We start from the raw sequence: 57,671 nt of genomic DNA, 5'->3' as shown, positions 1-57,671 counted from the left end.
GGCTGATGTCGCGCAGCATGAAGGTGATCTTGCCGCCGTCGGTCGAGATGTCGCCGATACCGATCTTGCCGCGGCGCATGTCGGTCGCGACCTCGGTCTTCTTCTGCGCCAACCGCGACTGGATCAGCTGGTCCGAATTCGCTTCCAGCAGCAGATAGCTGCCGCCCGCAAGGTCGAGGCCCAGATTGATGCGGGGATGGATCGGCCAGTTCTTGACCGTTTCCTCGGGCAGGAAGCTGGGAATGGCGAGCGCGCACAGAGCGGCCAGGAAGCCGATGATCGACAGCACCTTCCAACGCGGGAAATCCAGCATCAGTCGTTCGCCGGCTTGGCGGTGGTCGGGCTGATCACTTCGCTGATCGCACCCTTGACGACCTGTACTTTGACGTTGGGGGCCACTTCGACCTCGACATAGACGTCGCCGGCCTTGACCACCTTACCCAGGATGCCGCCCGTCGTGATCACCTGATCGTTCTTCTTCAGCGAATCGATCGCCGTCCGAAGTTCCTTCGCGCGCCGCTGTTGCGGTCGGATCATCAGGAAATAGAACACCACGCCGATCAACAGGATCTGGCCGAAGAACAGCATCGACCCACCAAAGGGGTCAGCCGAAGAGCCGGCGGCGCCAGCGGTTTGGGCGTAAGCGGAAGGAATGAACATGGTCGTCCTGAATTGGGCGTAAGCCGGAATGTGCCCGAAACGGGCTGCCCGGCGTCAAGCGCCGCGCGCTATCACCATGACGCCGCCCACGCAACATATCCGCGCGCTTGCATCGGTCCCGTCTAAGGCCTAGAGGCGCCCCTCCCCGTGAGCGTCGCTGACGGGACCGGTCGGGGCGTAGCGCAGCCTGGTAGCGCATCACACTGGGGGTGTGGGGGTCGCAGGTTCGAATCCTGTCGCCCCGACCAACAAAATCAATCAGTTAGATGGATTTTCGGGCGCGCCCGAGCTGTTCAAAATGGTCTTTGTAAGCACCGAGTAAGCACCAATATATTCGGCGCGCTATGTGTCGCGCAGGCATTCTCAAGAAGCGCAGGATTTTGGCAGGGTGCACGCGACTGTCGGTTCGCGAATCGCCGCGCAATCCCAGAGGGCAAAACACGAGCTGCTGAAAGAAAGTCGCTGAGGATTGCGCTGGCGACACGGTTGTGGGCGTCCAAAAAGCGTTTCCAACAACGATCCCTCCCGCGTCGAGTGTGGCGACGCATCTTCGCGACGGCGCGTTTCCAAACGCGCCGATAGCAGGGCTATCGAGGCGCGGACTCGAGAGCCGGATCGAACGCTAGGGCTCCCATAGAGCGAAGTAGCCAGCTGCCGGTAATATTTAGGTTGAGACCGCCCTTGCGACTTGCCGGCATTACTCGTCGTTCAGCGTCCAGTTTGCTGAGCCGCGATATTTGCCAGCAACCCCAATTTTGAAACGCCCATTTCTCAGGGCTAATCGGCAAGTTGTCGCGTCTAGATCTGCATTGCCCGTTGATGCCGTGATGCGGCATGCTGTTGCGCGTCCACCCTCATCGACATCGACTTCCCAACTTGCCCGACCTTGCGCCCCCGCCCGCTTGGCTGCAGCGGGATAGGAGTCAAAGGGAAACCAGTTGGTTGGGGACACCAAGGGCACCGGCGCGTCGTCCGATTTCGCGCCGCCGATACCCGCGGTGGCACTTCCGCCGGCATCCTTCTTAGCAAACGGGTCATCCGCAATATTATCAAACCGACGCTTCTCAGCTGCGGCCGCCGCAATGTCACGCTTGAGTAGTGCCAGGCACCGTTTGGCCACGACCAACGCCGCCGCACTACCCTTGAGGGACAGATTATCGACGAGTACGTCCCCTTTGCGCACGATTAGATACGACGAGGCGGCAAAGTTTTGGAGAAAGTCGCTTTCGAATGATGTGACAAAGGCTTTTTTGCCACCGACGTCCCCGATGCCTACAGACTTTCCTCCGCTAAAGACCGTCCCATTCACGCCGAACGTGAGGTCTTCCTGCTGATCGTCGGCAATGCTCCAGCCGCTATTCGACATACCCAACACTATATCGTTGTCGGTCTTGAGCAGGAGTGAGAGCTCCGTCGCACCCTTGCCCTCAAATTCCATGTGAATGCTACAATAGTCGTCGCCCTCGATGACATCCCAACCGGCCGTTTTGGGCCAATCGCGAGCGAAGGCGGGATGTGCAAATAGTAACATGACCGCTAACGCGGCCGCGTACAGTAGTCTCATCAAAACTCCCCAGTCGATACAGCGCCGCTCCCGCGCAGGCGCCATCGATTTTATCATGAGCCAATCGCTCAAGGCCTTGCTAGCGTCTTCGATTAGACAATCGCAATGTCGCGCCCGCGCGAGCACGCTGTCAGTGGTCCCATTTCAGACCGGCGACATCAAATTCAAACTGCGGACTTCCCGCCTGGTACAATGTCTTCTCAATGACGACCTTTTTGGCTTTCTTGAGCTTCTCCAAAAAGGCTTTCGCGCCCACCACGAAAACGACTTCGCTGCTGCTGTCGGCCGGGCCATTGAAACTGATGCGCTGCGCTTTCCCATCATCGAACCGGACGGTCCCGCTGCACCCCTCATACGACGGGCACATCATTTGCCCTGAGCTAATGGTAAGCAAAACGTCCGTCCCATAGGCAGGCGACTTGCGCACCATCAAACTCATCGTCGTTAAGCCGTCATATGGCGCGGACTGCGAAATCGAATTGGTGCTTGTGGTAGTCGCGTAAAAGGTCGTCCCACCCCGCACTTTATCGACGTCGCTGGAATAATCCCAGTTGGCATTCGGAGTGCTGGGCTTCGGCGCCGGGCCGTCCCCTGTCGCGGTGAGGTTTGCAGTGTCTGACGAAATGGTTGAGTCGAATCCGGACGACTTGGACCCACCGTTCGAAAAAATCGATACTAGGACGATCAATGCCACGACCGCCGCGATCGCGATGACCGGTTCCTTTTTCCACCAAGGCTTAATAGGCGCCAGGTCATCCGGTGCCGCTGAACCAACGACGTCACTGGCCAGGGTTTTCCGGCTATCGACGGTGCGGGGGACCTGCACGGCGCCACACCACCGACAAAACCGGGAATCGTCCTCAATCCCCTTGCCGCATTGCGAACAAAACATCCCCGCCCCCTTAAAACGCTACGGCGTCAAACCCGCTTCAGCGCGTAAATACCATTGCTCATGCAACTTGTTGTGATCTTCCATCTGCTGCGAGACGACGCCCAACAAGCCGCCGGTCCACGTTTCGAATGCGGGTTTGCCGGTCATGTCGCTCACATTTTCAGGCAGCGTGCGGACGATGAATATTGGATTTTGATACGACCAACTGTCGCCAATTACGCCAAAGTGAGCGCCATCAATCATAAACCGTCCCACACCGTGATAAGCTAACACCACGTGATCGAACGGGCGCCCTTTGAGCGCTTCAGCCGCTTTGAATAGCTGACGGTCCATGTCCGCCATGCTGCCGTCGGGGGCTAAGCGCCACACGTCGAAGACGATGTCATTGGGGCTAATCAGCCAGCGGCGGTATGCTACCGTCAGATGCTTTTCGCCGGATAGCGCAGTCATCACCGGTACAGTGACTGTCGCGTTCCAGGCAGCGACAGCAACAACTGCCGCTACTAACCAAAACGCCCATCCACGCCGACCGCGTGGCCGTGGTTTTGCCTTAGGCACTTCCACGCGATTTTGCCCCTCCACGTGATCCCCTCATTTTGCCCACCGTTCAGTAGTTTAGTAGCGACAACGGGGCGGCAAAGGAACGGTCCATGACGGGCCCAACTTTTATGACACGTTTACGCCGATGTCCTATGATTAAGACATGGGCTTCAAAAAGCCATTTCGCGCTCAACCAGTGCGGTTGGGAAAGCATTACCGCCGCGAGGCGCGACGCAAGACGATCGTCACGTTGACGCGCGCGGCTGTGTTTGGCATGGCGCTTGCCGCCGCCAGTATTGTGTTTGAGCGCCCTGCCCGCTTGGCATGGCGCGGGCTAACCGAAAGCCCAACAGCGACAGCGGCGCGGGAAAACAGTGTATATTATGCGGGGTGCGATGAAGCGCGCCGCGCGGGCGCTGCGCCCATTTACAAGGGTGAGCCAGGCTACCGCCCGGAAATGGACGGCGACAATGACGGCATTGCCTGTGAACCCTACCGCCGTTAGCGGCCACGCGTAACGCCACTCAGACTGAGTGGAAAAGCCGCAAATTAACACGGGTCGAGGCATGATTGCTGCGAGATATCTCAAAGATGTCTACGTCAATTAAATGCATCCAAATTGGTGTCGTCTCTTCCGCCTACCTCTTTCTCTGTTGCGATGCGTGGTATCGAGCTGGCCCTGGCGCGGGCGCCAAAGAACTCCGCCTCGCGCCGAGTGCGCATAGCGTTTCAAAAAAGGGAGTGGAGGATGGCAGAGGGAGTCGACAGAACAGAACACTTTCAATGGCTCGTTGTAAATCGGCATCGCAACCAACTGTGTGCGTTACAGCTGAGATTGCTCCTCAGGGATCACGAGAAGACGTGGAAGACAGGGCGGTATTCCTATGCCGCTCAGGAATTAATCTCCGTGTCTTTTTCGCTCTGGCGAGCTGTATTTCTAGCTGATAAGACTGGAAAAAGATCGGCCGTGTTTAATGACGGATTCGCATTTCTCGAAAAGGTCATAGAGGATAATTCAATAGTTTATGCGAATGACAAGCAGATGCGCGAATGGTCGTTTAATTATTATACAAAAGCGGCACGATTTTCGTTAGAGTACCTACACAGAGTCTTCCCAAAAGCATCACCAACTTACGTGCATGGCACAAGGAAGCCAAAGGAACGGTGGGAATATTGCCAAGACCTATTGGAGACGGCGGTAGCTCAATTTCGATCTCACTTGGAAGCGTCAAAACCCCGAAAAGCGATTAGCACCGCGAAGCCCGCCAAATCACGGCCTAAGGCGCAGACGAAAGCAAATCGAAGGGCCGTTCGAAAGATGCAGCTCGACGCCAGGGACGACGAGGGAATTCCCAAATCGTCCCCTTGAGCCTTTCAGCTCTCTTGCAACAAATGTCCAAATCGATTTGTTCGCGTCGGTCACACGACCCTTCGGACAGTGGGTCGTCGGATCACGCGTCTTGCCATTCCGCCGGCTAAGCGACCCCTCTGAAGTCGGGATTTTCTCAAACAACTTGGTCTGCAGCGTCGTCAGCGGGAGTTCGGGCCACACTTTAGAATCAATCTTACGCAACTGCAGAGCTCAGCTTGGCCTCCCCGTGAATGATCGCTGCGTGGGGCAGCAACTTGCCGACATCGTAGAATGCGGCCGAAGCAGAGGGCTGGGGATCAGAATGTGAAAAGGGCAGCCCGGACCGGCAAAGAGCGGTCCGGGCTTCCACTGCGAAGGCAGGATCAACTCAGGCTATCATTGCCAAGCTGGATTTTGACTCGAGCGATCCGTTTTGATGAAACAACCAAAAGTTATCGGGTGCGCCTTTGTCCTCAGAAGTGCTGAAGCCACCCGCAGCAGTTGGATCGAACGTCGAGATTGCCTCAGCCAAGAGGTTTGCGCTCCGGTTGACCGATGGATTCCCAGCGACAGATACGGCTATGTCAGTTCCCGAAAACGGCCTGTTTGACACGCCAGCCGCGATCCGAGATTTTCGAGCCACCATTTCGTCATAGCCACTTAACTTTGAGATCGCCCATCTTGCAGTGCCCATGTAATCGAAATCGTCGAGCGCTACGTCGGAATTAGCGACCGGCGTTCGGCTCACCACCGCGTTGTGATCAACACGGTAGTGAGGTGCCGGGAATGATCCTGTTTTGCTGTTCGCGGCCAATCCAAGAGGGCCGCCACCGCCGCCACCAGAATTGTCCATAGCCATCCCGATCAACGTCGACCGGTCCCACACCGTATTGTCATCAAATTCGACCTCATCAACGTTCTGATCTGTCCCGTTGATATTTTCGAGAGTTATCGATCCGCCCTGGGCGAAGCTCAGCAGGACGCTCTGCTCGAAGAAGTCTGTGAAGGAGACGGTGACGTCCGAGGTCGCTATCCCTGAGCCCAGAACAACGGAATTGTATCCATCGTTGCTGTCGCCGCCGGCAATATAGTCGTCACCATCGCCGACATTCCACCGATAGACGTCGTTACCGGTGGATTCTTGGATGTAATCGTTCCCAGCGCCAGCAGCTATATCGTCGTTCACATTCGTGCCGGAGATCTGGTCATCGCCAGAAGTTCCGCTGATTACGTTGACTGGGATCAGGTCCAGAATGTCATCCCGGTCGAGAACGGTATTCGAGCCAATCTCGATCGATTCCACGCCATACCCGCTGAGCTGGTTTGCGAGTGTGACAGTGTGAAGCGTCGCGGTGTTCGTAATTATTACGCGATCGCCATCCGCAGCAAAGGAGTAGGTCGCATCACCAAGAGCAAGCGTGTCATGGTCGACAAAATTGCCATAGTCACCATAATCGCCGACTTCGGTGTCAGCGAACGCGCCATACGCGTCGCCAACGATGTAGGTGTCGGAGCCTTCCCCTCCATACATGGAATCCTGACCAGCGCCGCCGATCAGTGTGTCATTGCCATCGCCGCCATCTAGCCCGTTGTTACCGGTTCCGCCGTCCAGAAGGTCGTCGCCGGCTCCGCCGTTGAGATGGTCGTTGCCGCCCAGTCCATAGATTTGGTCGTCACCGTCCTGCCCATAAAGCGTCTCACCGCGCGCGGTCCCCGTGATAGTGTCGTTGCCCGACGTCCCGAGTGGCGGCAGGTCCCCGACATCAATCGTGGTGCTGTCACCGAGGAAGGTAACTTTCTCCACATTCCAAAGGATATCGTAACTTCCGCTCGCGGGGTCGTACACACTGATGCTGCCGTCGAGTTCTCGACTTACGGAACTGTTCGCCGACGACGCGGCGAGGACAACCTCGTCCTCGCCATCTCCACCATCGACCACATCGTTGCCAATCCCAGGACTGATTTGATCATCACCAGCTAGAGCATAGAAGTTTGTGCCGAGCGCATTGCCTAGCAGCACATCGTCTCCAGCCGTCCCATAGTAACCGAACAGATCTTGTGACGTGTAAGTCGCATCATCAGATTCAAAGCGAATATTTTCAATCGAGGTAAGCGTCAGCGTGCCGACGTCGTAAGCGTTTCCCTCCACGAGCGTGGCAGCACCAGAAGCTGTGATTGTATAATCGCCGCGTGCGCCCAGAAGCTGCAGCGTGTCAGATCCGTCGCCGCCATCTATCACGTCGTTGCCTGGAGAGCTCACGAATACGTCATTTCCGTCGCCGCCAGACAAATCATCATCACCACGACCACCCGACATGACGTCGTCCCCCGACGTTCCGGTGCTCTCAGAGCTCGACAGTGCCGCGGCATCGAAATAAGCTGCTTCCCCGCCACGGTACGAACTTAGGTCGCCGTATTGAACTGGAAAGCTCGGTATCCAGATCTCGTTGCCGGCGCCGTCCAAGATGGTAACACCGAAGTGATTACTCGAAGAACTCTGATTCCCGAACGTCGCACTCCCATTGACGTCCTCGATGAAGATGGATGCGCCCGTCGATTTGACGACGATTGCAAGATCCCCATTGCCATTGAAGCCGAGTCCGAAGAAGGGCTCAGGCTGTGGCGTGACATCCCATATGATGTCGATATCAGACGCGTATAGCCCATCGAGTTTCACCACAATCCCGTCGGCACCGTGGTCGTTCAAGACGCCGTTATCGTATGCCGTAAAGACGTCTCCACCCGATGCTGTGAGAACAGTGTCGTGACCGTCATTCGCCCCGAAATTCAATGTTGGGGCGGCGCCGTAATGATACATACCATTGTAGTGATCACCGCCCTCGCGCAGGTTGATCACATCATCGCCAGCCCCACCCGTGATGGTCGCCAGACCGAACGTTGTGCCTGGGATTGCGGTCGGTCGAATATAGTCATAGCCGTCGCCGCCATCGAAGATATCGTTGGCGCCACTGCCGATAAGCATATCGTTACCACCGCCGCCGTTCAGGGTGTCGCTATATGCGCCATAGGCGTAAGCACCACCTACGAGGACATCGTTCCCGTCTCCGCCCGTGATGGTGTCATTGCCCGCACCACCGAGGAGTAGTGAGTCGTCGCTGGCTCCTGTGATTGATATCGTGTCGTTTCCATAGCCGCCATCTATGTGTTTGGCGCCGACCGCGTCGTCATCAAAGACATCGTCGAATGCAGAGCCAATAATTTGCGTATTGAAGCCTGCGAGGAGAATATCGCCTTCCGTTGTTTTATCATGGATGTAGCCCGTACCATCGTTTGCGATACTGACGTGAATGCCATTGTCCGCTTTCGCCAAATTGATCGTATCTAGCGGATTCGGACCCTGGCCACCGGCCGCGTCAATGGTAAGCATAGTCGCGGTCGGGATTGAGCCTATTATTTTTACATGATCGGTCGCCGGCGTACCTTTGATCACCTCGATGGAATGCAGTGTATCGTTTGCACCATCATGCGCGACCTTCAGCGAAAGCTTCTCTCCACTATTGTCGAACGTAATATCTATGGCACTATGACCGGTATAATCCGCCGTGTCCGTATCTTCATATTCTGGCTTTGATTCCTCATCACCACCCCATAGCTCACTTGAGCCCAGTCCAGGCTTGATCGTGTCATTTCCGTCACCGCCATAGAATACGTCGTCATAATGAGCGCCAATGAGCTGATCATTGCCGTCACCGCCGATCAAGATTGATCCGTGCAAGGATGTGATATCCGCAACTACGACGTTCGTCCCCAAGCCGTCGTATATAATTGTTTTGTTGTCACGGAAGTTCTCGTAAACTCCCTCCGACTTCCATTGGTTAAAATATCCAAAGCTTTGAGACAGTATTATCGCGCCGGCATAAATACTGTTAGATGTAATATTGTAGTTATTTAAGACGTTGGCTGCATAATTGGCAGCGTAATAGCCATTGTGGACAATGGTCGGATCCGAGTAGGTCCATGTGATCTGCCTACCTATCGATGAAGGGTCGATTTCGGGTTTGGCGAACACAGCATCGTAAATGGCCGTTGGGCCGGTTGAATCAAAGTCGAAATTATCGACATCAGGAATATATCTCATATTCTCGATATGAAGATCACCATTTGTATCGACTACAAACTGCGTATCCGGCGATAGATGAAAGTCAGCATGACCAAACATGAACGCGCGAAGAAAGAAATCTGAACTCCCAACGTCGGTGTTGGCGTTTGAGAGTGTGTACAGGAACTCACTCGCGCCATACGTCGATTGCAACTGAGCGACGGTATGTGTTCCAACTGAGAGAGTCTTAGCACCTGTAAAGAAGTCCTGTACGAAGGGAAAGTAGGCCGCATTTATGTATCGGCCATATGAAGCTAAGTAGGTGTCGGAGTTTATTTCTCCGATGGAAATCGATGCCGTGGGGGCGAGGTCACGAAGCCGATCGGTTAGCAAATCTGGCGTTTCGTTGACACCGTAAAGGAATCTACGAAGCAGCATTTCGGGAGTGACGGGTTCAGTAGGCACGGTCATTCTCCTTCATTTTTTGGTATTGTTTCGCAGTAATCCTATATCCACTAGACTCGAATACAGTTGGACAGTTTTCAAAATGGGCGAATAATAAGAAAAGATTTTCTCTATTTTTATATTTTTTATAGATCATTTGGACCCCAAATTCTTTTTGAGGAAAAGAGATGTCTTTAACGTTCGCGAATTTTTTGTAAGGTATTACGATGCAGCAATTAGGATTTTGCTGAAGAAGCTGCGATCCGGAATAATATGATATTTGATCGCCGTCTAAATTTGTACGACTTTCTAACGCAACTCGGTCGGCAACCTGGAGGATTAGCTTGGAGGGTTCTAGGCTCTGAACCTCGCAACTAAGCCCAAGCTTCGTACAGGACGTTGCTAGTAATGTGAGGAGCAGCCATTGTCGCATTGCTAATCCTTTTCGCTAATTCTCGATATTGTCGGGAACACCGTACGCACACTCATCTCTCTCTCCCAGCCTCTTGAGATGCCTCGTCGATGGGGCTAATGAGGTATGAGAGCAGACTCCGTTGACCAGTGCGGATATCGGCCGTGATCTGCATGCCTACGCCCGCTTTGAGTTTTCCTGACCGGAGACCAGGCTGAACTGCGTCGATCGAAATCTGAGCCGGATACACCAGCCCAAGTTTGTCATCCTCGACAGCGTCGGAGGCGATGCTCTCGACCTTACCCCTCAGTGCGCCGTAACGGGTGAACGGGAAAGCCTCCAACTTGAGCGCGACGCCTTGCCCGACGCGTACGAACCCAATGTCGCGATTTGGTATTTTGACGTCGGCGATCACCGTGCCGCCTACCGGCACGACAATCATGATCGGCTTGGCCGCTTCGACCACGCCGCCAACCGTATGCACAGCGAGTTGGGCGATGACGCCATCCACTGGACTGACCAACGTTTGCAAACTCGACTTCTGGGTCGCTTTTGCAACCTCTTCTCGTCGTAGCCGCGCGTCCGATTCTGCTTTCGCAAGATCTCCGAGAATGCGCGTGCGCGCCTCCGATGTCGCCTGGACGATTGCGCTTTGCGCGGCCGCCATGTCAGATTCAGATCGTCGAGCAGTAATGATCGCTGCGTCCCGGTCGCGCGCGATCCCAAGCCGCTGGCGCCGCATCTCGATTACTTTAAGCTTCGAGACATAGCCTTTTGCTGACAACTGCTCGTTCGCCGATATCTGTTCATCTAGCAGCGGTAGTGTCTCAGCGAGCTTCGCCGCCTGTACCCGCGCTTCATCTCGCGCAGACGCTGCGGCATCGCGTTTGGCGACATTTCCACTCGTCGTTGCCTGGATGTCGGCAAGTTCCGCGCGCGCAAGCGCAGCCTGCGTGGATGCGATATCGCCCGGTGTGCCTGGCGGTGCAACAAACGTCAGTGTGCCGCCATCCAGAACTGCCAGCACTGCCCGCGCCCGTGCTACGTCGAGCAATGAAGTTTCCAGAGCCTTTGCAGCCTGTGTCGCTTCTGCCGTCGATACTGTAGGGTCGAGCTGGACGAGCGCTTGTCCGGCTTTCACGCGCTCCCCATCGCGCACGAGGATAGCCCGCACTACGCCCGGCTCCGCCGGCTGGATCAGCTTCACACGATCGACCGGGATTAACTTCCCCGGCGCTGAAGCGACCACGTCGATCCTGCCGAACACCAACCAGAGGACCGTGACCCCCAAACCAATCATCAGCACCCATGCAGTGATACGACCGGTGGGCGATACCGGCGTATCGATGATCTCAAGTGCTGCCGGAAGGAAATCGTGCTGGTCGGTGCCGAGGAGCGACGATTTCCGACAGCGATCATCAGCAAGGCTATCGCGGACGATCTGCCAATTGCGCGTAATCGCGTTCATGCCGCTGCTCCATCAATGACACCCATTTGCCGGCGATGCAGCCCGGCATAGCGGCCGCCCGCGCGTAACAGCTCGTCATGGGTGCCAATCTCAACAATGCGCCCCCGTTCGAGCGTGACAATGCGGTCGCATTGCCGGATCGCTGACAAGCGGTGAGCAATGATCAGCACTGTGCGACCACGTGCCATGGCCTTTAAGTTCTTTTGGATGATCTCTTCGCTCTCAGCGTCCAGCGCACTCGTTGCTTCGTCTAGAATCAGGATGCGCGGCTGGGTGACCAACGCGCGAGCAATCGCAATGCGCTGGCGCTGACCGCCCGATAAATTGACACCGCGCTCCTCGATCAGCGTGTCATAGCCCTGCGGCAAAGCAAGAATGAAGTCATGGGCGCCAGACAACAGTGCCGCTGCCATCACCCGCTCGAGCGGCATCGCTGGGTTGGCGAGCGCAATGTTCTCGCGGATCGTTCGGTTGAACAGCAGATTCTCTTGAAGCACTACGCCGATCTGACGTCGCAGCCACGCGGGGTCGATCTGCGCAATATCCACGCCATCGATCAGAACACGACCAGCGACTGGCGTGTATAGCCGCTGCAGCAGCTTGGTCAGTGTCGATTTGCCGGAACCTGATGACCCAGCGATGCCGAGCGTGCCCCCAGCCGGAATGTCGAGGCTGATGTCATCAAGCGTCATTGGGCCTTCCAGACCGTAGCGAAACTTTACGCCCTCGAAGCGAATCGCACCTTTCAACTGCGGCAGCGCGACGCGTGACCCGATGCCCGGCTCAACCGGCGCGTTGAGCACATCACCAAGCCGCTCAATCGACAACCGAACCTGCTGAAAATCTTGCCATAGCTGCGCCATCCGTATGACCGGACCTGACACGCGCTGCGCGAACATGTTGAAGGCGACGAGGCCCCCCACTGTCATGGCACCAGCAATCACCTGCCCAGCGCCAAAATAAAGGATCGCCGCTAGGCTTAACTTAGAGATTAGCTGTACCGCCTGGCTACCGGAATTGCCGAGGTTGATAACGCGCTGGTTAGCAGCACTGTAGCCGGCGAGTTGTTTCTCCCAGCGCTCCTGCCATTGCGGTTCGACGGCCGCTGCTTTGACGGTCTGCATGCCGGACACGCTCTCGACCAGCAGCGCGTTGTTAGCGGCGCCACGCTCATACTTCTCATTGAGACGGCGGCGCAGTGGTTTGGTGACCAACAACGAGACGGCAGCATAAGCCGGAATCGTCAGCGCCACGATGCCAAAAAGGAGCGGCGAATAGATCCACATCGCAATAAGAAAAACGATCGTGAACGCGGGGTCGACCAACACCGATAGAGAAGCGTTGGTCAGGAACTCACGGATCGATTCGAGCTGACGGACACGCGTTACAGTGTCGCCAACTCGACGTGCCTCGAAATAAGCGAGGGGCAAACCTAGCAGATGACGAAACAACTTTGCGCCGAGCTCCACATCCAGTTTCTGACTGGTCTCGGAATAAAGACGCGTACGCAGCCAGCCGAAAACCACTTCCCAAAGCGAAACGGCTACAAAGCCGACCGACAGAACCTGAAGCGTGGCAAGCGTATTGTGAACAAGAACCTTGTCGATCACGTTCTGGAAAAAGAGCGGCGCGGCTAATCCGAGCAAATTAATGCAAAGCGTAATCAGCAAAACTTCGCCGATGAGCCGGCGATAACGCACGACCTGTGGAATGAACCAACTGATATCAAACCGCCCAGCTGCACCGCCGACTCCTTCTCTTGTCGTGATAAGGATCAGCGTGCCCGACCAAATTGCTTGAAGCTGACTGCGATCTAGCCGTTCAGGGGCCCTTCCTTCCCGCTGGATCAGCGCCACGCCATCGACAACGCGTCCTAGGACGAACCATCCTTCTGACCCAACAGCAAGGGCAGGAAGCGGGATGCGCGACAATCGTTCGAAATTGGCGTCTAGGCGTTTGGCCCGCACACCGTCTTGGCGTTTGGCGAGTCTCAGTAGATCGTCAGCAGAAGTAACATCAAAATGGCCAAGGCCATGGCGCAACTGCGCCGGATCAACGGCAATACGGTGCATCGCCAGGATCGTTGCAAGCGCAACTATCCCGTCGTCGCCGGCATTCGCTGGCGCCTTTGTGTCGCGACTCATTGATCATCCCCGTAAGTGTCTCAAGCGTATGGATTTCTTGAGACAGATCAACGTCATTTGAGCCCAAAAGCACTCAACTCGTCGCAAATTCTTCGGGAAAAACGCACCAATTTGAATGCTTTCTGGTGAACGCGTTCGTTACTTGGCCGGTTCAGAGGAGACGATTTGGCCACTATCCGATGTGGACGAGGCAAGTAGGAGATCAACGAATCGTGTGCACACGGGGAAAAGTGGTTTGCCCTCGCTGTCAGTATTTGAAAGGGGACGTGTTGGGAAAATACGTGGCCAAGACTAGCTCAATATTAATAGTGCTCCTCCTGGCCGGAGCGCCGATTTGCTCGCTTCTCCTGACACAGCTTACAGATTTCGTCCCTCGCCCGTCTCAATGGGTAAGCGCACCAGTTTGGGCAACAGGGAGGACACCATGATTATGAGGATGACGCGATAGATCGCGTAGAGCTCCGGGCGCGCTCAACCTATACCAGCGCACCACTCAAGCTAGCCCCGCCGCCGACCCCAATTCGACCAGTGCTCGACGCGCGGCCGACCTGACCTTGACGCGATCATCTCTGAACTCAACGACCTCGCGACGTCACTCACGTGTGCGGCCTAGGCGCTAGTCGTGGGCGACGGGCCGCCGGGGTCACGTGCACTGACGTCGCGCGGGATGCGGATCATTTGTCCAGCAAACAGCTCATTGGGGTCATCAAGCACGTCCAAATTGGCGCTGTAGATGAGCGGGTATTTCAGGGGGTCACCATAATATTCTGCAGCATATTTGCTAAGTGAGTCACCGCTTTTGACCATAATAGTGTCAATCACGTCATCAGGTGGCGAAAATGACCAGGGCGGCAGCGTCGCCAGCTCATTCCCCACCGCAGCCAAGCTATTTGGTCGATAGGGCTTGTTGTCAGGCAATTGCGCTGCTGGCGCTTGCCACCGCCGCACGGCGCTGCTGGATAATTGCCACAAATGTTGCGGCCCCGCGCGGTCGCGGTGAATGAGCTGCGTTGCGCTCCATGCGGGACCCCTGACATTGTTGAGCGGCGCCAGCCAGTCAGGGTGAAAGCCATCAATGCGCGTGCCACGCGCCGTGTCCAGCTGCAGTCCCGCCTTTTTGGCGCCACCTAGAACCCATGACAACGCCTCATCCGATAAGCCCCTAATGTCGCCGCCCCCGCCCACTGAGCCATGGACGCCCGGAAACCACCGCTCCTGGTACGGCGCCGCCTCATCATCAGGCGCGTGGCCCCTCGCCTGGTTCAAGCTGCTCAAGTCACCAAGCGACAGCGACGGGAAAAGCGCGCGGCGCTCATCAAGCGCAACGGCGTGCCGCGCGTTTTCGACAAAAGCGTCAAGCGTGGCGTCATGAAAGCGGTGTTCGCGGTTGAGCGTGTTGCTGAACGGCGCAATGGCCGGCACACCCAGCGCTTCAACAGTGTCCCATACGCCCAAGTAGCGGATGGCCATAGTGGGCGCTGAGCCAGCCGCATAATTGGCAATGTTGGCGCAGCGCCAGTCGTCATCAGCTTGCCCGATGCACACGCCGCTTGAATAGTCCGCACGGAACTGGCGCAGCGCCGCGTCAGCGCCTGCTTTTTTGTCGAGGCGGTGGCGGTAGAGGTTCAGCGCTTCATCGATCAAGCCAGCATGCAGGCGGCTCAGGGGTCCAACGTGGCGCAAAAAGCCGACGAACGAGCGTGCGCTGAACGCGCCACGGGAAAAACCGAAAATGTAAAGCTCGTCGCCAGGGTCATAATTAAAGATGAGGAAGCGGTAAGCGGCGCGCACATGCTCAACCAAGCCAGCGCCAAACATGCCGCCCGTCCAATACTCCATGCGGCCCGTGCCAACGCCCTCATCGTAATGGATGATTTGTGTGGTACCCGTGCGGGTGACGCGCTCAATGCTGGCCGCGGTTAGGACAACGTTGGTAGGCGTTGTTTCATTCAACTTGTTCCAGGTGCCGTCGAAGCAAAAGATCAAGCGTTTCATTCATGAGCTTTCCATATGCTGGTCAGCGCATTCTATTGGTCAATCAACCATCACGCGAGTCCCGGCCAGCAATTGTCTCCGATATGGAGTATGTTTGATGATGGTGGTTAAGTGGCTCTGTGGCCGGTGATGGACGCAACGCCGCTCTTGTGTTTGGTCATGTTCTTATTGGTTGAATGCGCACACGGGGCAAAGCTGCTATTTTCATTCCCACAAACTGCTCGCACCAATGCGCGCAGTTGCTATGATTACAGCGACTAAGGGGGACACATGGCTCAACACGCATATGCAATGGTGATTCACGACGCGTCGCTCATCGACGTCGCGGAACTCAGCGCGGATGTCCCGCCGCAGGATTTGACGGTGGTGCAGCCCGTCAAGGGCGACGACAGCCACAATGAGTTGGCGACGATCGTCATCCTCGCCCTCGCCCCCATCCCGATCGCAGCGTTTACGGCTTGGGCGCTGAAAAAAACGGCAAGCGAACTCGTCGAATACCGCGTCACGATCCGGCGCCCGGACGGCACTGAAATGGACGTGTACCTCAAGATCAACCGTCGCTCGTCTGAAGCGCCGGACGCGCAAGTCATCAAGCAAATTGCTGAGGCGCTCAGGGTGCCGGAAAGCGCCATTGTCAATGCAGCCGGCGTGTAAGTGACGCCCCTTTACGAGGGGCTGGGCGACAAGCTCAGCAACACTGACCCGATCAGCAACTCTGTGTTGATCTCAGGCCTGGAGTTCCCGCGCGATGGCTCAAGGCTGCTCTTGCCTGGCCGCTATCCAATGGCGTGCTTCAACTCATACATTCATGAGTCATTGCATTATCAATGTTTTCGCACGCCCGTCGGGTTTGCGATTTCCTATTTGTATCACAGAGCGTTCCTGCGCGCGGTCGACCACCTCGCTCTTGGCGAAAACGCCGCCCATGATGATCACGACGTCCTAGAGGACATCGCAAGGGTCGAGACGGTATTGCACATCATGCGGCCGCTGGCTGAGGGCATTGCGTTATTTGGTGAGTTTGACGCTTTTCCGGGGCAAGCGAAAAGCTTGTCTCCGACCTTTCGCAAAGTGGCGGCGGCGTTTGCTGCAACGGTGCCGGATTGGGAAACCAAAATGGTCCCCGACATCCTGGAATATGTATTGGCGGCTGGCCGCGCGCAGCCGTCATCGCAACGACGCAAGGAAAACTTGCTGATGCAGGGATTTTCGACGGAATCGGGCGGCTATTTGCCGGGCTATTTTCTGGTCAAGAACTTACAACTCGCTTTGTATCGACAGGTCCAGTCGCCCCTGTTGCTGGACTCGGAGTTTTTCCTCCATTTTCTCATACACTGGTTTTACGTCGACTTTAACTTGGTTGCGACTTTGCTCGACGAGGACAAAGAAATGAACTCTTTCACGACCCAAGCGGTCGTTGAGAAGGATTCAATCAACGCGATATTCCTGGCGTTTCAACAGCGTTTTGCCCAGCTTTTCACGCTGACGGCCGCGCAGGTCGAGCAAGTCGACTACGTCATTTCAGGCGTCACCGTCCAATGGCACGTGTCGCAAATAGGCATGGCCTCTGATGCGGCGCACATTGTGCTCGACCGCATGGTGGCACGCATCAATGAGCTCATCGACTATAGCGCCGACGGGCTTACCGCTCAGCAAAGCGCCATGAGCAAGCTGTGTCACGATAACTTTGTCCGTCGTGACTATATGTGCGTCGGCAGCTTTGCGGAGGAAATCCAGATCCTGGCTAATCAGCGCGTAATGCTGTCGCGCTTGAACCCTGACCAAGAACTCCCCGTCATGAATTTTGGGGAGTCGGAAAAGCCTGGCCCCTTTGTTGGCCGGGCCACCATCGATGTCCTTCAATCCGACATTTCGCAAAAGGTTTTCATTGCGGTTTATGCGGACAATGAGCGGGTGACGCTCAAGAGTTTTGCAGACGGTACGGACGAAGAATGCGAACGACTCATCGACGTCGATGTGTCGACGGAACGAGCACGGGGCGCCAAGGAGTTGATGCGCACAGTGATCGACCACGCGTTGCCTATGGATGGTAGCGCCCACGTGCTGCGCGAACATTACCGCATGCAAGCCGAGGAGGGCGCGGAAAAGCTATACCGCAAATGGTGTGGGGCGTTGATGGCGATCGACGGTCCAGAGGCCGACCTCCCGTCGTCGCCCGGAGCGTTGTACCATTTGTGCGACAGGGACGCCAATTTCCTGCGGTCGATCGCGGCCCTGGGGTGCGTTGGTGGCGTGCTGCTTGATGACGCCATAATCGCGAAGACTTGCGCCACGCACGGGCTAACGCTCGAAAACTTTTTGGGGCGCGCGCAAGCGATCGAGGAACGGCATTCGTTCCGGTTTTTCACTATGGTGGGCGACATGCGGATGTGTACTGTCTGATCCACGTTGGCCGGGTTGAGCACGGTTCGAAAACATCCGTCGCCTCTCGATCACGGTGCTCTATCCTCGGTGTCGCCCAACGCCTTCCGGCTAAGCATCTGTATCGTCATCAGCGATCTTCTCCCGCATCTCTTTGACGATGCCGCTTTTGCCTTGGCTATATCGCGGCGAACCTGCCTTAATCCCGAACAATCGTAATTGGGTCTCGGCATAGAAACGCTCAATTAGCACGCGATTGGATTGGCCAATATTGGGACTGGAATAGACAAAGAGTAATTTCTCGCAGATCAATTCCGACACGAACCTAGAATTGAGTGTTTTAGCGAACGCCTCAACGCGTTTGATCATCTCGCCAGCCGCTTCGCTCCTATCCAAAAATGATACATCGATTAGGAGAAATGCGGTGAGCAAACGGACAAGCAACGGCTCACTGTCATCACCAACGATACTCTCAAATATGGCCCTCAACTTTTCAGTGCCCAGGGAGCTATGAATGCTGCCGCTAAGAAACAAGGGCAACATCACTTTCACAAAGTGTTCGACAAACTGTCGCTGCTCATCGGTCAGCTTACCCAGGTAACGGCTCTCCCTACCCGGCTCCTCACTGTCGATGGCTTTGTCGAAGCTCGAAACAACATGCCCAATAAAAACGCCCCAATGGCTGATTGACGACAACACAGCGCGTTTTTTCAATTCGAGATCGGTCAAGAGCTCGCTGTTTCGCACGACTTTAGAAAGTAGAGTAATGCTTGAATAAGTTGTGGCCATGTCACGTATCTTATTGCGGTTGGGCGGCCTAGTACCGTTTTCCAGATCACCAGAAATCGCTTTCGGGCCATTTTCCTCGTCCGCTGTGTCAAGCACGCCTTCGATTATTTCATCATCTATCCCAAGGTCACTCAGCGATTCTGGGCGCTTCATCAGAGTTCGCTCGGCGCCAAAGCGAAATGTGACATTGTCAAAGTCCTGAAGATCGTAAGGGTCAAGGCCGGCGGCCACATGGGCGTCAGTGTATCGGATTAGCTTTTCGAGGAGCGCTTTGTCTTTACGGCGCAGCCCCGTTAGGATGTCGATTTCACGATCAAAGTCCAAGTAATTAGCTTCAGCGTAGACAAACTCACGATACTCGTCGTCTTCGTTGATATATTTGGCGAGGAAATATTCGCGCAGGCAACGGTACCTGTAACCCACGGTACCATCGACCTCGATGAGAATCCCAGTATTGATGAGGTCTCGGACAAAGTTTGCCGCATTTGTCGTCCACCCTCGAGCGGCCACATACTCGCCCGCGACCTGGTCAAGTTCATCCAGTGACATGGTGTAGCGATCGGATTCACGAAGCTTGTAGGATAGCTCAGCGAGAAAGCTTTCACGGATCGTGTAGTCTAATGACGCACGGTTGACTTCCTTCGCATCCGCCTTGTTCAAAATAGCATCGACAAATCTTTCCAGCAGCGCCGCCTCGTTGATGTTTGCGTTCAAGTTTTGACGTTCAAGTGTCCAGGCGATCATTGAAACGACGTATGCCGTCGTGGGTAGCCCTGACGTCTGGATTTTACGCAAGACGGCGTGGAACGTCTCCGTACTGTAGAGCCCTGAAGGCGCCAGCCAACGCTTGGTGAGCTCTCGCACCTCCTTACGCTTCAGAGGGTGCAGCGAAAGGGAGCGAGGTTCTCCTTCCAAGTTCTCTAGCGTGTTGCGCTGAAACGGCCCTCCCCGTTCATCAGCAAACAAAACAATGGTGATCTTCGGGTAGCTTTTCGCAAAATCACGGATCATTTGCGAACGCCGCCGGTCCGCCGGCTCGTAGTTATCAAACAGGAAGATCAAGGACCCGTCCGTCAAAAACGTTTGCAAGCGGTCCTGCAAATTCGCGACCGCCAACACTTTTTCGCTTCGCGCTGAATAACATTCGCGCCAGCCGTGGTTTTCTCCAAATCAATGATGATCGGTGCCTTGATTGGCGCTTTTTCGCTTTGAGCGACGGTCAGCGCAATGCTGTACGCCAATGTTGTCTTGCCAGCTTCGCGGTTGCCAAAGACAACTTGGACGCCAGGGCGCTCGATGATCGAATCGACGGACAGATATTCAGCTGAAGCAAATGGTGATTCCCCATCATGCGTTTTCGCTGAAATGGGCACGGGGACGTACAGTTCTTCAAAGCTATTGGGTGCACTTGTCGTCGTGTGCGACGACAACATATGTTCATTCGCCTGCTCTTCCAGGAATGGGCGAAAAACTTTGTTGACGTCAATTAGATCCCTGACGATCGCTGCTTGCTGTGCGTTACCCCAATGAAACACACTCTCGCCGTTCGATAATTCTTCCGCCGCCCCAAATTTATAAGCTGGGCTATCCAACCATTTGCGGTGCTTGAACGTTGTCGTCCGGGCGTCGGTGTCGACCCTGATAAAGCAATAACCATTGTAATATTGCCGCCACGTATACAACGCACCAGCCTCACTGGATACGTTTTCGCCAATGGATGACCTAGTCATCAGCGGCATTGCTTGGTGCATATGACCGTAGCAAATGACGTTGAAATTTTTAAACAGCAGTGCCCGCGCGTCAAATCTGCAAAAGTCGGCCAAATAGTCCAGTGGGTGGTGGTGGACGGCAATTTTGATGGCGCAGTCAGTAAGCGTTTTTGCCGCAGCGTGTATTGCGCGCTCCGGTAGCAACAGCTTGCCGCGATCGATGTCGCCTTCCTCGCCGGTGGAAAGCCATGCTGTGTTAAAACACGCTATCCCGACGCTTACCTTGGACGCCGTAGTAAATTTGTACACGTCGCTGAACGGCGTCGATTCCACACGGTGACTGGCGGCAAACTTTTGTTTGTAAGCTGAATAAGCTTCAAGCCGCCCCCAATATGCGTCGCTCGGCGTCGCTAGTTGCTGGTCAGCAAACTTGTTCAACTCATCCCGGCTGCCCAGTTGCGTTAGCAGCCCCGCCTGGATCGGTTGGTTAGCCCGCACCCACTCGCGATCGATGTCGTGGTTGCCAGGGCAAATAAACAACTCATCAAACGTCAGACCGGCCGCGGCAAGCACGGGGCTCAGCACGTCCTTCTCGAACGCTGCGACGGGCATATCAGCACCGCCCGCCTGAAAAAGGTCTCCGGAAAATATGGCAATGTCAGCGCGCCAGTTAGCCTTCGCCTGTTCCTTTAGATCAACGATTAGGCCGTCGATGATCAGGCTAGCGTCGGGCCATTTTTTCAAGCTGAAATGAAAATCAGACAGGTGCAGGACAGTGAGAGCGGCCACGCAATTTTTTCCTTTTTTGGTTTGTGTTTTTATGAGCGCGGGCGTGCGCTGAAGAGTTTGCAACACGCGGTAGTGGCAACGACTCTGCGGCCGCTACGTCGCGAAAAGCTCAGTGTAAAAGTGGTCAAATACCATGTGTTTGCGACGCGCGATTGCGCCCGTTTGCGGGCGCTCACTGCCCCAATTGGACGTTGTAGGAACCGGCGGTATCCGCGCCGACCGTGACGTCACCGTCCCAGCCGGTTGCGTAAACGGCTTTGGTCATGGTGTAGCTGGAAAACAGTTTCACTTTGTCAGCGACAGTCACGCTTTTGGGCGTAAGGCGGCGGGCTGAAACGGCGTCGACCAACAGCATGACGGCTTGCTTACGCGGGTGCCCGTACGCCCAGGCGGTCCATTGCGCTTGCGTGGTGGAGGGGCCCATCGAGATGACAGCAATTTTGGGCGTGACGGCAGCCAGTAGCGACGAGGTAGTGCCATTATAGGAGCCGTGGTGGCCAACTGCCCAAACGTCAGCGTCGAGCATAAAGGTGCCAGCATAGCGCGCCACCAACGTGTCGAGCGCGGTATCCTCCATGTCGCCCGTAAACAGGAACGATGAGGCGCCAAAGTCGATGCGGATGACCAGGCTGTGGTTGTTGCCATTGTCAAAGTCACCATCTGGCCAGCCGGGGTTGTCGCCCCAGCCGCCCGCCAACACACGGACCTTGGGATCGACTCCAGAACACGCAATAGGGTCAATGGTGGCGTCAGTGATGCCGCTAGTACCAGCTGCGGCAACGGCTTCACCGCTCACCGCTTCGGTGTTGATGGCGGGCGTCGCCGTTGGTGCGTAACTGAGCATCCATTTGGCGTTGGCACTGCCTGAGCCATAAGTGAGGCCGTTATGGACGTAGCCATTGATACGGTACGTTGACGCGACGCGCTTTAAGTTTGAATTGTGGTCAACATGCGTGTGCGTGACAAACACGGCGTTGATAGTGTTATTGAGGTCAGGGCGCCGTGCGAAAAACGCGGCCAAGTACGCCATCAAGTGATCCGACGACACTTGGTCACCACGGCGGCCGCCTGCGTCGATCAATATATCACCGCAGGGAAATTCAAGGAGTGCAGCGGCGCCCTGATCAACATTGATGTAATGCACGGCCATGACGGCGCTGGACGTCACGCCAACTGGGGGCGTTGCAGCAGTTTCAGGGAAGCGCTGGACAAACGTGTAATAGACCCAGCCCGCGCGGCCATCAGGCAACAGCACATGGTAATAGCCATGCACTTTGGCGCCATCGTCCAGGAGTTTGAGTTTGGTGTCGATATCAGGGTAGGTGAGTGCCGCTGACTGACGTGACGCTTGGTCGCGGACGGTCACGTGTCGTTTGATAACGACGTCGTCAGCCCACGCGGGCACTGCGCTGACCCACGTCAGCAAAAATCCGATCGCCCAGCGGCAAACGCCCGTGCTCATCATGGCTCACCCCCGCCGTTACGCAGCAGCATATACGCAAACCACAACGTTGCAGTGCCAATCACATCCAAATTGGTATCACTCGGTTTGCTGTAGCGCCCAATGAACGGCCCCGTGCTGTCGGCGATCGCCGGACGTGGTTTTAAATATTGAGCGATCGGGCGTAGATGATTCAATTCGTGACCCCGGCGATCTCAATAAAGGGTGTCGGGCCTGCCGTGATGCAACTTGAATGACATGAGTAACTTTAGCAGTGACAGTCGAGCTATGAAGATAGATGCCATCGATAACGGACGTTTACTTTTGAATCGTTCGCGGACTAACAGCTTCCGGGCCTCGAGGCGCGATAGCTGCCACTCCTAATCGCTATTTTCGGACGACCGCTTTCGACTCAACTGCGGATATTGCCTGCACTGATGCCGCGAACCCATTGACGAAAAGACTTATCTGCCGTGTGACTTTAAAAGCTTATGCGAGCAGGATTATTGCAGCGCGTAAGCTTACGATTGCATTGCGATCAGCCGACCAGAGCTCCGATCGCATTAATAGAGCCCTAAACTCGACCCTCGTGGAAAAAGCTGAGCGGCAGGGTGGTGCGAAACACAATTTTATCTTGAGTGATTCTAGAAGATGCAAATCCATAGGTACCGGCACTTGGAGCATCGCATGAAGAGCACGGAGCACAGCACAACGTTTTTGGCTATAACGCTCGCTATCGGTTGCGCTTCACCGACTTCAGCGCAGTTGTACGATGACAAAGATAAGCTCCCGCCGCCGCGCACCGTTATAGTGCCGGGCCGAGGCAGTATTGTGGTGCAACCCGTCCCCACCAACGATCCTCGCGCGCTTCCTCGCACCATCGTCGTGCCCGGCTATGGAGTGGTTGATGTTGTGCTGTCAGGCCGAAGGACCCACGAACCCCCAGACAGCGTTGTATTGACGACGAGGCCGCTAGGATCGGAGGCTCGCTCAGCGCATTGGACCGATCCTCAATCGACTTAAAGTGCAGCCAACGATAGCAGCTGTAGTTCATCTCTCGCCCATCGCGAGCGCTGCCGTAGTGCGCTTTCGCGCGTCTTCAAACTGAGTGCGCGACACACCATCTCGTAAAGGGTAGCAACAAGTCTTTGATTTACTTTGCAAACACATATATACATACACCTTCGTCACAACACCACACACTTCATTTCAAGGTTGAAGGAAGTAACAACGCCCGGAGCCGACACACCACGGAGAATTACCGGGTGCGCCGCTTGGCAATGCGTCGGTAGGTGATGTCGTAAGCGTCGACCCAGTTAACGCTGTCGAAGCTCAGCTCGCCATGCTGGCGGACGGTACCGTCGGGATTGGGCGTGATCGTTATCCGCTCCTGCGCGGTCTTGCCGGGCATGCGAACCGAAGGGTGAGACCAGATCATGACCATGCTGCCACCGACCATTCCACCGACGAAGGTTCGCCAGCTGCCCGACGAATCCGTCCACGCCTGGTGCCATTTACCATCCCTGACGTCATACGTCGTCAGGCTACCGCCGGTAAGGCCAGGTTCAATCCAATTTTCGCGAATCGTGCAGCCTTTGTAGAGCTTCTCGATGTTATTGGTGCCGGCGGGCGATCCATCGCTGTTGTTGAACGTTTCCCAATTGCCGACCCAAAAATCGAACTGGTGACTTTCCGGCGTGTCGCAGCCTTTTGTCTGAGGAGGCACCGCGGGCGTTGGCTTCTGCTGCGCGTTTGCGCCTGCAGCGGCCAACACGAGGGCAATGGAAATGATGCGCTTCATTTGGCCTCTCCTTCAGCGGCGTGGCGGTAGATAAAATCGAAACTTGGTTTCCAGGTCTTCCCATCATCGGTCGAAACTTCACCCGTCTGACGCACAGATCCGTCAGGGTACGGCGTATAGGTCATCCGAACGCGGTTCGGTTGACCGGGAACGGCTGGCGTCGGCCAATCGCCCTCCAACACCATCGCCTTGCCGTTCCAGCCCCCGACGAACTCGGCCCGGCTGCCCTGCGCGTCGATCCAGCTTTGGAACCACTTCTTTTCTTGCGGGATGTAGATGTTCAGGCTGCCGCCGCCTGAGGTTTTCGGACGCCAATTTTCGCGAATGCCGCAACCCCGATAGACGGACTCGATCAGGCTCTCCGCGACTTTCTTATTGGTCTTGGGATCGAACACATCCCATTTGCCGACCCAGAAATCGAACTGGCGATTTTCGCTTGCGGCGCAGGCGGGAGGCGATGGCGCGGGTTGATCGACCGCGGAACTTTGCATGCCGCCACTCAGGGCCAAAGCCATCAGTTGAGAGAACATCGACGCTCCAATCGCAACATCATTGTGAAGAACGTGCGCTCCGGCCTTTCGCCGGGGCGCTTGTTAGCCCGCACCGCATCGGTTGAGCGGTTTGCCGGCGACTAAAAATCGACCTTCGCGCCGACCCGGAAGAAGCGACCGATGAACAGGCTATCGCTCCAGGCGGGCTGGAATTGATAGATCCCGTACGCGCCGTTCGGATCATAGGTCGGCTTGGTGTTGAGCAGATTCTTGACATCGACATACAAAGTCAGGCGGTCCTGGATCTTCAGCTCGCCATGGCCGTCGAGGTAGAATACCGACTTGGTGTGGCACTGCACCGGATCGCCGTTGGGATAGGTAACCAACTGGACACCGGCACTGGCCTGGCAGTCGCCATACACACCGCCGGAATCTGTCGCGATCGAAGAGTAGCCGCTGGTGTAATAAGCGGTCACGCTGATGCTGCCGCCACCGTTGAAGTCCAGTGTGTTCTGCCAGTTTCCACGCCATTTCGGCGCGCCTGAGCAGCCCGTGATCCCGCACTGGCCGAGCGAATTATCGTACCGCTGGACCGCACCGCTTCCGAGGGTCTGCTGCAGACGCGTCAACAGCGAAGCATTCGCACTCGAAATCCACTTCATTCCGTTCGTGATTTGGAAACGGCCGGAAATCGAGAAATCGAACCCACGCGCCAGGAACTGGTTGGCATTCTGATAAGACGCGGCGATTTCCCCGAGCAGAGGTAGCGCCGTCGGGTTCAACGGATCGGGCGCCCCTTTGGTAACGACAAACCCGGGCGCGGTTACGACGCCATTGTTGGTGTAATATTGGCTGATGATCGCCGCCGACGCTGCCGCGGGGATGATCACGTTCTTGATCTTGGTCTGCCAGAAGTCAGTCGTGATTGTGATCGCCGGGACCGGGGTCAGCACCACACCGGCGGTGAACGACTGCGACCTTTCGGCCTTTAGTGTCGGGTTTCCGGACGACGTCAAACCATAGGAATACGGTTGCAGATAGGACGGATTGCTCGCGTGCGCCGCGCAGAAAGCGACGAACGTTGTACAGTTGATCGTCGCGCCGGCGAAGCCGGTGGTTGGCAATGAGAACGATTCGCTAAAGCTCGGCGCTCGGAAGCCCTTTGAGTATGTGCCACGCAGCTTGATCTGCTCGATCGGCCGGAATTCGGCTTCGAACTTCGGCGAAAACGCCTTCTGGCTAGTGGAATAGCTGTCGTACGAGCCTTCAGCCTTGACCTTCAGCATGTCGAAGATCGGGAGGGTGACTTCGTAGCCCGCCGACCAAACGCGTCGGTTACCGACCACGCTAACCGCATTGAGGCTGTAATAGCGCGAGTTCGGCGCCGTGTTGTTAGGCCCGTTGGCGCTGGGCTGATTGATCGATTCGTATCGAAACGCGCCCGACACGGCGACATTGACGGCACCCCCCGGCAGCTTGAACAGATCCTTGTCGATCGACGCCTGAAGCTGCGTCAGCTTCGAGATCGATCGGTTGTAACTCGGCTTGATCACCGCATCGTGCTGCGCCTGGGTATTCTGCGACTGATCGAGGAAATTGTAGGTTCCCTTCGCGATCGCGTCCATCAGCCCCTGCAGATAGACATAGCCGGTTCTCTTGGTCTTGAGGATTACCGAGGACGCCGTACCCGTCAACGCAACGTTCCAGCCATCGCCGATCACCCCGTTGATACCACCGGAAAAGCGGTACGTTTTAGTATCCGTGGTCACTGCGCGCGTTTCAGGAACGAGTGCGAACAGGCCCGCCAGATTGCCGGCAGCCGCGAAAGGATTGTTCGGATTCAACGTGCCATTGGCTGCATTGCAGCCCGAGGCCGTCAAGTTGCCGCCGACGACGGAACTGACCCCCGCTGAGCAGACATAGACTGGCAGATAGATTGCCGTGACGGTGGTTCTAACGCCGCCCGGAGCGGTCCGACCCGTGAAGCCAAGCGGGCCAGCGTTATTATCACTGGTCGATGCGTTGTAGTAATTGGCCATGACATAGGCCTCGCCGAACGACCCCAGCTTGATAGTCGCCCGCGCATTCAGCCCCTTGCGAGTGATATTCGAATTGTATGCCGTATATTCGCTGGTGAGGTCTTCCTGGCATACCGCGCCCGGTCCAAACGGCTGCCCATTGGCAGTCATTGGACCAGAAGTGGCACGTTGCGCCGCGGTCAGCGTTTGCGAATTCAGCGTCTGGCAACCCAAGGCGGGGTTCAGGATCTGATAGCTGCCGACCTGATTCAGCGTCGGACTATAGGGTGCGACGAACGGAACGCGTGTCGGCTGGAAACCGGCATAGCTGCCGTCATATTGAATGCCGTTGAAGATACCGTTGGCCAGACATCCCTGCGCCGCAGTGCCGCAGATCCTGCTCTGATCTGATGTATGGAACGGATAGCCGCGATCGCGCAGGAACAGCGGATCGCTCTTCTGATATTCGCCGTTGACGTAGATATTGAAGCCCTGCTCGTCGAGCTTGCCGTAGCCGGCAGTCGCGCTGAGCTTGCGCTCGCCATTGTCGCCGCGCTGCGAGATGGCAGCCGAACCGTTTAAGTGTAGGCCAGTAATCTCACGCTTGACGATAACATTGACCACGCCGGCGATTGCATCCGAACCGTAGGTTGCCGACGCGCCGTCCTGCAGCACGTCGATGCGGTCGACGATCGACGACGGGATCGTGTTGATATCGACGAAGGTACGATAGCCATCATCGCCCAGCGGATAGAACGCGGTGCGCTGACCGTTGAACAGCGTTAACGTGTAGGCGTTGTTCAGGCCGCGCAGCGACGGCGAGCTCGCGCCGCTGGCGAAGCCAAATGACGACCAGCTCGGCGCGGCCGTACCGGCGTTGTTGGCGCTCAGCAGCTGCAGTGCGTCCGCAACGGTGCTGATACCGCGATTTTGAAGATCGGCCGCGGTGACTGACACGACCGGCGACGCTGTCGCAGCCGCAGCGTTGCGCGAGATCGAGCCGGTGACCACGATGTCGCCACTCGAAGCAGGAGCCTGGGTCTGCGGCTGGGTTTGATCGTCAGTTGCGGGAGCGGCTGCGGTCGAAGGGGCGGCTGCGGCTGCGTCCTGCGCTAGCGCAGGGGTCGCTAGTAGCGCGGACATGGCGACGCCCGCCCCGACCAGCGCCAGCGTGCTCAGCGAACTACCCCCGCGAAGACCCCTGTTAATTAACCCTACAGCCATTTCAGTTTCTCCCTGAGAATTTGGATCAAATCGTTGGAGACAGAGCGCACCGCACCGTGCCCGTTGTGACGACGAGCTCGCGAGCCAACCGTCGATCGACACAGTAATCCGCCAACCGCGGGCAATATCATGGTCACACTACAATAGGATCGGCGCGATACGACGCACCGACTATGAAACGCGATGTTGTTTTATGATCAGATATTATTCGCTAAATAATACCTCGCACGGCTCGGAACCCCTATCTTCGCCACTTACAATTCTCCATTTGCAGTGACAGCTCTTGTCAATCACTTTGTGCGATCGCAATGCAGCAGGACTACTCTCCAAGTGGTGCCAATGAAACCAAAACGGGAGGATATTCGAGCGATCCGGCACACGCCGTCACACGAAGGACACATCGCGCCTTTACGGCCCGGGAGGATATGGATCGCATGCCGGCAGGTATCGTTCGTTCTTGCTACCCATCCCAACGTTCAATGACGATGGCGCCGATCGCGCTGCCCCATGGACAAGGGCGACATAAGCTTCATGTATATCAATGCGTTATCGGCAAGCCTTAGCCAGAAGCGATTTCAGCTAGGCCGAGAAAATCACAATCCTTGTAGTCCACCGATTTGGATTTGCATGGCGAAACTCACTTACCTGCGGCGCCTTTTGGCAATTGGCGGCGAAAACCGAATTACAACTTACGATGCGCTCGTTCGTAAAACGTCTTTGCAGATCGGTGACGATTTCACCGGTTCGATATGCGCGCACGAAGCGGTGGGTAAAGAGAATGGGTGATCCCGCTGCGACGATCAGACCATGATTCGACAGGGACAACGCTCGATCGCTACACAGTCGAGAACCCCGACACATCAAGCGACATGCAGTTCGGACCATGTAGCTCGCGTGGAGTCTAAACGCCTATCGACGCGTCAGGAGTGGCCCGGGCGAATGATTTCCCTCGCGACACGCCGGTAACTCTTGCCGACCGGCACCGCGAGATCTTTCCCCAATGCCAGCCAATAACTTCCGGTCGTCTTTCTGGTCAGCCCCGTAATGAGCCGCCGATTGACGAGGTACGAGCGATGTACACGCAAGAACCGGGCGGAGTCGAGCCGGGCGGCGATGGCCGTTATGGAATCGCGATGGAGAAAACTGTCCCCGCCACAGTAAAGACGGACATATTCGCCTTCGGCCTTCACCCAATCCAGCTGGTCGAGATCGACCCGCACATTGCCAGCGCGATGCCGCACCCATATGACGTTGCCGCCAATTTCGTCACGATGGGCAGTCCGTATTGCTTCTAGCTCCGACGTAAGCGAGACAAGTCGCTCCCCCGCGCTGCGGTCCGCCAGTGATCGCCGCGCTCGCTCGATTGCGGTCTCGAGCCGCCCGATGCGAACCGGCTTGGTCAGATAATCGATCACGCCGGCGTCGAATGCATAGGCCGCAAAATTAGGATAGGCCGTGACGAAGACGATCAGCGGAATGTTGCCGTCGATTGTGGCGAGGTGATCGACGACATCGAAGCCGTCGAGTTCGGGCATTTCGATGTCAAGGAGCACGAGGTCGGGTCGATGCTCGGCGATCGCTTCTATCGCCTCACGGCCATTCGACGCCTCCCCGACGACCAGCGTTTGCCCAATCCGATCGAGCAGAAGCCGCAGCCGCCGCAACGCCATGGGCTCGTCATCGCAGATAAGCACTTTCAGCACGCGCGGCACTCGAACGGAAAATTGATGGTCGCAACATAGTCACCATCGACCGGGCCATATTCCAGCGACGCAGCGGAACCGTAACGCGCCGCCAATCGAGCGGCAATGTTAGCCAGACCGACACCCGGCCCCTGTCGCCCCTTGCGCGACGTCAGCGTGTTGCGGATTTCGATGCTGACGCGATCGGCAGACCTCGTCACAGAAGTGCACAGTTGAATTGGCTGAGAACTCATCGCAACGGAATGTCGAACCGCGTTTTCCACAAGCGGCTGAGTAATGAGTACGGGGACGAGTGCGTCGCCCACGTCCGGCGCGATGTGGGTCTCGACAATCAGCCGATCGCTGAAACGTGCCCGCTCGATGTCCAGATACAATTTCTGAAGCGCCAATTCCTCGGCGATCGATACGGCTTCCTGGGGTGCCAGTTCGAGCGTGCGGCGAAAAAAATCGGACAAATTTTCCACCATCGCTTCCGCATCGGCATTTCGATTCTCGCCGATCAGCGTAATGATCGAATTCATCGCGTTGAAGATGAAGTGCGGATTGAGCTGATAACGAAGCGCAGCCATCTGGGCCTGGAGTTCAGATCGCTCCAGCGACGCGATGCGTCGTTCGCTCTCCTCGACTCGTAGGGCATATTTGATAGCGATCAGAAGCGCGATCAGGCCGAAATACGACCAGAACCATTGCATCATTGGCGGTGCATACGCCGCGATCGTCACGTCGCCATGCCCGTTCGCCGGCAACAGCGAAAGAAACGTCGCCAGATTTGCGGCCGCATGCAGCAGCGTTGCGGCAAACGCGCAGCCGAGTCCGATAAATCCCTGCGCCCCCAACGATCGTTGGGGCAACCGGAAGACAATTGCCGCGAGCCCCAACGAAATGAGTATCGCCGCGCCGGTGACAATGAGGCGCGGCAGGAACATGGCCGGCTGAAATTCGCCCAGGACCGCGACGCGCTCAACCGTAAGGAGGACGAATTGACCCACCCACAAACAGACTGTCGCCACGATCGCGACCGTCCATTCTCGTTGCAGTCGCGACCGCCTTGTCTTGAAAAACCCAATCCCAGCCATCCGCTGTAGAATAGCGCGCGGCCATGGGATCACAAATGAGGGGGGTGACGTTCATCGGTTTTTGCGATCTGTTCATGCCGCCATACGTCTACGAATAGGACCACTATCTCTGGCGAACAACGGCGAAGCCTAGCTCTCGCCGTAACCCAGTTACGAAATTGTCCCGCAGTAACGAGGCTAGCGACCCGACGTGTCGCGACCTGCGTAAAAGGCCAAGGCATTTTCACCGTGCGACGCCGTTCGTCCGGGCTGGTAAGCCGCTGATCGGATAACCCAACCCCGCTCGCGGCAGCCAGAGTGCCGTTGACAGCTTTGCGCACTCTAGGCCCGCCGCGTCGATCTAAAACATGTCCGTGCAGAATCAGAATCGCAACGTGTTCGAAAAGGCCGTGGCATCGTTGTCCGGTGTGCCACACGCCTGCGCATGCCCGCATTGCGGTCAGCCCGCGGGCGACGATGACGAGCCTGTCCTAAAGCGCGGCGCGATCGTTGTGGCATTCGATCCGCCGACGGTCTGGTGGCGAGGATGCCACGTGCCTCTGTCGCCCACGGAAGCCGCGACTTACGCCTTCATCGCGCGCCGCGGCCGCGCGCTCGTAACCGAGATCGACGAGTTCCTTGATTCGATTGGCGCAAAGCGAGCGACCAGACCCTTGGTGCTCGGCTATATTCGCCGGAAAATGGTGGCGATGGGCGCGTGTGAACCATTTCAGCGTCTCGGCATTTATGCGGTGCGACTACAGGTGGACCCGGACGAGAGGGGCGTTACCTCGCCCGTGATTGGTCTGAAGCAGCCGCGCTATGCCCGCTTCAGCCCGCCGCCAAACGCTCGCTGATCATTCCTGCGCGCACGTCCTACCAGCTCTGGCTACTCGTTGGAATTCAATGTCGCACCTGAGTCACTATGAAAGCCATGTTCTGGCCATCATTGGCAAACGTCAGCCTGTCACCGGCTACTCTGTCCGAAAAGCGCTGATGGAAAGAATCGCGACCAATTCTTCTGATAGCCCGGGAAGCACCTACCCTGCCATCGCGCGGCTCAAGCGTGCCGGACTAATCCGGGCAACAATCGACACATCTGATCGCCGAAGGACTACACACCTATGGTGCACGGATGAGGGAAAAGCCGCGATAAAAGAATGGATTACCAGCATAGAGCCGCGAGATCTGGTACCCGAAGATCCATTTCGCACGCGAGTGGCATTCGCCGACGCAATTGAACCCAAAGCATTTCGCGACTGGCTGTATGCGATGAGAGACGCGCTAGAAGGGGCCCGATTTACTATTATCGATGGCTCTCCGGAACGATCCAATGATATCGCAAGTCTCGAGCACGCTAATGCTCATTTGTTGACCGTCGCTCGAATTGCCTGGGTCGATCGAGCGATTGCATTCACTACTCGATCCGAACCGTAGGGAAGCAAGCTTCTGTTTTAATGCGTATGCCGGACCGCTCCGGTGTAGATAATCGTACGCTTTTGGAGCAACTAGCGCGATTGCCGGAACAGCAGAATTTACGGCACGAAGCTGCCGTTGGTCCCTAGAACTAAAAGGATACCGTCTCGGTTGCGCAAAGTGACCGCCGAAGTGTTGGGCATACGGATCGGCCTGGCGCGATAAAATGCTGTCAACGGCCAGCCGCGCGTTGTCAACGGCATGGGCCGGAACGACCCGGTAGGGGGGGCGCTCATGGGCCTCGCTAAGTGGCAATCCCTCGCAAGCTAGTGGTCACCTGTCATTCCGACGAAGGGAGCGAGCGATGCTCAGGTTCTGACGAATGAAGTCGCTACAGAAGTTCGCTTCCGTCCAGGCCAACGTCCACAATCGCTTCGCCTTGGAACGCCATCTCGTTGATCGACAGACCTACAAGGAACGCCGCTCGGCCGCGCTAGCTGAGTGGTGGTCCCTCGCGAGCTAGGCCCCTGCCCTCGAGACCAAGCTCCATCGTGGAAAGACGAGTTCGCTTCAGACTGACAGCACGGGTCATGTCACTGCGTCGATTTTGTTCGCGCCGTTATCCGATCATGTCGTAGGATTGGTCATAATGCAGGCCTTCGGCGGTCTTATTTGCGGGAACGCCCGTGAGAGTCATGTGGACGAGATAGGGCGCGGTATCGGCAATCCAGAAGGTAGCCTCTCCGCCACCCGGTACCGGCGATTGTACGACCCAGGCGTCGATCATGCCGCGATAGCCGGCCTTTACCTTTTCACGCTTGAGAACGCGAAACGTCACGACGTCCGGATCCCCTTCGTCGGCAACAATTCCGGGCAACGCGAACACAGCACCGACGCGCAACGGTAACGCAGCTGGGATTAGGCTGCGCATGCAGCAATTGAAGTCGTAAGCGGGTTTGGCGAATTCCACGTTGCGCACGGATTCCCTCCCATCCGCCCCAGTTGAATGTACCTCCGCAGTCTTTTCCGTGAAGGTCCACTTTTCCAGAGTGCGATCGGGATTGTTAATGATGCCGCTGATCGGTGCGAAGGTGACGGGATCGAAAACGTTGACGCTCGTCAGCACCCGCCCGTTATAATAAGCGAGGCTTTGCGTGCGAACCATGACCTGTCGGCCGTCGATGGTCCGTATACGCAGCTGGTCGGTCCAGATGCCCGGAGACAAACTTTCACCATTCTCTAGTCGGGTCACGAAGGTGAAAGCATTGTCATAGGGTTTAAGTCGCGCGGCATTCACCGTGCCATCACCCAACCCGACCGCGCGCGTGACACAATTTTTCGTAGACTGGGCGGAGCCCGAACTCGCTAACAAAGTGACGGCAAGAGCCACGACGGCATGTGCTCGCATGAAATTTCCTTTTGAAGACTGGTGCAGTCGTCTCGTAGAGGCGTCAGTCGCGAGCCCGATATCGGGCTATCGCCGTCCTTCGCGATGGCGCAGGACCGGGGGCCGTGGACTCCAGCGCGATTCGCGTCGACGCTGAGCGGGTCAACAAGGTTGCAGCACAGACACCGGTCGCAAGACTCTTGGGGTGCATCAAGCTCTCCGAGTTTAGTCTGAGAAAGCTCCCACGCTAGCGCGGCGGTAATGATCGCAGACTCGCGTTGAGAGACCAGTCCAATAGTGTCTAATAGTATGGTTGCGCTTCATAGGGGTCGAGCGCGCGTCGGGGACGCCCACAGCATTTCGAGCGCCGCTGACCATTTATCGGACATGCCAATCGACGACTCGCCGCCGCGGTCGCATATAGCGAGCACCGAGGGCTTGGTCGTTCGCTTGGCGCCAATCAAACCGAGGAACTGATCGATCTCGGTTACGAGCGCGCGACCTTGCGCCCCAATGCGGAGGTACCCAATGGAAGGAGCTTTGCCGGCGAAGTGTGACGCTAGCGTTGACGCGCTGCGAGGCTTTATTTGGCTGGCCGATCCAGTCTCCACTCGGCCAACCAAGGATGATTCAACATCACTTTAACGAATTGGTGTGCCGTGAGGGATAGATCAACAAGATGATTTGCGAAGCGCGTCGCTACTGCCGGATACATTATATCGGCGGCCCCGAACGCACCGAACAAATAAGGGCCATCAGCGCCGAACCGGTCAGGCGTGAGAACAGCCACCAGTCTTTCTGACGACAAGAACGGGCGATGCTCCGGTTCCGACGGATGAAGAGCTTACAGAAGTTCGCTTCCGTCCAGGCCAACGTCCACAATCGCTTCGCCTTGGAACGCCATCTCGTTGATCGACAGACCTACAAGGAACGCCGCTCGGCCGCGCTAGCTGAGTGGCAAATGGTCGCGAGCTAGGCTGCCGGCTTGAAAGAACGGACACTAGCGAACGGAGACGAGTTCGCTTTAGTCTGACGGCAGCCTTTCGAGGCTTCGCGCCGCCCGGCGGAATGTCCGCAAGTGGGCACTAAGCGGCCACCGCCTGAGCGTGAAAGCGCCGAAACATGATTGGAGCGGCGCACCGATACGTTCCATCTGATCAGCTAACCGGTACCAAGTTATCGTCGCTATTGCGGTCGACATACATATTGTAGGGATCGATTCCTGCGAAAGCCGGCTTGCGCCTGGAATTCACGCGGATCACCTGCACGCCCGATTTTATTGGGAAGCGCTGCATGGCAATAACATCTCTCGCTGCGAACGCGCCCATCCCCGGCCGCTGGTCGAACAACCCTATCGCGATGTCGTCCGCGATTGGCGCGACTTTCTCAACCCCCTTGCCGTTGGCGTAGAATTTGGCCGCCTCGACGCTGATGGTGGTCTCGAATGTCCCGTCGGGCAATTTGCGGACGTCCGCGGTCTTCGCCTTGAGATCATAGATCGTGATGCGGTCGAGCAGATCAAGCACCAGTTCGCGCTCGCCCGGAGTTCGCGCCAGCGACAGAAAGCCGTTCACGAGGTCGAGCGACCGCGGGTAAGGCTGGCTCTTGAAGCGATACTTGTCGAGCAATTGCCGCAGCATCGCATTGACCCTGTTTTCGCCCAGCCGGTCCTGCAGCAGGTACATCACCACCGCGCCCTTGCGGTAATGGATATAGGGCTGGTTCTCGACGCGATCGAGCGGCAGTTCCTCGATCCGCTCGCCGCCGCGTGCGCGCAGGTAGGAATCGAGCTCATACTTCAGGAAGCGGCGGATTTTGTCTTCGCCGTACAACTGCTTCATCACCATCAGCGCCGAATATTGCGCCATTGTCTCGATCAGCATCGTGCCACCCTGCATGTCGGCGCTGATCACCTGATGCGCCCAGTACTGGTGGCCCAGTTCGTGAGCGGTGACATAGGTGACATAGTCGATCTTGTCGGGATCGCGCGTGTCGGCGATGAACCCGATCCCTTCCGAATAGGGAATCGTTCCGGCGAACGCCTGCGCGAAGGTGGCGTAGCCGGGAAACTCGACGATTCGCGCATAGTCGAACTGATAGGGGCCGAAATTAGTCCGGTAGTAGCTCAGCGAGGTTTTCATCGCCCCCAGCATGCGATCGACATTATAGGCGTGCTTGGGGTCGTAGAAGACCGACAACCTCACCCCGTAGGCCATCAGCGACTTCTGGGCATAAGCCGCCGACTGGATCGAAAAGAAAGCGAGGATCGGCGCTCCCGAGATAAAATGTGCAGTGCGGCGTCCGTTGGCGGTGGTATCCGAGACCTTACGCCCCGGCGCAATCGGAGTCTGCCCGGCGTCGGTCGAAACCGTGATGTTCGACCGCACCCAGTCGGCATCACCGACATAGTTGCGGCGTTGCGCCGAGGTGTCCTCAAGCTTCGCCATCCGGAGCTCGGACGGCAGCCCGTAGCGCCGCCGCGTAACCGGATCGCCAAGCAGCGCGTCGCGGTTCATCCCTATCTGCGGGGTCAGCTCGTCATTGTTGAGGAATGTGCCGTTGGCGATCAGGCGAGTGTCGTCGCCGGTTGCGCGCAGGCCACGTTGCCAGCGTTCGGTCCTGAACGTCATCGTGCCGGTGGCACCCGGCGCGAGCGGCGTGGCAAAGCGGTAGATACGGTATTTGAGCGATTCGTCGTTCATGGCGAGTTTGGCGCCGGATATGTCGAGTGCGACGATCTTCGTGTCGTAATCCTGCAGACGCACGTGCAGGTCGGCGACCGGCGCGCCAGTGTCGTTGACAAACCGGTATGTGCCGCTCGTCTCAGCCCGGCGTTCGGCGGGATAGAGCGCGACATTGAGCGTGATATCGGTCGTCGAAGGCTGAAGCACGTTCTCGAATCTCAAATATTTCTTCTCGTAATCCGCGCGCATCCGGTCGCGACCGCCCTGCGTGCGATAAGTATTGAGGATATCGATGTTCCAGTAGAGAAACGTACCTGTTGTGAAAAACACTAGCAGCGCGGCGGCCATCAGCCCGCCGGCATGGCTAACCAGTCGGCGCGGCAGCCGGGCAAGGCGCGGTTTCAGCCTGGCTTCAGTGCCACGCCGCCACAACAGATGCGCAAGTATCGTCAGCACGAGCGCCATCGCGCCCCAATAAAGCCGTAACCACCAGCCCACCGCACCGCCGATCTGGTTGCCGTTCATGTCCGACAGCGACGCCCCGCCGGCCGCGCCATAATTGTAGAGCGGATGGTCGAAGCCGATGTTCGACAGCGTCAGTTGCGCGACGATGTAGATCACCATGATCGCCCAGCCGAGATATTTATTGGGGCTGAGCGCCTGAACGAACACCGCGAGCACCGCAAGGATCACCGCGTCTACTGTCTGCGGCAGCAGATACCACGTTACATACTGTCCGAGTTCGACGTTGCTCACGCCGCGGATCAGCTGGACCGCCATACCCGTCAGCATCGCGGCAACAAAGGTGCTGAACAGCACGCCGGTCACCGCGAGCGTCTTGGGTACCATATAGGCCCAATTGGGCAGCGCGGTCGCATCGATAATCTCGTGGAACTTGCGCTCGCGGTCGCGCCAGACAAGCTCACCCGAATAATAGATCGCAATGATCCAGACGAACAAAGTGAACGCGCCTTCGAGTGTACCGATCGCCGCGAAGGTGAGCGGCAGCGGCGGCGTGCCGTAAAGATCGTTCGCGAGCAGCAGACCGCCTATCGAATTGGCGATCCCCAGCGCGAGCAGGATGAAGAAGGCCGGGCTGCGAAACACCATCCGCATCTCGAACGCGCAGCGCGCGCGGAGCTGAGCGAAGCCTGCCTGGGCCGGGCGCATCGGTGGCAACCGGTCGACCACCAGCGGAGACGTCGCCGCCAGCTTGCGTTCCTTTCGCGCCTGCTTCGTCGCGCGTCGTTTGGAGAGGCCGCGCTCGGTGAAAGAGAATCGCGAATACGCAAGCGCCAGCGCGACCAGCGAGACCCCGAACCATATCAGCCGGTTCCACAGGATCACGCCGCCGAACGCGGGTACCAGCGAATTCGACTCCGACGCGGTCCAGTAGCGCGCGACACTACCGTAAGCGGCGAAGCCGAATGGTTCGATATAGCCGATCACGTCGCGCAGCTCGGGCCGCGTCCGGACCACCGCGTTGAAGATTATATAGCCGACTAGGAAGACAACCACCCCGACATAGCTGTACATCATCGACCGCATCATCGTCGCGACCGCGAAGAAGATCGACGCCGTAAGGAGGAGGTTGGGCAGCGCCAGCGCGAAATAGCTGAACAGATAGGCGGACCAGTGATTTGGCCCGAGGGTCTCCGCATCGACCCACGGCATCAGCGACCCGAACCAGATCGCCAGCGGCACCATGACGAACGAAATCGCCGCGACCAGGAAGGTGCCGAGGAAGCGCGCCATCAGGTAGTCGAACTTGCTGACCCGGGTCGATTTGACCATCGGCCCGAACCCGCTTTCGTCGTCGCGCACGATCACGTTTGCGACGAAAGCCGTGGTGACGAACATGTAGAACATCGAGAAGACCAGGCTGGTCCGCGCGATCGCCAGCGGTGCGTTCTTGTGGATGTTGCCGCCGCTTCCGATCTGGATCTGCTCGATCGTGACCGACCCGAATGTCAGCAGGAAGAACAGGATGGCGACGACCCAGAATACCGGGTTGCGGAGCTGGTAGCGCAGCTCGAAGCGGGCGATTTTGCCGAACATCGTCGCGCTCAGGCGGCGACGGACGCGCGGCGCGTTTGCGCCAGCGTCGAGAAATAGACGTCCTCGAGCCCACCTTCGACCGCCTTGAACCCGTCGTCCGGATCGCTCGGCGACAGGACGTGGATGATCGTGCGCCCCGCGAACAGCCGCGTCGAGATCACCTCGAACCGCTCACGATACTCGTCGAGTTGCTCGCGCGGGATCGTCTTCGCCCACACACTGCCGCGCGATCGCTCGATGAGCTGGTGCGGCGCACCCTCGATCTGGATCTTGCCGGCGGCTAGCACGGCCATGCGCGGACAAAGGTCCGCGACGTCGTCGACGATATGCGTCGAGAGGATCACCACCACGTTCTCGCCGATTTCGGCGAGCAGGTTGAGGAAACGGTTGCGCTCCTCCGGATCGAGCCCCGCGGTCGGTTCATCGACGATGATCAGTTCGGGGTTGCCGATCAACGCCTGAGCGATACCGAAACGCTGGCGCATCCCGCCAGAAAAGCCGGCGATCGCCTTTTTCCGCACAGCCCATAAATTGGTCTGGTTGAGCAAAGTCTCAACCGTGTCCTTGCGTTCGGGCGCGGAGGCAACGCCCTTCAGGACCGCCATGTAGTCGAGCATTTCGTAGGCCGACACACGCGGATATACGCCGAAATCCTGCGGCAAATAACCGAGCCGTTCACGCAAGCGTTCGGGCGCGGCGATAACGTCTATGTCGCCGAAACAGATGCTGCCAAAGGTCGGCGTCTGGAGCGTCGCGACCGATCGCATCAGCGTCGACTTGCCCGCTCCGTTGGGCCCGAGCAGCCCGTACATGCCTTTTGGGATGTTTAAAGTCACATCGTCGAGCGCACACGTACCATTCGGATAGATGTGAGTTACCGCATCAAGTTTCAGCACACGAAAGCCTCCGTTTATAACGGCGAGTCTAGCGGGTGTGTTAGAAACCTAAAGCGCTATTTGAGACCTAGGGGTCCGTTTCCCCGGTTCACGCCTAATGTCCGCTTTCGGGAGCTGCATGGGGCTCTCGATCACAGCCCCCTTGGTGTCGCTAATCTGGATGTTTAAAGCAAAAGCGTCATCAATCCCGCCAATCGGCAATAGCCCGCTAGCACAAAAATCATGGGAAAGAGCAATGGGTAACTGACGATCTTGGCGGCAGCTGCGGCGCTGGCGGTCCCAACCGCGATTGTCGCTAAGCAGGCCGTCTCTCCCGCGATAACCAAGGCGCTTGCCGATCCCGCGCGCGCCGAACAAGCCACGGGCTGAATAACCGCGTCCAGTAATATTTTTCGCCGGGCACGAAATCGATGACGGCATCGCCCGGGCCGACCTCCGAAAGTCCGAGCATTTCGGCTGCCGATGCGAAAGGGGGCGGTTTTCCCTCTGTTACCCCAAATGGCCGAGAAACTCGTGGCGGCTACGGGGTGCGGACCGTTTCGCGGATCGTCCGGCCGACTGGCCATATCTATGGCTTCCGACCTAAACTCTGCGCCAGGAGAGCGGCGATCGATGTCCGCAATTACCACGCGCTCCCCCGCGACCCTCGCTTCAACAAAATCAGTATTCGTCCGGCTGTCGACCGAGCTGAAGGTGGCCGAGCTGGGCGATCTGGTCGTTACCTCGCAGAACTGTCACGATTATGCCGACAAGTTGATGGCGGCCGCAGCTTCCTGTCGACACATCCACATCAGACTGGCTAAGCGAGATGAACGTTGCAGTGGCGACATTATGACATGCATGGCGGAATGACGGGGCTGCTGCTCTCCGCCCTTCCGCTTAAGCTGGGGTACGCAACAACCATACCGGGTTTTGCCGATGGCACGATCGACGCGACGCCGATCCGCGTCACGAGAAGCGAAATGATCAAGGCAGGTGATTTGGGATCGGTGAAAACTTGGGTTGGTGAAGCCGGCGCTGCTCCTGCGCCGTCGACTTGTTGGATTAGCAAGAGCGCACCATATGTCATCCGGGCGGTCGTCAGGACGCCAAATGCCTTGGCGGCTTGGAGATGGGTTGGCATCGGCAAATCGCGCCTTCAGGCAAGCAAATGTACTTGAGCTAGTTGGGGGTTAGGGGCGATGGTGCGAGTCTGACGTTTCATAATCTGGCAACCTCACCCCGCTGTTCTGGCCCGCCGACAACAGATTTTCGCGGGCGAGCTATGGCAACGGGATCGTCTTACCGGGGTTCATAAGGTTATTCGGATCAAGCGCCAACTTGATCTGCCGCATAACCTCGATCGATTCACCGTGCTCCTCATAGAGCATTTCCAGCTTGCCCAGACCGATACCGTGCTCTCCAGTGCAAGTACCGCCATGACGAATGGATCGCCTTGCAATGTTCAACGCCAGCGCTTCTGCGCGGCCCCTTCCGTCGGCGGACTTGGGGTCAAACAGTATAAGCATATGAAAGTTGCCGTCTCCCACGTGGCCAACCAGAGCATGGGGGAGTCCGCTTGCTGAAGCCTCCGCTTTTGCCTCCCTGATGCAATGCGCCAATTTCGAGATCGGCACGCACGCATCGGTCGCAATACCGTCAAAACCCGGCGCGATCGCACGAGCCGCCCAATATGCGTCGTGGCGTGCCTTCCAAAGCTTGTTCCGGTCTTCCTCTGTATGCGCCAACTGCAGCGCACCGCCGCCATTTGCTTTCAAGATCCCACGCACGTGCGTGGTCGTGTCTGCTACGATCGCCGGCGAGCCATGGAATTCGAGGAACAATGTCGGAATTGGCTGTAAGGGTGCGAGTCTGGAATAAGCGATGCACGCACGCATCTGCCGGTCATCCAGAAGTTCGACGCGTGCTACGTCAATCCCCATTTGAAGAATGACGATGACTGCGTTCACGGCATCCTCGAGCGAAATGAACTGGCAGAGACCAGCGCTTATCTGTTCGGGAATTCCGAACAACTTAAGCTGCAGCTCGGTAATAACGCCGAGCGTTCCTTCGCTCCCGATATAGAGCCGGGTTAAATCATAGCCTGCGGAGGATTTGCGGGTGCGACCTCCAGTTCTTATGATTTCGCCCGAGGGTGTGACTACCGTAAGCCCAAGCACGATGTCGCGCATCGTGCCGTATCTAACAGCATTGGTTCCGCTTGCACGTGTCGCCGCCATTCCTCCGAGTGTAGCGTTGGCGCCTGGGTCGAGCGGGAAGAAAACACCCATGTCACGAAGATGGGCGTTGAGCGCCTCGCGCGTGAGACCCGCCTCCACCCTGCAATCGAGGTCATCGACGCTCACTTCCAAAACCCTGTCCATTGCCGACAGGTCGAGACAGACGCCGCCTCGAAGCGCCTGTACCTGGCCCTCGAGCGATGTGCCCGCACCAAAAGGGATCACGGGCACACCAGCTTTCGCGCAGAACTTTATAGTTGTCGCGATGTCATCGCTGTCTTCACCGAATACCACCGCGTCGGGCGCCATGGTTTCATGCAGGCCCTCGCCACGACCGTGCGCATCGCGTGTGGCGGCATCGGTTGCCACGCGGCCTCTGACGTGGCCGCGCAGTTCGTCCATGAAGGCGGTCAGGTCCGGTCGGGTGCCTTTATCCCGCGCGATCACCGTGCCGCCTCGGCCGAGAGAGTCGCCTCATGATATGCGCGCGGGTCGAGCTTTCGCAGCACACGGTCGATTCCCGGCTTGTTGAACCCTTTATACCCTTCATTGCGCTGGATGTTCTCGAAGTGCGTCAGTATCGCACCGCTTGTCCGAATCCGCTCGGCTTCTTCCGTCCCGAGGTTGCCAATGGCTTCCAGGGCATCAACCCGGGCCGGATCGACGGCAACCCAATCGCCAAGTGTTAATTCCTGATAGAGCAGCGACGTGTCGGAAAATGGGCTCATCATGCCGAAGCCGAGATCGTGCAACTGCAATCTCAGTTTCTGCTGATCGTATAGCCCCGCAATATGGTTGAGGCCCGCTTCGAGAATCGATTCCCCGTGCAGCGCAGATACAGTGCCGGCCCGGTACGTTTTCGACAATTCTGGAAGGGACGCCTGCGCGAAATCGACCTGTAATTCGTCTGGTGCTAGATCGACATCCGCGAAAATTGTACTGCCGGTTGTCGGCTGTTCAAGAACTTGGCTACCCCAGCCCGAGAGTTCCCCCGCGTAGAGCATTTCGCGCCGTTCGTAGCCGAGCTTTTCAAAAATGCGGATCGTGTGTCGAAAGTGTCGACGCGATCCGTCATAAGTGTGGTGATCGATATTGGCCCAACCAATTCCGACCTTGTCCTGCCGGGCCTTCTGCATCCGTCCTGCCGCACAACGCAGCATCCAGTATTCGACTTCTGACTTCAGCCACAGGCTACATGCCCAATGCTTACCGATCGCGGCGACCGCAGAATCAACGAGTGCTTCGGTGTACTCAAGGCCATCCTCTATCCGGTCAAATTGACGCCGGCGGCTGCGGAAGGTCTGCAGATGGAGTCGAGCGCTGCGAATATCGGCATCATCAACGTCAGGGATGCCAAATCCTTCATGGCCGTTGCGCTCATAGGCCGCGAAGCAGGTATGAGCGCCGTCGAACGCCCGAATTAGGCGAGCGGGTCCGTGCGCTTTGCCCTCGATTGGCGAGGTAAGCCCATAGATCTTCGCAAACTGCTCGACCGACTCCACTCGGACGTGGATTGTCTGACCTGCCGTGCCCCGGATCAAAGGCGGAAAATTGCCGTCGGGATTGACAAAGACGCCGGCATTGAGCTCGATCCATCCGGCTTCGACGAAGCGATTAATTGTGTTGTACTCGTCGGTATCAATGTGATCGATAATATCGCGCAAACGTACTGCGCAACTGTCTAACAGGGTCTCTGCAAAGGTCTGGGCGGCGGTGCATTCAGCGAGAATATCGGCCAGCCATTGGGTCAAGACGGCTTCCGCCACCGGCTGCCCTGACCAGACTCGATCCCTTTGAGTTTCCCAATTGCCCGCCATTCCCAACCTCCGCTGTCAGGCGAGGTATGGGCGTTGGAGCACAGGCTTTCTTGATGTTTCAGATCGCTTGATATGCGAATATCTGCATAGCATTCACGAGGACTTCCCATGCGCTTGATCGGCCAGACTAACCTGGACCTCCTGGAGCAGATGTTCGACCAACTTCCGCACAACCCTTTTTTCGTCAAGGATCACGCGTTACGTTATGTCGCGGCGAACGGCGCGATGGCGAGGTTGTGCGGCGCCGCGCGTCCCAGCGATCTTTACGGTAAAACGGCCCTAGATCTTTTCCCGGGTGCGCTTGGCCGACGCTACGAAACGCTCGATCAACAGGTTCTTGCCAGCGGACAAGCAATCACTAACAAACTGGAGTTGAGCACCGGTCGGGCGGAGACCGTCTGGCTGCTCTATTCCAGGCTTCCGGTCAAGGCGGCCGACGGCAAGACAATCGGTGTCACCGGCGTGTCTCGCGAGCTGAAGGCACCCGGCGGTAGAGATCTCCTTTATAACCGTTTGGCAAAGGTCGCCGAGCGACTGCGCAGTCAATCGGATCATCCCCTACGTCTGGACCAATTGGCAACACTGGCCGCCACATCGAAGTCGCAGCTGGCGCGGGATTTCACGCGCGTCTTCGCTATGACTCCTGGCGGGTTCCTGCAGCAGCTCAGGCTCGACCGGGCGCTTCGGTTGCTCGAGACTGACAAATCGATCGCCCAGGTCGCGCATGAATGTGGCTATGTGGACCAAAGCGCTTTCGCGCGGCGATTTCGAAAATCGATCGGGGTCAGTCCGCAACATTATCGCACCCGTATTCGGGTGACCCACAGCGTTCCTCGGTAAACTTGATTGCCAGCGACAGATCGTTGGGCGTGCCGCCAATATCCGAGCCAATGGTTCCCTTAAATCTCCATCATGTCGCGTCCAACGATAATCTCTCCCCGAAAATGCCGACGCACCCCTTCGAGCCACATTTCGTCCGAAATTGATGGAATGCCTCCTGGCACCAGATGACTGAGCACCACGGTTTTCACACCTGCAGCGGCAGCAACTCGGCCTAATTCCTCGGTGGTAGTGTGGCTCCGGCGCAAATGATCCAGTAATGCAGGCGCGTTGCCGCTAGCGATCTGCGTGAGTGCCGAAGTCAGCATAACTTCATGAACCAGCACATCCGCTCCCTTCGCGAGCTCAATCAGATTTTCGCTGGGCCTCGTGTCCCCGGAAAATACAATTGATCGGTCCGGCGTATCGAATCTGAAAGCGATGCTAGGGACCGTGTAATGATCCCCGAAAGCGCAATGAACTTGCACATTGGGCGTTTCGAGTATCATCCCCGGCCGGCTAAGGGTTCGTCCGCTGATGAGTGGAGCGAGTGGCGGGCGCCCTTCTTCCCGTATCCTGACTTCGATATCATATGCGTTAGCAGCAATCTGGGCGTCGAGCACGCGTTTCAGTGGCGGCGGACCGTGCACCGTCAAAGGCGTCTGGAGGTCCGATCCCCACGCAAGTACCAGCAATGCGCCCAACCCGGCGACGTGATCCGAATGATGGTGACTGATGAAGATGTTCTGCAATTTGGCAAGATCTACGCCGGCTTGCACCAGCCGCCCCGCTACCCCGTCAGGGCAGTCAATGACATAGGCATCCTCGCCCACGACCAGCAAGCTGGAGGCAGGTGCGCGAAAGCGCGAAGGCGTCGGCCCCCCTTTAGTACCCAAGAGCACCAGACGGCTTTTTCGCGGTGATTTTCCAAGCACATGATTGATATCCTGACCCTGCGACAAGGCGGGCGCGAGAAACGCGGCCATCCCTAAGCCCAACAACTTTCTGCGCTGCAGGCTCTCACAACATCCCGCAACCACGGTGCCGCATGGTGATGGGATGTTTTTCATAAGAGGTTTGCCACGATGGTACCGGGTTCTGATGCGCTTGTGCGAGCGGTTACAATCGAGTCCACCCGCTCAGCGTCGATACGGCGATGAGCTAATCTTCTTGCTACAAGGTTTGAGGGAGATTGTGATCGCCGTGCCTCCATCAGGACAAGTCGCGCGGTTTCGAACGTGCTGGCCAAAAGGGGTTCGGGATCTCGACCCATCAGGTTCCGGGGCTGCGCCGGCGATCACCGCGCCCGACGAAGCGAGAAAGTCGGGCACATACAATATCCCGGCCTCCATCAAGGCATGGCCGGTCTCATCATCTTCCGCCAACTGATTGTTGGCACCCCCGCAAATGCCCCACGCCTTGATTCTTTCCAGCGTCGCTCGGCTGATCGTTCCTCCTTTTCCGCACGGTGCGATGATGTCGACGTCCGCGCCTAAAATCTCATCCGGAGGCTGCACGCGTCCGCCGGTTTGCGCCGCCACGCGAGATGCCCGCTGCGGCACTATATCGGAAATAACCAATCGGCTCCCCGCCGCGGCAAGAGCCCTCGCTACTCCCGATCCGATTGCGCCGCAGCCCTGGATCGCAACACGAATTCCAGCCAGACCGGATCCACCGCGCTCCTCGATGCAGGCCCGGATACCGTTAACAACGGTTCGAGCTGTTGCGTCCGCAAGAACCGAGACATTGCGGTTTACAAATCGCGTTACTTCGGCCGCGCTGTCCAGATCGTCCAGAGTCGTACCGAGATCACCCGCGGCCCAATAGACCCCGCGCAGTTCATCAATAAATTGCCCGAGTCTTCGAAACCCCGCCTTTCGGTTCAATTCCGGGTAGTCGAGTACGACGGTCTTTGCTCCCCCGGCATCCAGGCCGGCGATTGCGCACTTCAATGTCATTGCGGCGGCAAGCTTTTGCGCGTCGTCAACAGCGTGGCGAAATGACGGATATTTTTGGGTCCTGATTCCGCCAACTGCCGGGCCAAGTTTCAAACTGTCGATTGCCAGTACGGCGCGCAGACCGCTGGATCGGTCGCGCCACAGGATGGTACGGTCGGATCCCACATCGAAATGCTCGAAAAACGGGTCCACAAGTTTTCACAGCCTCTGGTTCGCGACAGTTCACTTTTGCCGTTCATAGAGACCAGTATCCAGTCGACACACTCTCGGAGCGGCCCGTTGGAAGCAATGAGGCGCCTGTTCAACGCTCAGCGCGGCCGAAGAACCTCGCTGCAGTGATCTGTTCGCGCTCCGGGATGATGCTAAACCGCAGCGTCGGGGCGAGAGAAACAATTGGTGCTGCTGGGCGATCCCCTTCCAAATGTGCCAATTTCAGCGTTTGGCCTGACCATAGATGGCGGAGATCTTAGCATCTCGGCCACGCTTTTAATCCAAGGAGCATTTTCTAGCGATCACCTCGGGTCATTGCCGACGAAAGCCCTCTGTTCAAATCGATGGCTCGACCTGCGGTGTCGAGAGGTTGCACCCTTGATCGATCGTGGATCGATCACGGAGGAAATTATATCGGCGCCTTATGCCCAATAAGCGGGCAGTTTTTTTCAAAGTAAGGGCATCACGCGTTAGGGATGACGGCTAGCGAATGCCAATGCCTTGCTCCTGGCAAGCCATGCCTGGCGGTGGTCGACGCTTGGCAGCCAGGCACTTTATCAGCTTGCCGAGGCCTCGTGGCAGGAAGCCGCGAACGCCGGTGTCGCGGCGAGGGCCGGCCGCAAAAGGCGTCGTGTTACGAGCTCGTCAACCAACAGCCTTCCGTCGCTGTCAAACGGCTCAGGACTGAGACGTCCGTCGCGGGAGTTCCGATCAATACTCAAACGAGTAATGGAGTTTGCTTGTGCAACATGGATTGACGGTACGCCGCTAGGCGACGCATGACACCTGACTTAGTGCAAAAGTCACATTTTGTCATGGGCTTGCTGGCTGCTTTGTTGACGCGCGCACGGGCACGCGTCAGTAATATGGCGAGGGGGTAGCAGGATGCGTCAGTGCGTTGCAGAGGCTGTGCTGTTGACATTGGCAGCGTGCAATAGCGCCACTGACACAAGCCCAACGCCGCGAGAGGCGCCGACAGCGGCAGTGCCAGTCGACAGCGACGAGGGCCCTGACCCACCAGGCAAGTTGTGGAACACCAAGCAATATGCTGCGCGGCACACATGCCCGTCGAAAAAATGTGGCGTGCTTGGACAATTGGTGTTCAGGGAAGTTGCTGACCCATTGGAGCGTCGAGGTGGCTGGGTACGCACAACTAAGTATTATGACGCGTCATGCGTGAACGGACGCTCAGAGTACGTCAAAAGTGGTAATGCGGCTTGCGCGCCAGCCAACGGCTTTAGGGGCAGCATGGTGGCTGAGTGGGTACGGGCTGACCAATTGTCGAAAAAGCGCCCACCGGACCCGGCGAAAAATGCGACGGCTGATGAGCAGTTGGTCAAGCGGTCCGACGACTTCAATGTGTACCACGCGCAATTTGCGACGCTGGCGCATAAACTCATCACGGATGGTCGCTGCACGGCCAGTGACTTTACTGACAATGGTGGCTTCACAAAGTCAGCCAACCGCCAGGATGCGCCCGTATATTTTGTTTATTGTGGCGGCATGACGCAGGCCGCGAAAATATACGTGAATGCGCAAACGGTGACGGTCGAATGAGGGACGGCGTAGTGGCGCTCATGGTTTTGCTGGCGACGGGCGCCGTTGCCGCATGCACTGAGCCCGACACCAGCGTCGCCAATCTCATCGATGCCAGCGACAACAACACGCTGGAAACCCCTGAGCCCGTTGCGACGCCCACGGCATATTATTCAGAGCATGAGGGCGACCGGTATCTGTATGTGACGGCGGTGTCCGAGGAGCAGAAAAAGCAGGGCCGCGCTGTCGGCGACGTGCTGCAATACCGCTTCCTGGGGGAAAAAGACGGCGTGTTGACGTTGGAGCGCGTTGCGGAAAACGGGACAGTCATTGGGCAGTTACAGTGCCGCCGCGACTGCCACATTATGACATTTACATTTGATGGCGGCAGCGTTCAGCGCATTCCATTTGATGGCGACTCAGTGTCAGGGTCAGCCATGACCGACGCTATCAATGGCTTGTTGGTGCCCGTCAAAGCGCCGCCGCCGCCCGTGACCATGAAGCGCGTGCCAGCGCAGTTTGTTGGCAATTGGCAGTCACGCGTGACGGAATGTGGTCAGGGCACAGACGACAGCGTGGTCAGTGTCACGGCGACCAAGCTCACATTCTATGAATCCATTTTGGACGTGGCGTCTGTGCAAATGCTCAGCGCCACGCGCGTTATGGTCACTGGCGTGCTGACGGATGAGGGCGATAGGACGCAGGCGATGAGCTATACGCTTAGTGTGAGCGGGGGCCGCTTGACGGTCGATGATGATGGCGTCGAGCGGGCGCGCTGCCCGTCGTGAAGGTGGCAGGCGGGCGGCAAAACGTGTTGGTTGACGCGTCCAATCACGGTCACGCGACGCCATGGAGGGGCACATGTGGATCCTAATATTGGCTATTTACCAGGCGCCGCCTGATGCCGTCGATTATGACGGCCCCTGGCAATTTTGGATGACCAAAGTTGCTGAGCAGCATTATGCGTCAGAGGCGGCGTGCCGGAATGACGCCGTTCAAATTATTGGCCGCATTCATCAGGGCATGCTGGCGCCCGTACGCTTTCGCTGCGTCGAACTGGAGGCAAGCTTGCCCAAGGGCGCGCCGCGGTGATTGGGCTGGCATTGACGCTGGCGGCAAGCAGCATGGGCACGTTCTATACAGGCAATAAGCTCTATAAGCTTTGTACAGCGCCGCCCGGCGACTCTGATGTCGGGTTGTGCTTGGGCTTAGTGGGCGGCGCCAGCGACATGCTCGCGGCCATTCAGGGCATTGCCGGCGGCTCAAGCGTTTGTACGTCAAGCAATGTGACGCTGGGCCAGGAAAAAGACGTCGTTGTAAAATATTTGAGCGACCACCCCGAGGTGCGCGACAGGTCAGCCGCGAGCATTGTGTTGGTGGCTTTGTCGCAAGCTTTTCCCTGCCCAAAAGCATAGCTGAACAGCGCTTGGCGCCCAGCTGGTTAGCGGGCGCCACATGCAACCAGGGCCGTTACCGCCCGTTTCACTTATTGCGTTTATTGCGATTATCGCATATTTAATAGCGTCAATAGGAGCCGCCCCCGATGACATTACCTGCTTTCGCCGAGGAGCTCGGCGCACGCCTGCCGTCCGCAAGCGAGCAGGCGGCGGCCAATCAATTGCGCCAAATTATTGCTGCTCATGCAACGGGCGGCACGACGTTGCGCGTGTTGGACGACGACAAGAAGGCGTCCGAGATTACGCTGACGCCGGCATTGTCGAGTTTGCTGATGGAAGTGTTGCGCCATGTTGGGCGTGGTGATGCCGTGACCCTGGTGCCCGTCAGCCAAATGCTGACCACACAGCAAGCAGCAGACATCCTCAACGTCTCTCGCCCATACCTCATTTCGCTCATCGATAAGGGTGCCATTGCGCACCATTTAGTGGGCCGCCACCGCCGCATCAGGGCGCAGGACCTGTTTGCGTATAAAAAAGCGCGTGACGGCAAGCGCCAGGGCGCCCTCGACGCATTAGCCGAGGCGGACGCCAAATTGCTGTAACGCCCGTGTTTGCTAACCGCTACACGGCTTTTGCTGACGCGTGCGCGCTAGTGGGCGTGCTCAAACGTAACTTGCTGCTCACGCTGGCTGAGGCTGAGTTTTTCCGGCTGCGCTGGTCACAGCCCGTATTGGATGAAACTGAAAAGGCAATTGCTGCGATCCTGTTGGAGCGCGGCATTGCCAACGCGGCGGCTGAGGCTGCCAGTCAACGTGCGCGTATGGAAGCCGCGTTTGAGGAAGCGATGGTGACTGACTTTGAAAGGCTGATGGGCATTTGCGGGTTACCGGACCCTAAGGACGCGCACGTCCTAGCGGCGGCGCTCAAAACACAAGCCGCAACGCTCGTAACCGACAATTTGAAGGACTTTCCTCAGGACTTGCTCAACGACTTGAATATTGAAGCACGGTCCACTGATGCGTTCCTGGCCGACACGATTGCGCTTGATGCTGGCCGTGCCGTCGCCGCGATCCGAAGGATGCGCACGCGGTTCAAGCGCCCTGAAATGTCGCCGGAGCGGTTGCTGATTGCGATGGAAGCAGCTGGACTGACTGAGACAGTTGATATGCTCAGGCCGCACCAACTGTCGCTTTAAGCAAGCGGTCTTGAGCGCTGGCATACCCTAGCTGCGCGCAACGCGCTGACTGCCTCACCACGATGGGCTGCTGAACCAGCCGCCCCTGTGGCGCTTAGTTTTTCTCGATCACGACTGCATTGCCGTTGGCAGTCACGCCAAACACATAGGGCATATAGAGTGTGCCGCCATTGGCATTCACCGTCTCAGGGTCGAGCGTCAAATAGTCGAAATCAACCCCGATGACGGCGTTGCAGCCCAGCTCATAGGCGGCTTCCTTAAGCTCAGCGAGTGCGTTGCGCCTTATGACAGTCAGCGACGCCATTAGGCTTTCGCCCACGTTGGTCGCACGTGAAAACAAGCCCTGCGACCCACGGTCGACTTGAACGACGTCATCGCCTGAAATGTAGCCGGAATATTTGGTGATCGTGTAGCCGTCAAAACTGAAGCCTGACGTGATCAACATGCTGGCTAGCGCGCGCTGCTTTTCCTGCGCCGCCAATGCAGCCTCCTCATCAGCCCGCAACTTTGCCGCGTTTTCGCTAGTCATGCGTGCTTCATAATCGACAAGGTATTGTCGAAACTGATCAACAACGTCGTCGATATCGACGCCGTCCTCGATCGTCAGCCCGCCCATCAAGCCCGTTTTGTATGGGACTGCCCGGGCTTCCTTGAGCCAGTTATCGAACAATGCAGGCTCCAGCCCATAATTGCTCGCGACGTCCTTGCTTTTCATATTACCCCGCTACCGTAGGTACCCGCGCGCTTCAGCATTGGTTGGGTCAAGGTCGAGAATGAGATTGGCGAGGCGCCTTCGCGCGACGGGCTCATTGCGACAGCGCACAAGGAGCGCTTGGATGTCGTCGTGCAGTGTAATGGCCGTGTCCCTGACAGGCTTGTCACCCTGCTCAGGCACGAGCTTGACGCCACAATATGTGCATACTGCATAGCCAACGTCATCGATGAGGTCAGCGCTGCCGCATTGCGTACATTTACGTGGTTTCATGGCTTGCGCCCCGCCAATCGATTAACCGCTAATCAGCTTGCCGGGATGGGCTCAGCGGTAAACGCATTCACCACTTGCCCGGACGCCATGACGGCAGAGTGTCCGCTGATCCACATAGAACCAAGCAAAGCGCCCACCGTGTTGCCCTTGCCCTCCTGGCGGTGCTTGCCCTTAAGCGCATAGTCCTTGCCGCGCACGGTCACTGAGTTGAACGTCAACTCAAACTTTGCTGACTTGCCGCCAATGCCCTTGCCCGTGCGCCAGCTAACGGTCGCGGTAACGGGCGCCCCGCGCGGGATGATCACAACGCCCTTTTCCACGACGTCGTTTGCAACCTGCAACTTGCGCGTCTCCCCCTCTTTCATCTTCTTCGATGAAATTTCCTCGACAGGCGTCACCGCGACAACAGTGTCAGCTGGCAGCACAACAGCGACGGCGTTGATGACGGGCGCAGTTTGCGCAAACACAGGCAGCACGAGAGCAGCGCCCACAAGCGCGCTCACCACAACATACTTCATTGCATCCCCCTCAATCGACTCGCGCGTCTCCCCACAGCGCGCTTGCCAACAAAAAAGCGCATTTAATGGCGCGGCGTCAAGGCCTTGACAGTGAGGTGCTGCGGCCACCTCAGATCCTTACGGGTACGGACAGCCGCGATCTGATTGGTATCGCGAAAGCTCAAAGACGGCCGCAGCGACCAACTAATGACTACCACTTTCCTGTGAGGGTTATGCAGGCCTATCACACGTTGCGACGGGCGTAGCGCCGTTATCCAATGCGAGCTCATGAACACCACGCAGTGTTGTCCCAAGTCCGTCGGGAAGCGGCTGCATTTTCTGGTAGTCGGCCCGGGAATTCAGCTGGAGCAAAGGCCGTCACCGATATCAAACGCCGAAGTGAACCCACCCGCTTTCGTCAATTGTCCATGCTGGGTTGAAGGCAATCTCCCAGATGTGATCATCCGGATCAGCAACATACCCGCGTAGGCCGCCCGGCGGCGGCACGTCAGGCGCGCGGAGCAGTTTGCCGCCGGCATGGACAAGGCGCTCGACCGTTTGCTGGACGCTGTTTTCGTCAGCAACGTTATGAGCAAGGGTAAAAGCGCTAAGGCCAGAGAGGTCGCCGCGCTTTGCGTCATTGGCGAGCGAAGTCTTGAGCCATGTGCCCAGCATCAAGCCGTTCATCTGATAGAACACAATTTCTTCGTTCTCGAAGACCGGCGTCCAACCAAAGCCTTCAACGTAAAACGCACGCGACCGTGCGAGGTCCTCCATTCCCAGGGTGATAGCTGAGATAAGCTGAGGGTTGGGCATTGAGCGAAAATGCCACATCGGGAACTTTCGTTCCCACAACGCCCGCGATTTAATGGAGCCTGGTCACGCAACAATGCGCATTCAATTTGAATGATCGCGTCGATCTCTTTCTTGTGAGAGTCGCCGCTCGTCAGGCTACGTGGTCCGAATATGTCGACGGGACAATGAGGCAGTGTCCGAATGTTCGTCACGCGCTTGGCACCAGCGCAAGTCTGAGACGCATGTTTGGCTGACCCCTTGAGATTACCGAGAACGCAATCAGCTGGCCTCCGAGCACGGGCTTTAGCCGGCTCTGACTTTGAGCGCCGCCATGATGTGTGCTCCCTGTGTTTCCACGAGCGCCTCGTGACGCGCCGGCGCTGATTGGCTCGCACGCCCGTTCGGGGTGAAAGCCCGACACGCCATTCCCGTTGAAAATAACGCCAACCTACAAGGACATGACTACGGGAATATGCTGCCCAACCGTCTATCCCTCTGAGCATTGGGCGCTCGACGGAAGGGGGCATGATGGGCGAGGGAGAAGAAATCGACGCGGCTCTAGCGCGATTAATCGAACTGATTGATCAAGAATTTTTGAAATCAGGTACGGCCGATCAGACGGTCATTGAGCAATGCGCAGCCGACTTGAGCGAGTTTTTTCGTCAGGAAAAGAATGGCGGGCCGCTCGCCACGCCGGAACGTCACCAGCAGCTACAGCGCATCATGCTCCGTTTATTCCTGTCCTATGATTTGCCGGAGCCAGTAGAGGGACAGCCCGCACCCACCGAGCTCGAGTTGGCCGAATGGCGCCGCCGCATGAGCAAAATAGACGACGAGGCCACCCGGCGATATGCGCCTCGGGATCAATCCAAGAAGTCGTCATAGCGCGACGTTTGGTCAAGCAGCCCCGTTAGATGCCGCCATCCAGCTGATGATTTCCGCTTGCTGTTGATACTTTGCGCAAAGCTTCCTGAACCCTTTTTCCCCGTTCCTGCCACCGTTTGATAAAACCAGGGCTGAAATGACGCGACGTTGGCCCTGATGGTGGGCGCCCGGCCTTGTGCGGCCGTGAGCGAGCCATGTTATCCAGCGACGGCCAGGCTCTGCGAGTCGAAGTCGAAACGATAAAGGGCAGTAATGGCGGCCTGGCGCCATCGTCGCGGAATTCATAGGGCGCGTAATTGTCGCTCCGGCGTCGATCATTCACCCTACGCCAGTGGCGGGCGACGTTGAAAGGTTTAGCGAGCTTTCTGTCTCGACGCGCGACGTCCAGCGCGTTCCTAAGATCCCGCCGCCAAGCCGACACCATGCACGTGCCGGATGCCACGCCAAACACAAGGTCCGTCAATTTGATTTGCGACAGCCCTTCCATCAGCCGCAACGCGAGCTCTGGACGATAACCGTTCAGCCTCGACACCAGTACGTTCCGGCCGGGATGCTCGCGAGACGGCTTGAGCGTTTTGGCTTCATACGGCAATTTGAGCATATATGCCGCCAGCCGACGAATGTCGGCGAGCGCGTGGACGACAGGGTCAATTTTTACGGGCAGCACGGTCAGTGCTGATGTCCAAGCCCTTGACTCATTCAGCGCGTGCTGAGCCGTCGCGGGGTCAAAGTTCGGATCATCGGTCCACGCAAACATGTGCCCATGAAAATTGATGGCGCGTCCCAAACCCTGGCGCGGGTAATTTGTGATAGCCTGAAACTCCAAAGCCGCCACGCCATCCAACATGAGCTTGCGCACTGCCTTATCGATTAGGCGTTTTAGCTTTTTGCGGTTCACCACAGGACGTCGGTCGAGCGTGTTCCCGCAGTCCGGCGCAAATGTCAGCCAGTAGTAGCGGCGGCCAAGCGGCGCGGCTTTGAACGCTGCGCTGAGCACGTCGACCATTGCCTCAGTGGCCACGGACCTGGCTTCCATGTCGCACGCTGGCACATAGCCCTGAACGCCGGGCGTACCTAGCAGCGCCCGCGTTCTGCGCAGCAACTTGGGTGATAGCTTGAGCGACGCCGCTGCCTGCTCGATCAGCTTGCCAAAATCATCAATTTTATCGTTGGCGGTCGCCATGATGGCCTTCCGCTTATTGGTGCCAGTTGGAAACATTTGGAAAATCCCGTGAACTGAAAACCCCTCATTGGCGCGTCAAAACGCGCGCTGTGCCCACAGGATCGACAGTTTGAGCAAAATGAATGGTCATGATCTGTGTATTACAATGTCGAGTTGCAGCCATGCGGCAGCTCCCGCCACGAAATGTGTTGAGGTATCGCGCAATTGTCAAATTTAGGTCCGTTACGGCCATTATTTGACATTTTTTCTACGTTCTGCTACGATGACATGGCTGCGCAAATTGGCACAGCTTTTCCAAAAAATCGGAGTACCTCATGCGCCAACCCGCGAGGGTATTGGAGAGTGCCGACGTGCGTCGTGTGCTTAAGCACGTCCTGCATTCTAGATACCCAAAACGTAACCGCGTCATCGTCCTGCTAAGCTTCAAGGCTGGTCTACGCAGCTGTGAAATTGCTGGGCTGACATGGGAAATGACCCTGACCCCGAGCGGTCGCTTAGCTGATGAGCTGAGTGTCGCGCGGCAGATTGCAAAGAACGGGTCAGGTCGACGAATACCACTCAACCCCGACCTGAAACTCGCGCTCACTCAACTTCATGTCGAGCAGAAACGACCATTAAGCGGTCCGGTGGTGCGGTCAGAACGCGACGGCCATATGCGCCCGCGCTCCGTGGTGAATTGGTTTAAGGGCGTGTATGTCGAACTCGGATTGTTGGGCTGTTCCTCGCATTCCGGGCGCCGCACATTCATCACACGCTCGGCACGCATCCTACCAAAAATTGGCGCATCACTGCGCGACGTCCAAGAGCTAGCCGGCCACCGGTCGCTCACCACAACTGAACGGTATATCGTAGGCGACCGTGATGCCCAGCGCCGCCTGACCAAGCTGGTCTAACCCCACCAAATTGCGAGAAAGGAACAACGCCATGACGGCGATTGCAGAGTCATGCCCTGAAGGCATGAGCAAGGCCAAAACTCATGCGGCTCGTGTCGCAAAGCTCAACGATGATTTTCGCCAAGGGAGAACACGCGGGCGGTTCTTCGTTACTCCAGGGATTATTAAGCTCAGCAAAGGTGCGCCAGACGAGCTGCTTTCCCTAGTCAGAAACTACAACACTTTTACGCGCGACGAAAACCCTTATGGAGAGAATGATTTTGGCTCGCTTGATTGGCGTGGCTCGAAAGTGTTCTGGAAAATTGACTATTATAACTTGGATTTGACGGGCGGTTCACCCGACCCAACGGACGACAGCGTCACCGTCCGATGTCTAGTTTTGATGCTTGCGGCTGAATATTGACCATGAGCGAGCAAGCAGGCCGCAAGCTGGGCCGCCAAAAACGGCTCAGCGCTGACCATATTCGCAAACTCGAGGAAAACGCGCCGCGGACGGGAAGGCCCTATATAACCTTGGAGCAATTCCGAGAGATCGAAGCCGCCCTGTTGGCCAGGGGCTATGGCGACATGATCAATTGGAGCGAAAATGTTGAGCCGCCGCGCGACTGTGGCGTGTTTGCGCGGGAGGCCATTTATGTCATTTGTAATGGCGGCATGCGCGTTGCCATTGCCAATGCCATTTTTCGCAAATGTATGCGTGCGCTGCGACGGCGGCGGTCGGTGATGGAAGTATATGGCCACCCAGGCAAGGCAGCCGCCATCGACCACATATGGGCGCACAGAAAAGTTCTGTTCGAGGCCTACAAGGTCGCGAAAAACAAAATTGCGTTCCTGGAAACCTTGCCTTGGATCGGGCCCACCACCCGTTATCACCTAGCCAAGAACCTGTCGCTCAATGTCGTAAAGCCAGACGTCCACATCATGCGGCTGGCTAAAGGCGAGGGCTCGACCGCGCGGAGGATGTGTGAGCGGCTTGCTATCCTCACGGGCTACCGTGCCGCGACGATCGACGTGATTCTCTGGCGCGCCTGCGCTGATGGGTTCCTTAATTCCAAAGAGTTTGGGTCGCTGCCCTGGAACGAAGTGTTCAACCCCCTCCCCCCGCCACGGTAGTGACCGTGAAGGGCGGGCCAAGGGAATTGACACGCGACTGTGGGAGCAGACTGATGAAGACCGTTTATCAGCGCACGGAAAGTGATTGCGGCGTAGCGGCCCTCGCCATGCTCGCAGACGTCTCCTACGAGCAAGCATTGGAGTTCCTGCGCGGCAGTTTCCGCCACACCAGGATCATTTCATCGGGCAAGATATTGGCGGGTGTCACGCACTTTGGCCGCACGCCGCTCGGCGACAGATGCATCAGGATTGGTGAGCGCCAATTATGTGACCTGGATCACAACGCTTTATTGCGTGGCGTACTTATCGAGGGCCAGCGAAAGTTTGGTCACTGGGCAATATGGGACTGTTTCGATCAAACAATTAGGGACCCATATGCCTACATGCTCCCGTTCGAAACGCTGGGGCTTTTAGAAGTGTCATGGTGATGCCCGCCAGCTTTGAGCTGGCGGGCCTTCCCTACTCGGCTGGCACTAAAATATTTTCCGGCTCACTTTGACCGGCAGCCGTGCCGCCGCCAGTGTCGCCTTGCGGCTCTTCCCGCTGCGAGTCCGCCAGAACATAACGCTCGAGCAGCCCGTTGGCTTTGAGGTATGCCCAGATATCCTGTTGCGGTACGTGGCGGAGATCAAGCGTGACGGGTGAGCCATTTACTCCCACGACATTCTCCTGGGCGGTACCGTCTGAAGCGCATATATATTGAGTGCCGTCACCCGCAATCACGTTCAGCTCATTGAGCTGATAGGGCTGAACTTCAGTGCTGTTATCAGTACGCACAATGCGCAGCCTCCCCCGG

General features: G+C 57.3%; 49 protein-coding genes, 1 tRNA gene and 1 pseudogene (2 of these 51 cut by a window edge). 22 read left to right on the top strand and 29 right to left on the bottom strand.

All coding sequences use genetic code 11. The annotated features are described in order from the left end of the window. Positions 1–313 carry the start of a protein translocase subunit SecD gene (secD, locus tag FPZ24_RS02210; RefSeq protein ID WP_146569518.1) on the bottom strand. It extends 1,349 nt beyond the left edge of the window, so the window shows 313 of its 1,662 coding nt (coding positions 1–313); it begins with the start codon at positions 311–313; the stop codon falls past the left edge of the window. Next, entirely contained in the window at positions 313–660 is a 348-nt protein-coding gene (gene yajC / locus FPZ24_RS02205) for a preprotein translocase subunit YajC (RefSeq protein ID WP_146569517.1), read from the bottom strand. The genes secD and yajC overlap by 1 nt, the downstream gene beginning before the upstream one ends. Before the next feature lie 171 nt (positions 661–831). Between yajC and FPZ24_RS02200 the strand changes: the two genes are divergently transcribed. Continuing rightward, positions 832–908 (top strand) — tRNA-Pro (locus tag FPZ24_RS02200). Positions 909–1,357: 449 nt separating this feature from the next. Here the strand turns inward: FPZ24_RS02200 and FPZ24_RS02195 are convergent. The 3 genes from FPZ24_RS02195 to FPZ24_RS02185 all read right to left on the bottom strand — a co-directional run bounded on the left by FPZ24_RS02195 (position 1,358) and on the right by FPZ24_RS02185 (position 3,566). After that, positions 1,358–2,224 carry a TonB family protein gene (locus tag FPZ24_RS02195; RefSeq protein ID WP_186728986.1) on the bottom strand — a complete coding sequence of 289 codons (867 nt, stop codon included), beginning with the start codon at positions 2,222–2,224 and terminating at the stop codon, positions 1,358–1,360. A 130-nt stretch (positions 2,225–2,354) separates the two neighbouring features. Further along, complete coding sequence (locus FPZ24_RS02190; RefSeq protein WP_146569515.1) at positions 2,355–3,116, bottom strand: zinc-ribbon domain-containing protein; 762 nt, start codon at positions 3,114–3,116, stop codon at positions 2,355–2,357. 18 nt (positions 3,117–3,134) lie between these two features. Then, on the bottom strand, positions 3,135–3,566 hold the full coding sequence (locus FPZ24_RS02185; RefSeq protein ID WP_146569514.1) for a hypothetical protein: 432 nt from the start codon (positions 3,564–3,566) through the stop codon (positions 3,135–3,137). Between the two features lie 253 nt (positions 3,567–3,819). Here FPZ24_RS02185 and FPZ24_RS02180 point away from each other — a divergent pair, with 253 nt between their 5' ends. Further along, complete coding sequence (locus FPZ24_RS02180; RefSeq protein ID WP_146569513.1) at positions 3,820–4,161, top strand: excalibur calcium-binding domain-containing protein; 342 nt, start codon at positions 3,820–3,822, stop codon at positions 4,159–4,161. A gap of 1,234 nt (positions 4,162–5,395) precedes the next feature. Here FPZ24_RS02180 and FPZ24_RS02175 read toward each other — a convergent pair. The 4 genes from FPZ24_RS02175 to FPZ24_RS02160 all read right to left on the bottom strand — a co-directional run bounded on the left by FPZ24_RS02175 (position 5,396) and on the right by FPZ24_RS02160 (position 15,530). Then, positions 5,396–9,532: a hypothetical protein gene (locus tag FPZ24_RS02175; protein WP_186728985.1), complete on the bottom strand. Its 4,137-nt coding sequence runs from the start codon at positions 9,530–9,532 to the stop codon at positions 5,396–5,398. Between the two features lie 464 nt (positions 9,533–9,996). Continuing rightward, positions 9,997–11,391: an HlyD family type I secretion periplasmic adaptor subunit gene (locus FPZ24_RS02170; protein WP_146569511.1), complete on the bottom strand. Its 1,395-nt coding sequence runs from the start codon at positions 11,389–11,391 to the stop codon at positions 9,997–9,999. Next, positions 11,388–13,535 carry a type I secretion system permease/ATPase gene (locus FPZ24_RS02165; protein ID WP_146569510.1) on the bottom strand — a complete coding sequence of 716 codons (2,148 nt, stop codon included), beginning with the start codon at positions 13,533–13,535 and terminating at the stop codon, positions 11,388–11,390. Before FPZ24_RS02165 ends, FPZ24_RS02170 begins: the two co-directional genes overlap by 4 nt. 609 nt (positions 13,536–14,144) lie before the next feature. After that, entirely contained in the window at positions 14,145–15,530 is a 1,386-nt protein-coding gene (locus FPZ24_RS02160) for a phospholipase effector Tle1 domain-containing protein (protein ID WP_146569509.1), read from the bottom strand. A gap of 270 nt (positions 15,531–15,800) precedes the next feature. Between FPZ24_RS02160 and FPZ24_RS02155 the strand changes: the two genes are divergently transcribed. Both FPZ24_RS02155 and FPZ24_RS02150 read left to right on the top strand, forming a co-directional pair. After that, positions 15,801–16,184, top strand: coding sequence for a hypothetical protein (locus FPZ24_RS02155; protein WP_146569508.1), 384 nt, complete (start codon positions 15,801–15,803; stop codon positions 16,182–16,184). Further along, positions 16,185–17,933 carry a hypothetical protein gene (locus FPZ24_RS02150; RefSeq protein WP_146569507.1) on the top strand — a complete coding sequence of 583 codons (1,749 nt, stop codon included), beginning with the start codon at positions 16,185–16,187 and terminating at the stop codon, positions 17,931–17,933. Positions 17,934–18,023: 90 nt separating this feature from the next. Here FPZ24_RS02150 and FPZ24_RS02145 read toward each other — a convergent pair whose 3' ends face one another. The 6 genes from FPZ24_RS02145 to FPZ24_RS02115 all read right to left on the bottom strand — a co-directional run bounded on the left by FPZ24_RS02145 (position 18,024) and on the right by FPZ24_RS02115 (position 28,276). Beyond that, complete coding sequence (locus FPZ24_RS02145; RefSeq protein ID WP_146569506.1) at positions 18,024–19,817, bottom strand: NACHT domain-containing protein; 1,794 nt, start codon at positions 19,815–19,817, stop codon at positions 18,024–18,026. Beyond that, positions 19,775–21,199: a metallophosphoesterase family protein gene (locus FPZ24_RS02140; RefSeq protein WP_186728983.1), complete on the bottom strand. Its 1,425-nt coding sequence runs from the start codon at positions 21,197–21,199 to the stop codon at positions 19,775–19,777. Before FPZ24_RS02140 ends, FPZ24_RS02145 begins: the two co-directional genes overlap by 43 nt. Before the next feature lie 172 nt (positions 21,200–21,371). Beyond that, entirely contained in the window at positions 21,372–22,664 is a 1,293-nt protein-coding gene (locus tag FPZ24_RS02135) for an MBL fold metallo-hydrolase (protein WP_146569504.1), read from the bottom strand. Between the two features lie 1,234 nt (positions 22,665–23,898). Then, complete coding sequence (locus FPZ24_RS02125; protein ID WP_146569503.1) at positions 23,899–24,441, bottom strand: hypothetical protein; 543 nt, start codon at positions 24,439–24,441, stop codon at positions 23,899–23,901. Beyond that, positions 24,438–24,971: a hypothetical protein gene (locus FPZ24_RS02120; protein WP_146569502.1), complete on the bottom strand. Its 534-nt coding sequence runs from the start codon at positions 24,969–24,971 to the stop codon at positions 24,438–24,440. Before FPZ24_RS02120 ends, FPZ24_RS02125 begins: the two co-directional genes overlap by 4 nt. A gap of 101 nt (positions 24,972–25,072) precedes the next feature. Next, positions 25,073–28,276 carry a TonB-dependent receptor plug domain-containing protein gene (locus FPZ24_RS02115; RefSeq protein WP_240047576.1) on the bottom strand — a complete coding sequence of 1,068 codons (3,204 nt, stop codon included), beginning with the start codon at positions 28,274–28,276 and terminating at the stop codon, positions 25,073–25,075. A gap of 405 nt (positions 28,277–28,681) precedes the next feature. Here FPZ24_RS02115 and FPZ24_RS02110 point away from each other — a divergent pair, with 405 nt between their 5' ends. Then, positions 28,682–28,960, top strand: coding sequence for a hypothetical protein (locus FPZ24_RS02110; protein WP_146569501.1), 279 nt, complete (start codon positions 28,682–28,684; stop codon positions 28,958–28,960). A 134-nt stretch (positions 28,961–29,094) separates the two neighbouring features. Here FPZ24_RS02110 and FPZ24_RS02105 read toward each other — a convergent pair whose 3' ends face one another. Continuing rightward, entirely contained in the window at positions 29,095–29,877 is a 783-nt protein-coding gene (locus FPZ24_RS02105) for a LytR/AlgR family response regulator transcription factor (RefSeq protein WP_146569500.1), read from the bottom strand. Continuing rightward, a complete protein-coding gene (locus tag FPZ24_RS02100; RefSeq protein ID WP_186728981.1) occupies positions 29,871–30,866 on the bottom strand; it encodes a sensor histidine kinase in 996 nt (331 codons plus the stop codon). The genes FPZ24_RS02105 and FPZ24_RS02100 overlap by 7 nt, the downstream gene beginning before the upstream one ends. Before the next feature lie 434 nt (positions 30,867–31,300). Here FPZ24_RS02100 and FPZ24_RS02095 point away from each other — a divergent pair, with 434 nt between their 5' ends. The 3 genes and pseudogenes from FPZ24_RS02095 to FPZ24_RS17900 all read left to right on the top strand — a co-directional run. Then, positions 31,301–31,789 (top strand): hypothetical protein, encoded by a 489-nt coding sequence (locus FPZ24_RS02095; protein ID WP_146569498.1) that lies wholly within the window; start codon positions 31,301–31,303, stop codon positions 31,787–31,789. Beyond that, positions 31,755–32,369 carry a PadR family transcriptional regulator gene (locus FPZ24_RS17905; RefSeq protein WP_146569497.1) on the top strand — a complete coding sequence of 205 codons (615 nt, stop codon included), beginning with the start codon at positions 31,755–31,757 and terminating at the stop codon, positions 32,367–32,369. Before FPZ24_RS02095 ends, FPZ24_RS17905 begins: the two co-directional genes overlap by 35 nt. 307 nt (positions 32,370–32,676) lie before the next feature. Beyond that, positions 32,677–32,871, top strand: a pseudogene (locus FPZ24_RS17900) (IS6 family transposase); the annotation flags it as partial. 96 nt (positions 32,872–32,967) lie between these two features. Here the strand turns inward: FPZ24_RS17900 and FPZ24_RS02085 are convergent. The 3 genes from FPZ24_RS02085 to FPZ24_RS02075 all read right to left on the bottom strand — a co-directional run bounded on the left by FPZ24_RS02085 (position 32,968) and on the right by FPZ24_RS02075 (position 39,289). Beyond that, positions 32,968–33,756 carry a DUF3108 domain-containing protein gene (locus FPZ24_RS02085; protein ID WP_146569496.1) on the bottom strand — a complete coding sequence of 263 codons (789 nt, stop codon included), beginning with the start codon at positions 33,754–33,756 and terminating at the stop codon, positions 32,968–32,970. A 1,136-nt stretch (positions 33,757–34,892) separates the two neighbouring features. Further along, positions 34,893–38,477 carry an ABC transporter permease/M1 family aminopeptidase gene (locus FPZ24_RS02080; RefSeq protein ID WP_146569495.1) on the bottom strand — a complete coding sequence of 1,195 codons (3,585 nt, stop codon included), beginning with the start codon at positions 38,475–38,477 and terminating at the stop codon, positions 34,893–34,895. A gap of 8 nt (positions 38,478–38,485) precedes the next feature. Further along, on the bottom strand, positions 38,486–39,289 hold the full coding sequence (locus FPZ24_RS02075; protein ID WP_240047575.1) for an ABC transporter ATP-binding protein: 804 nt from the start codon (positions 39,287–39,289) through the stop codon (positions 38,486–38,488). 696 nt (positions 39,290–39,985) lie between these two features. Here FPZ24_RS02075 and FPZ24_RS02070 point away from each other — a divergent pair. Then, the gene (locus FPZ24_RS02070; protein ID WP_146569493.1) at positions 39,986–40,225 is read left to right on the top strand and encodes a hypothetical protein; all 240 of its coding nucleotides are present in this window, start codon (positions 39,986–39,988) and stop codon (positions 40,223–40,225) included. Beyond that, on the top strand, positions 40,222–40,533 hold the full coding sequence (locus tag FPZ24_RS02065) for a DUF3108 domain-containing protein (protein WP_146569492.1): 312 nt from the start codon (positions 40,222–40,224) through the stop codon (positions 40,531–40,533). The genes FPZ24_RS02070 and FPZ24_RS02065 overlap by 4 nt, the downstream gene beginning before the upstream one ends. A 102-nt stretch (positions 40,534–40,635) precedes the next feature. Here the strand turns inward: FPZ24_RS02065 and FPZ24_RS02060 are convergent, their stop codons facing one another. Both FPZ24_RS02060 and FPZ24_RS02055 read right to left on the bottom strand, forming a co-directional pair. Then, positions 40,636–42,039 (bottom strand): FAD-binding oxidoreductase, encoded by a 1,404-nt coding sequence (locus FPZ24_RS02060; RefSeq protein ID WP_240047574.1) that lies wholly within the window; start codon positions 42,037–42,039, stop codon positions 40,636–40,638. Continuing rightward, complete coding sequence (locus FPZ24_RS02055; protein ID WP_146569491.1) at positions 42,036–43,409, bottom strand: hypothetical protein; 1,374 nt, start codon at positions 43,407–43,409, stop codon at positions 42,036–42,038. Before FPZ24_RS02055 ends, FPZ24_RS02060 begins: the two co-directional genes overlap by 4 nt. A 108-nt stretch (positions 43,410–43,517) precedes the next feature. On the opposite strand from FPZ24_RS02055, the gene FPZ24_RS02050 reads away from it, so the two are divergent. Then, a complete protein-coding gene (locus FPZ24_RS02050; protein ID WP_146569490.1) occupies positions 43,518–44,249 on the top strand; it encodes an AraC family transcriptional regulator in 732 nt (243 codons plus the stop codon). 59 nt (positions 44,250–44,308) lie between these two features. On the opposite strand, the gene FPZ24_RS02045 is transcribed toward FPZ24_RS02050, so the two are convergent. After that, complete coding sequence (locus tag FPZ24_RS02045) at positions 44,309–45,214, bottom strand: MBL fold metallo-hydrolase (protein ID WP_146569489.1); 906 nt, start codon at positions 45,212–45,214, stop codon at positions 44,309–44,311. 153 nt (positions 45,215–45,367) lie between these two features. Further along, the gene (locus tag FPZ24_RS02040; RefSeq protein ID WP_146569488.1) at positions 45,368–46,378 is read right to left on the bottom strand and encodes a Glu/Leu/Phe/Val dehydrogenase dimerization domain-containing protein; all 1,011 of its coding nucleotides are present in this window, start codon (positions 46,376–46,378) and stop codon (positions 45,368–45,370) included. Between the two features lie 1,269 nt (positions 46,379–47,647). Here FPZ24_RS02040 and FPZ24_RS02035 point away from each other — a divergent pair. From FPZ24_RS02035 to FPZ24_RS02010, 6 genes are all read left to right on the top strand, one after another. Next, entirely contained in the window at positions 47,648–47,953 is a 306-nt protein-coding gene (locus FPZ24_RS02035; RefSeq protein WP_146569487.1) for a hypothetical protein, read from the top strand. An 11-nt stretch (positions 47,954–47,964) separates the two neighbouring features. Then, a complete protein-coding gene (locus FPZ24_RS02030; protein WP_146569486.1) occupies positions 47,965–48,720 on the top strand; it encodes a hypothetical protein in 756 nt (251 codons plus the stop codon). 73 nt (positions 48,721–48,793) lie between these two features. Then, a complete protein-coding gene (locus FPZ24_RS02025) occupies positions 48,794–49,024 on the top strand; it encodes a hypothetical protein (protein ID WP_146569485.1) in 231 nt (76 codons plus the stop codon). Next, positions 49,021–49,347, top strand: coding sequence for a Rap1a/Tai family immunity protein (locus FPZ24_RS02020; RefSeq protein ID WP_146569484.1), 327 nt, complete (start codon positions 49,021–49,023; stop codon positions 49,345–49,347). Before FPZ24_RS02025 ends, FPZ24_RS02020 begins: the two co-directional genes overlap by 4 nt. 128 nt (positions 49,348–49,475) lie before the next feature. Then, complete coding sequence (locus tag FPZ24_RS02015; protein WP_146569483.1) at positions 49,476–49,931, top strand: helix-turn-helix domain-containing protein; 456 nt, start codon at positions 49,476–49,478, stop codon at positions 49,929–49,931. A gap of 56 nt (positions 49,932–49,987) precedes the next feature. Then, positions 49,988–50,524, top strand: a complete 537-nt coding sequence (locus tag FPZ24_RS02010; RefSeq protein WP_240047573.1) for a PIN domain-containing protein — start codon at positions 49,988–49,990, stop codon at positions 50,522–50,524. 94 nt (positions 50,525–50,618) lie between these two features. On the opposite strand, the gene FPZ24_RS02005 is transcribed toward FPZ24_RS02010, so the two are convergent. From FPZ24_RS02005 to FPZ24_RS01995, 3 genes are all read right to left on the bottom strand, one after another. After that, on the bottom strand, positions 50,619–51,239 hold the full coding sequence (locus FPZ24_RS02005) for a YbjQ family protein (RefSeq protein ID WP_146569481.1): 621 nt from the start codon (positions 51,237–51,239) through the stop codon (positions 50,619–50,621). A 302-nt stretch (positions 51,240–51,541) separates the two neighbouring features. Then, a complete protein-coding gene (locus FPZ24_RS02000; protein WP_146569480.1) occupies positions 51,542–52,027 on the bottom strand; it encodes a hypothetical protein in 486 nt (161 codons plus the stop codon). Positions 52,028–52,393: 366 nt separating this feature from the next. Beyond that, entirely contained in the window at positions 52,394–52,840 is a 447-nt protein-coding gene (locus FPZ24_RS01995; protein ID WP_240047572.1) for a VOC family protein, read from the bottom strand. 489 nt (positions 52,841–53,329) lie between these two features. On the opposite strand from FPZ24_RS01995, the gene FPZ24_RS01990 reads away from it, so the two are divergent. Beyond that, on the top strand, positions 53,330–53,686 hold the full coding sequence (locus tag FPZ24_RS01990) for a hypothetical protein (RefSeq protein WP_186728978.1): 357 nt from the start codon (positions 53,330–53,332) through the stop codon (positions 53,684–53,686). Positions 53,687–53,711: 25 nt separating this feature from the next. On the opposite strand, the gene FPZ24_RS01985 is transcribed toward FPZ24_RS01990, so the two are convergent. Continuing rightward, positions 53,712–54,869, bottom strand: coding sequence for a hypothetical protein (locus tag FPZ24_RS01985; RefSeq protein WP_146569478.1), 1,158 nt, complete (start codon positions 54,867–54,869; stop codon positions 53,712–53,714). A gap of 314 nt (positions 54,870–55,183) precedes the next feature. Between FPZ24_RS01985 and FPZ24_RS01980 the strand changes: the two genes are divergently transcribed. From FPZ24_RS01980 to FPZ24_RS01965, 4 genes are read left to right on the top strand one after another with little or no spacing between them, the layout of a single operon-like run. Continuing rightward, entirely contained in the window at positions 55,184–55,762 is a 579-nt protein-coding gene (locus FPZ24_RS01980) for a tyrosine-type recombinase/integrase (RefSeq protein ID WP_146569477.1), read from the top strand. Between the two features lie 31 nt (positions 55,763–55,793). Next, a complete protein-coding gene (locus FPZ24_RS01975; RefSeq protein ID WP_146569476.1) occupies positions 55,794–56,165 on the top strand; it encodes a DUF3768 domain-containing protein in 372 nt (123 codons plus the stop codon). A gap of 2 nt (positions 56,166–56,167) precedes the next feature. After that, the gene (locus FPZ24_RS01970; protein WP_146569475.1) at positions 56,168–56,875 is read left to right on the top strand and encodes a hypothetical protein; all 708 of its coding nucleotides are present in this window, start codon (positions 56,168–56,170) and stop codon (positions 56,873–56,875) included. Positions 56,876–56,928: 53 nt separating this feature from the next. After that, a complete protein-coding gene (locus FPZ24_RS01965; protein WP_146569474.1) occupies positions 56,929–57,303 on the top strand; it encodes a hypothetical protein in 375 nt (124 codons plus the stop codon). A 31-nt stretch (positions 57,304–57,334) separates the two neighbouring features. Here the strand turns inward: FPZ24_RS01965 and FPZ24_RS01960 are convergent, their stop codons facing one another. Beyond that, positions 57,335–57,671, bottom strand: the final stretch of a protein-coding gene (locus FPZ24_RS01960; RefSeq protein WP_146569473.1) for a hypothetical protein. It continues 428 nt past the right edge of the window; 337 of the gene's 765 nt are visible here — the last part of the coding sequence; the start codon falls outside the window, past its right edge; the stop codon is at positions 57,335–57,337.

It is taken from the genome of Sphingomonas panacisoli (assembly GCF_007859635.1).
GTDB classification, from domain to species: domain Bacteria; phylum Pseudomonadota; class Alphaproteobacteria; order Sphingomonadales; family Sphingomonadaceae; genus Sphingomonas; species Sphingomonas panacisoli.
This window is presented reverse-complemented; position numbering and strand designations above follow the sequence as displayed.

Coding starts and splice junctions, on each gene's coding strand:
- FPZ24_RS02125 (WP_146569503.1), bottom strand. CDS start 24,441: ATGAAGCGCATCATTTCCATTGCCCTCGTGTTGGCCGCTGCAGGCGCA.
- FPZ24_RS02075 (WP_240047575.1), bottom strand. CDS start 39,289: ATGTACGGGCTGCTCGGGCCCAACGGAGCGGGCAAGTCGACGCTGATG.
- FPZ24_RS02080 (WP_146569495.1), bottom strand. CDS start 38,477: ATGTTCGGCAAAATCGCCCGCTTCGAGCTGCGCTACCAGCTCCGCAAC.
- FPZ24_RS02000 (WP_146569480.1), bottom strand. CDS start 52,027: ATGAAGTATGTTGTGGTGAGCGCGCTTGTGGGCGCTGCTCTCGTGCTG.
- FPZ24_RS02050 (WP_146569490.1), top strand. CDS start 43,518: ATGCGCTTGATCGGCCAGACTAACCTGGACCTCCTGGAGCAGATGTTC.
- FPZ24_RS02190 (WP_146569515.1), bottom strand. CDS start 3,116: ATGTTTTGTTCGCAATGCGGCAAGGGGATTGAGGACGATTCCCGGTTT.
- FPZ24_RS02155 (WP_146569508.1), top strand. CDS start 15,801: ATGGCTCAACACGCATATGCAATGGTGATTCACGACGCGTCGCTCATC.
- FPZ24_RS02095 (WP_146569498.1), top strand. CDS start 31,301: ATGTCCGTGCAGAATCAGAATCGCAACGTGTTCGAAAAGGCCGTGGCA.
- FPZ24_RS01990 (WP_186728978.1), top strand. CDS start 53,330: ATGGGCGAGGGAGAAGAAATCGACGCGGCTCTAGCGCGATTAATCGAA.
- FPZ24_RS02055 (WP_146569491.1), bottom strand. CDS start 43,409: ATGGCGGGCAATTGGGAAACTCAAAGGGATCGAGTCTGGTCAGGGCAG.
- FPZ24_RS02195 (WP_186728986.1), bottom strand. CDS start 2,224: ATGAGACTACTGTACGCGGCCGCGTTAGCGGTCATGTTACTATTTGCA.
- FPZ24_RS02170 (WP_146569511.1), bottom strand. CDS start 11,391: ATGAACGCGATTACGCGCAATTGGCAGATCGTCCGCGATAGCCTTGCT.
- FPZ24_RS02135 (WP_146569504.1), bottom strand. CDS start 22,664: ATGATGAGCACGGGCGTTTGCCGCTGGGCGATCGGATTTTTGCTGACG.
- FPZ24_RS02165 (WP_146569510.1), bottom strand. CDS start 13,535: ATGAGTCGCGACACAAAGGCGCCAGCGAATGCCGGCGACGACGGGATA.
- FPZ24_RS02180 (WP_146569513.1), top strand. CDS start 3,820: ATGGGCTTCAAAAAGCCATTTCGCGCTCAACCAGTGCGGTTGGGAAAG.
- FPZ24_RS02065 (WP_146569492.1), top strand. CDS start 40,222: ATGACGGGGCTGCTGCTCTCCGCCCTTCCGCTTAAGCTGGGGTACGCA.
- FPZ24_RS02045 (WP_146569489.1), bottom strand. CDS start 45,214: ATGGCCGCGTTTCTCGCGCCCGCCTTGTCGCAGGGTCAGGATATCAAT.
- FPZ24_RS02025 (WP_146569485.1), top strand. CDS start 48,794: ATGTGGATCCTAATATTGGCTATTTACCAGGCGCCGCCTGATGCCGTC.
- FPZ24_RS17905 (WP_146569497.1), top strand. CDS start 31,755: ATGCCCGCTTCAGCCCGCCGCCAAACGCTCGCTGATCATTCCTGCGCG.
- FPZ24_RS02015 (WP_146569483.1), top strand. CDS start 49,476: ATGACATTACCTGCTTTCGCCGAGGAGCTCGGCGCACGCCTGCCGTCC.
- FPZ24_RS01975 (WP_146569476.1), top strand. CDS start 55,794: ATGACGGCGATTGCAGAGTCATGCCCTGAAGGCATGAGCAAGGCCAAA.
- FPZ24_RS02005 (WP_146569481.1), bottom strand. CDS start 51,239: ATGAAAAGCAAGGACGTCGCGAGCAATTATGGGCTGGAGCCTGCATTG.
- FPZ24_RS02110 (WP_146569501.1), top strand. CDS start 28,682: ATGGACAAGGGCGACATAAGCTTCATGTATATCAATGCGTTATCGGCA.
- FPZ24_RS02120 (WP_146569502.1), bottom strand. CDS start 24,971: ATGTTCTCTCAACTGATGGCTTTGGCCCTGAGTGGCGGCATGCAAAGT.
- FPZ24_RS02070 (WP_146569493.1), top strand. CDS start 39,986: ATGTCCGCAATTACCACGCGCTCCCCCGCGACCCTCGCTTCAACAAAA.
- FPZ24_RS01995 (WP_240047572.1), bottom strand. CDS start 52,840: ATGTGGCATTTTCGCTCAATGCCCAACCCTCAGCTTATCTCAGCTATC.
- FPZ24_RS01965 (WP_146569474.1), top strand. CDS start 56,929: ATGAAGACCGTTTATCAGCGCACGGAAAGTGATTGCGGCGTAGCGGCC.
- FPZ24_RS01970 (WP_146569475.1), top strand. CDS start 56,168: ATGAGCGAGCAAGCAGGCCGCAAGCTGGGCCGCCAAAAACGGCTCAGC.
- FPZ24_RS01985 (WP_146569478.1), bottom strand. CDS start 54,869: ATGGCGACCGCCAACGATAAAATTGATGATTTTGGCAAGCTGATCGAG.
- FPZ24_RS02185 (WP_146569514.1), bottom strand. CDS start 3,566: ATGACTGCGCTATCCGGCGAAAAGCATCTGACGGTAGCATACCGCCGC.
- yajC (WP_146569517.1), bottom strand. CDS start 660: ATGTTCATTCCTTCCGCTTACGCCCAAACCGCTGGCGCCGCCGGCTCT.
- FPZ24_RS01980 (WP_146569477.1), top strand. CDS start 55,184: ATGCGCCAACCCGCGAGGGTATTGGAGAGTGCCGACGTGCGTCGTGTG.
- FPZ24_RS02160 (WP_146569509.1), bottom strand. CDS start 15,530: ATGAAACGCTTGATCTTTTGCTTCGACGGCACCTGGAACAAGTTGAAT.
- FPZ24_RS02085 (WP_146569496.1), bottom strand. CDS start 33,756: ATGCGAGCACATGCCGTCGTGGCTCTTGCCGTCACTTTGTTAGCGAGT.